Below are 55,833 nucleotides of genomic sequence, written 5' to 3' on the forward strand. Positions count from 1 at the left end.
TCGAAGCCACCAAGGCGTTCAACGAACTCGAGGACGGCATCATGGTGCGCGACGGCGGCGCGACCGTGATCTTCCAGTGGACCTATTCGCAGTCCAAGCCGCGCGACGTGATCTGGAACCAGAACTTCGGGCATCTGGGCACCGGACTGCCGTATGCGGTCGGCGCCTCGATCGCCGAGGGTCGCAAGCGTCCGGTGATGTTGCTGACAAGCGATTCTTCGTTCCTGTTCCACATCGCCGAACTCGAGACCGCCGCACGGGAAGGGGTGCCGCTGGTGTGCGTGGTCGGTGTGGACCACCAGTGGGGCCTGGAGGTGGGCGTCTACAAGCGGACCTTCCCGCAGCCGTCGCCGCAGCCGGGCGTGCACTGGAGCAAGGACGTGCGGATGGACAAGATCGCCGAGGGCTTCGGCTGCCACGGCGAATACGTCGAGAAGGACGACGAGCTCGCACCGGCCATCGCCCGGGCCTACGCCAGCGGCAAGGTCGGCGTCGTGCACGTCTGCATCGACCCGAAGGCCAACTCCGAGGAGATGCCCAAGTACGACCGCTTCCGAACCTGGTATGCAGAAGGCACACAGTAGGCACGGATCTAGTAGAGAAGGTAGAGCCATGCGTGAGTATCTGAAGTTCTACATCGACGGCAAGTGGGTCGACCCGGTCCGGCCCAACACCCTCGACGTCGACAACCCGACCACCGAGGAAGTCTCCGGCCGGATCGCGCTCGGTTCCGCCGCCGACGTCGACGTGGCCGTGCAGGCGGCGCGCAAGGCGTTCGCCACCTGGTCACAGTCCAGCCGGGAGGAACGGCTCGACCTGTTGCAGACGATCCTGGCGGAGTATCAGAAGCGCTCCGATGATCTGGCCGACGCGGTCAGCGAGGAGATGGGCGCGCCCGCGTCCCTGGCGGCGGGGCCGCAGGTGGCGCTGGGGATGGGCCACCTGTCGACGGCCATCGACGTGCTGAAGAACTTCGCGTTCGAAGAGCAGCTCGGTTCCACGCTGGTGGTCAAGGAGCCGATCGGGGTCTGCGGCCTGATCACGCCGTGGAACTGGCCGATCAACCAGATCGCCTGCAAGGTTTTCCCGGCACTGGCGACGGGCTGCACGATGGTGCTCAAGCCGTCGGAGGTGGCGCCGTACTCCGCGCAGATCTTCACCGAGATCATCGACGCCGCAGGTGTTCCCGCCGGCGTATACAACCTCGTCTACGGCGACGGACCCGGCGTCGGCGCCGCGCTGTCCAACCACCCCGACATCGACATGGTGTCCTTCACCGGGTCCACCCGCGCCGGCATCGACGTCGCCCGCAACGCGGCCGCGACGGTGAAGCGGGTGACGCAGGAACTCGGCGGCAAGAGCCCCAACATCGTGCTCGACGACGACGACTTCGCCAAGAGCGTGGCCGCTGGCACGTCGGTGATGATGGTCAACAGCGGGCAAAGCTGCAACGCGCCGTCGCGCATGCTGGTGCCGAACTCGCGCATGGACGAGGCCATCGCGGTGGCCAAGGAGACCGCGGCCGCGGTGAAGGTCGGCGATCCGAACGATCCCAGGGCGCTGGGGCCGGTGGCGTCCAAGGCGCAGTTCGACAAGATCCAGGGGCTGCTGCAGAAGGGCATCGACGAGGGCGCGACGCTGGTCATCGGCGGCCCCGGGCGTCCCGACGGCCTGGACACCGGCTACTACGTCAAGCCGACGGTGTTCGCCAACGTCCGCAACGACATGACCATCGCCCGCGAGGAGATCTTCGGGCCGGTGCTGTGCATCATCGGCTACGACGACCTCGACCAGGCCCTCGAGATCGCCAACGACACCGACTACGGGCTGGCCGGCTACGTCTCTGGTGCCGACCTGGACCAGGCGCGCTCGGTGGCCCGCCGGATTCGCGCCGGTTCGGTGGCGATCAACCACGGCTTCGACATGACCGCGCCGTTCGGCGGATACAAGCGCAGCGGCAACGGCCGCGAGTGGGGTCAGTTCGGCTTCGAGGAGTATCTGGAGACGAAGTCGACGATGAACTACGCGCCGGAGGCCGCGGCCGGGTAGACGGCGCCATCGTGAGCGAAAAGTACGAATACGGGGTCGATTTCGATCGCATCGACGCGATCGACATCCACACCCACGTCGAGGTCGACTGCCACGGCCACAAGGCCTACACCGACGAGCTGATCGAGGCGACCGCGAAGTACTTCAAGCGGTCGCCCGGTCAGCTGTCGAGCGTCGACGCCGTCGCCGAGCTGTACCGGCAGCACAACACCGCGGCGGTGGTGTTCACCATCGACGCGCGCACCGGTATGCGCCATGTGCCCAACTCGATAGAGGACCTCGTCGCGGGGGCGGTGCGCAACCGCGATGTGTTGATCCCGTTCGGCAGCGTCGATCCGTGGCAGGGCCGCGCCGCGGTGCACCGGGTGCGCGAGCTCGTCGGCGAGTACGGCGTCAGGGGCTTCAAGTTCCACCCGAGCATGCAGGCCTTCGAGCCCAACGACCGCCGGTTCTACCCGATCTATGAGGCGATCACCGAGGCGGGTGTGCCCGCGCTGTTCCACACCGGGCAGACGGGCATGGGCTCGGGGCTGCCGGGCGGGGGCCGGGTCAAACTGCGCTACTCCGACCCGATGTTGCTCGACGACGTCGCCGCCGATTTCCCGGAGCTGACGATCGTGATGGCCCACCCGGCGGTGCCGTGGGTGGACTCGCAGATCGCGATCGCCGCGCACAAGGCGAACGTGTACCTCGACCTGTCGGGGTGGAGCCCGAAGTACTTTCCGCCCCAGCTGGTGCACGCCCTGGGCCGGCAGCTGCGGACAAAGGCGTTGTTCGGCACCGACTTTCCGTACATTCAGCTGGACCGGTGGCGCCGCGACTTCGAGGCGCTCGACATCGACGCGGCGGTGGTGCCGCTGGTCTACAAGGAGAACGCGCTGCGGGTCCTCGGGATCAGTTCGTAAACCGCGATGAGTTTTTCCGCCGGCGGTGGTCTGCACGGGTGATCGACCCACCTGATCCCGAAGGAGACCATCGTGCCCGTTCGCACTGCCGCCCCCGTCGGCGCACCGACCTGGATCGACCTCGCCAGCTCCGACCTCGAGCGCTCGAAGCAGTTCTACGGCGCGGTGTTCGGTTGGACGTTCGAGTCCGCGGGCCCGGAATACGGCGGCTACGTCACCGCGCTCAAGGACGGCAGGCCCGTCGCGGGGCTGATGCACAACGATCCACAGTGGAACAGCCCCGACGGCTGGACGATCTACTTCCACACCGCCGACATAAAGGCGACGCTGAACAGCGCCGTCGCCGCCGGCGCCATCACGTGCATGGAACCGGTGGAGCCGATGGAGATCAAGGACAAGGGCTGGATGGGCATGCTCAGCGACCCCGTCGGCGCGATGTTCGGGCTGTGGCAGCCGACCGGGCACCGCGGCTTCGAAGTGATCAACGAGGACGGCGCGCCGGTCTATCACCAGCTCACCACCCGCGACTACCGCAAGGCGCTGGACTTCTACCGCGACGTGTTCGGCTGGCAGACCGACACGGTGTCCGACACCGATGAATTCCGGTACGCCACAGCGTCGTTCGACGGTGAAGCTCTGCTCGGCGTGATGGACGGCTCGGGCCACCTCGATGAGGGGGTGCCGTCGACCTGGTCCTTCTTCCTCGGCGCCGACGACGTCGACAAGACGGTGCAGCTGATCGTCGACAACGGGGGCAGCGTCATCCGCGCTGCCGAGGACACGCCGTACGGCCGGTTGGCGGCCGTCGCCGACGCCACCGGCGCCGGCTTCAACCTGTCGTCGGTGTAGCTAGGCGATCATGCGGTGTTCGGGCCCGCCGACATACACCATGCCGGTCGGGGTGGCGGTGTTGACGGCGTTGACGACCGCATCGGCGAACGACGCGTCGACGGTGTCGCCGGACACCACCGTGAAATGCACACCGGCGCGGTGGAATTCCGACCGCATCGCGTACAGCGTGGTCTCGCCCGCCCACCTGCCCGCCGCGAGGGCGGTCTGCCCTTTCGGCACCGCCTTGAGCGGGTAGAAGTGGGCCTGGTGGTTGGTGACGAACACGATGCGTCCGCCCGACCGGATCAGCGGCAGGCCCATCACCACGAGACGCCGCTGGGCCTCGCGGTTGATCCGCATCGCGTGACCCGCGTGCGTGCCCGGCTCGAGGTGCACTGAGGCGTTGAGGACCACGGCGTCCAGCCGCCCGAAGCGCTCGGCGATGGTCTCGACCATGGCCGCGCTCTCGGCCTCGTCGGCGATATCGGCGCGCAGGCTGGATGCGCGGCCGCCTGCGTCGGTGATGGCGTCGACGACGGCTTGTGCGCGCTGGGCTGCGTTTCGGTAGTGCACGACGACGTGCGTGTCGGGGCCGGCGAGCCGCTGTGCGGATTCCGCGCCCACGCCTCGTGAACCACCGGTGACCAGGACGATCCGTTCAGCGGATTCCTTGTGCATGTCGGATCCCTTCTGTTGCGGCTATCCGTCAGCTGAGGAACACCGTACACCAAATTTTAAGAAAAATAAGGCCAAGGTAAGGTCACAATAAGGTTGACGTGCCCGGCATCATGAACGCGTGGAGTCGACGCGCGTGGACCGGTGGCTGTGGTCGGTCCGCCTCGCCAAGACCCGACCGGACGCCGCCGCGGCGTGCCGGGGAGGGCGGGTGCGGGTCAACGGTCGGCCCGCGAAGCCGGCCACCCTGGTGTCGCCCGGCGACGAGGTGCGGGCCCGGGTCGGTGAGGTCACGCGCGTCGTGGAGGTGTTGCGCGTCATCCACAAGCGGGTGGGTGCCGCCGACGCGGTGACGTGCTATCTCGACCGAACCCCCAAGCCCCCGCCCGTGCAGGCGGTCCCGGTCGCCGTCCGTGACCGCGGTGCGGGTCGCCCGACCAAGCGGGACCGTCGGATGTTGGACAAGTTGCGCGGCATCCGACCGTGAAAGTCATTGGCCGCCAGTTCGACCCGGAGATCTGGTTCAGTCGCCAGGCGCGGCCAGCTCAAAGTCGGCGAAGTCGAATCCCGGTATCACCACGCAGCTGACGAGCGTCGGCTCGTCGTCGCGGGGCCGGGCCCGCTGCCAGTGGCCGGGTGGCACGACGAACTGCGGTTGTTGGCCCGCCAGGATGTCTGCCCCGAGCAGATGTGTTGTGGCGCTGTCTTGTTGGGCGCCGACCTCGAGAAGTAGCGGGCTGCCGCAGTGGTAGAGCCACAGCTCCGCGCTGCGCACGGTGTGCCACGCCGACTGCTGGCCGGGCATGAGCAGGAACAGGATTGCCGTACCGGCGCTGCGCGGGCCGGTGTAGTCGGGTGGCAGCGCCGATTGCGGCACGGTCAATTCGCTGCGCCAGGTTTCCCGAAACCAGCCGCCCTCGGGGTGGGGGGACAGCTCGAGGCGCCGCGCCCAGTCGGGAAGTTCGGTCATTTCACCACCCGCGCTTTCAGTGTCGGACACTTCACCTTAGAGAGCGGAGCGGCGGGGCACACACCGGATAGGCTCAAGCCATGTCCCGCGTGCGCCCCGGCTGGTTGGTGGCGCTGTGCGCGGCGATCGTCGTGGTGAGTGCCTGGCTGCCGTGGCTGACCACCTCCGCCGATGGCGGCGGGCGCGCCAACGCGATCGGCGGTGTCGTCGTCGGTGAGTTGCCGGTGCCACCGCCCGGATTCGGCGTGGGTCAGTTGATCGTGTTGCTGGGCGCGGCGTTGATCGTCGCGGGTGCGATGGCCGGGCGCGGGCTGTCGGGCCGGCTGGCATCGTCGGCGGCGTTGGCGATTTCGGTGCTCGTGGTGGTGATGACGGTGTGGTACTACCGGCTCTACGTGTACCCGCCGGTGGCCGCGGGCTATGGCTTGTTCGTGGGCGGCGCGGTCGCCGTCGTCGCGGTGATCTTGTCGGTGTGGGCGATGGTGGTCGCCTGGTCGGCGACGAACCGGGCATGACCGGCTTCGTCGAGCCGGTGACGATGAGCGGGCGGCGGTGGGTGAAGCTCGAACCGCTTAGCCGCGAACACATCCCGGAGATCACCGCGGCGGCGGCCGACGGTGAACTGGGCCGGCTGTGGTTCACCGCGGCACCCGCGCCGGAGGCCGTCGCGCAGTGGGTGGACAACAGGCTGGCCGTGCAGTATCCCGACCAGGGCCTGACGTTCGTGGTGCGCCGCCTCGACGGCACGCTCGTGGGCTCGTCGAGCTACATGAGCGTTGACCCGCCCAACCGACGCCTGGAGATCGGCAACACCTGGTATGTCGAGTCCGCGCGCCGCAGCGGCGTCAACTCCGAGACCAAGCTGTTGATGCTCGGCCACGCTTTCGACCGGCTGGGTTGTGTCGCAGTGGAATTCCGCACCCACTTCTTCAACTTTGCCAGCCGCGCCGCGATCGAACGACTGGGCGCCAAGCTCGACGGCGTGTTGCGCAGCCATCAGCTCTCGGCCGACGGCTCACGTCGCGACACGGTCGTGTACTCGATTCTGGACATCGAGTGGCCCGCGGTGCGGTCCAGCCTGAAATTCAGGCTGGACCGCAACGGCTGAGCGGCTACCCGGATTCGACCGTGGTCGCCTCGATCGACTTGGGTGTCGAGCTGTGGGCGACCTCGATCTTGCGCGGCTTGGCCCGTTCGGCCAGCGGGATGGTCACGGACAGCACCCCGTTCTCGTAGGTGGCCGAAATGGCGTCGGTGTCGATACCTTCGCCCAGCGCCAGCTGCCTGCGGTAGGTGCCGAAGAACCTCTCGCTGGTGAGCCATTGCGCGCCGTCCTCGGAGCGGGCGGTGCGGTGCGCAGAGATCGTCAGCATGCCGTTGTCGACGTTGACGTCCACCGAGCCGGGGTCAACACCGGGCAGGTCGGCCGTCAGCAAATAGTGATCGTCGATCTTGCAGAGGTCCATCGGCATGAACCGAGGAGAACGACTTGATCCGGTCTGGCTGGTGAGCAGGCCCCGGGTCAGAGCATCGAGTTCGCTGAACGGATCAAAACGAAGCACAGCAATTCACCTCCTCGTCTCGACAGAGCCCGCCACCCTGGCGGGCGGCTAAATCACTGTGCACCTGCGAGATTAGCACTCTCCAATGGGGAGTGCTAGCCCGTCCCGGGGCGGAATTTTCGGCGCGTCGGCAACCTCGAGAGGCGGCCCCGTCGGCTACGTTCTGAACCGACGAGACCTCAGCGGGCGAGATGGTCGACCACCACGCCCGCCTGTCAGAACTATGCCCTTACCTGGGAAAAGCAAACGTTCGTGTATTGGATAGCCAACCCGGGAATCCGGTACGAATGACCGACCTCTCCAGCGCCCACGGGCTGGCGCACCGCATGGCCGAGTTGGCGCGCGCATCCGCGGCGCCGCGCAGCGTCGCCAACGTACTGTCCGACGTCACCGCGACGGCACGAGAGCTCATCCCGGGCACCGACACGGCGGGCATCCTGCTGGTGGGTCGGGGCGGGAAGTACGAATCGCTGGCGGGCACATCCGAGGTGCCGCATCAACTCGACGAGCTGCAGATGAGGTTCAACGAAGGGCCGTGCGTGCAGGCGGCTGTCGACGACCTCCTCGTGCGCACCGACGACTTCCGGAAGGAAGACCGGTGGCCCAGCTACGCGCCGGCGTGCGTCGCGGTCGGGGTGCTCAGCGGATTGTCGGTGAAGCTGTACACCGCGGAGCGCACGGCGGGTGCCCTGAACCTGTTCAGCTTCACACCGAACGCGTTCGACACCGACGACGAAACGATCGCCGCGATCCTCGCGGCCCACGCCGCGGCGGCGATCCTGGCCAGCCGCCACGGGGAACAGCTGGAGTCGGCGCTGTCGACCAGGGACCGCATCGGCCAGGCCAAGGGCATCATCATGGAGCGCTACGGCGTCGACGACGTGCGGGCGTTCGAGATGCTCAAACAGATCTCGCAGGACAGCAACACCCGGCTGGCCGACGTCGCGCAGCGGGTGATCGACACACGAAACAGCTGATGGGGTGCCCCCGGCAGGATTCGAACCTGACGAGTCATCCCAGTGTGACTAGTTCATCTACATGCGGTTTCTATGCTTCTACCGGCGGTTTCAGCACTTCCACCTACACGGCAGGATATTACACTGTCGGACACTCCCGGACATAGATGTTGTGCAAATCTCGTGCAACAATCAACGCCATGGCGAGGAAGCGACGCGGGTTCGGACGTATCCGTCAGGAACGCTCGGGACGATGGTCGGCTGCATATTCCGGCCCTGACGGCAGGCTGCACCGCGCATCACGAACGTTCGTGAGCGAACATGATGCCGAAGGTTGGCTTGCGGGGGAGCGCCGCAAAATCGACCTCGGGACGTGGGGGGCGGTCGAACGCTCGGACGGGGTAACCCTCAAGGCGTACGCCCAGAAATGGCTGGCTGAACGGCGGGTAAAGGGGCAGCCGCTACGGCCACGAACAAGGGGGCTGTACGAGTCCCTGTTGGAGAGGCTTGTTTATCCCGACCTCGGCCACGTCCGCCTTGCCTCCCTCACCCCCGCACAAATCCGTACGTGGCACTCCAACCTGAGCGACCGGCCCACCCGTAATGCCCACTGTTACGCCTTGCTGCACGCCATCTGTCAAACCGCCGTGGCTGACGAGATCCTAGACGCGAACCCATGCCGAATCCGCTCGGCCATGAGCACGGAACGGAAACGAGACATTGAGGTGTTGACGCCGGCCGAGTTGGACAAGTTGGCGTCGAAAATGCCTGCCCCGCTACGGGCTTCAGTTCTCCTCGCCGCATTTTGCGGATTACGTTATGGGGAGACTTTCGAGCTGCGCAGGCGGAACGTGGCTGCGGATTGTTCCGTTCTGATGATTCGGCGGGGGGTGACGTACCGGTCGGGGGAGTTTCACGTCGGCCCGCCGAAAACGAAAAGCGGCATCCGTGATGTGAGCGTGCCGCCACATCTCCGCCCAATGTTGAAGGCGCACCTACGGAATCATGTCGGTCGGGCAGGTGATTCCCTGCTCTTTCCCGACGCAGACGGGGGGCATTTGCGCGCCGACCGATACCGACCCCATTGGGAGAAGGCCCGTGCGGCCATCGGGAAACCTCACCTGCGGGTCCACGATCTGCGCCACTGCGGTGCTGTGTGGGCTGCCCAATCGGGTGCCACCACGGCTGAACTGATGCACAGGTTGGGGCACGCCACACCACAGATGTCGGCCCGGTATTTGCATGTCGCGGAGGGGCGGGACGCCGAGATCGCCGAACGGTTGTCGAAACTTGCGGAAGGCACCTAACCCGTTCAACAACGCCGAACCACAACTTCCTCGGGTCGGTGGGCTCGCCTACTGCACGAAATACACGAGGCCCTGCCCCGCTACACAAACGGTGTGACCTGCACGAGTAGCCTCGTTCACCCGGTTACGTCGGCATCTGGACCCGAAAGTGCTGGTGCGTCGCGGCATTCAGGGCGTTTTCTGTCCAGGGCACCCTTTACGTTGTTTCTCATGTCCACAAACACCAAGCCCGCGAGGCTCATCACCATTACGCAGGCGGCCGAAATGCTCGCCGTCGATCCCCGAACTATCCGCCGATGGATCGCGCAGGGCCGCCTAAAGGCGCGCCGGATTGGGCCGAAACTCATCCGTGTCGAGTTGGCGTCGGTCGAGGCGATGGGCCAGCCGGTAGGGGGTGGGTCGCGATGAAGAGACGGGTACGCACAGCGCAGGGAAAGGTCATAGTGTGCGAACTCAAGGATGGGCACATAGAGGTGTGGCCGCGGTGGCTCGATCCGATTGAGAACCCCGACCCTGACGTGCCAACTGTCTTGACGTTCGATGAAACAGAAGATCTGTATCAAACCTTGTTTCGCCTGCGCAGAATCGGCAAAGGCGAAGTGACGGAGTAGCTTTCGTCAATGTTGTGATATACTTAACTTGCAAGGGATAGTGAATTCCCTTTTCTCCGTTCAGCAATCTGAAGCTGAACCCCTCTGGAGCAGTAATGGAAAGAACCCTTTTTATGAGGCTGCCTGCGTGGCTTGACGACAAGCTGCGGGAAAACGCCGACAAGCAGGCGACCGACCGGCAAGGCGTCGTGCGCGCACTTCTCGTGGAAAAACTCGGCGCGAAATGAGCGTCAAGACTGGCCGGGTCAACGTGCGCGGCAAAACCATTCCAGTCGGATACCAATGCCCCGATTGCGATAACGACGTGCGCATCGTGCCGATGGGTGAAGGCGTCAGCGTCCTCCAGGTGATCCACGACGACACCTGCCCGTGGTTGGGGAAGCACAAGTGAGCGCTACAGAAACCACATCCGCTACAGAAAACACGCCCGTGACCAGCGGCGTAGCGGACGTAGCGCTTGTAGCGGACATTACGGGGTGTGCCACCCTGGACCAGGTGTCCGCCTTTCTAGGCCGATTCATCGCCTACCCCACAGACTATGCACGCGTGGCTCATGTCCTGTGGATCGCACACACTTACCGCATGGATGCGTGGGACTCCACCCCGCGCCTAGCATTCATGTCTACGGAGAAGGGGTCGGGAAAGACACGCGCACTTGAAGTGACGTATCACCTAGTGTCAGCGGGTCACCACGCGTCGAACGTATCGAACGCGTTCATCCTTGGTGCTATCGCCGATAACCCTTCAACGACAATTCTTCTCGATGAGATCGACACTGTTTACGGGCCTCGGGCGAAGGGCAACGAAGATCTCAGGTCAACTATCAACTCTGGGCATCGCCGTGGCGGTGAGGCCGGCAGAGGATCTTGGGTTGACGGGACGATCAAAGCAACCCGGTTCAGTTCGTATTGCCCTGTAGCCCTCGCGGGTTTGGGCACCCTGCCCGAAACAGTCGCCGACCGCGCAGTGGTAATCCGTATGAAACGGCGCAAGCCCACTGACCACGTTGAGCCCTGGCGAGAACGACTGAACGCGGACGAGGCGAGGGAACTCGCAAAGAAGCTTGAGACCTGGGTAACCAAAGCCCAATTCGACTACCCCGACAACATGCCCGTCACTGACCGCAAGGCCGATGTGTGGGAAGCCCTGGTGATGGTTGCCGACGCAGCGGGTGGGCATTGGCCGACTACGGCGCGACAGGCAGCCGTTGCGATGACTTCCGGCGATGACTCCATGAGCGCGGGTGTTCGGCTTCTGCGCGACCTCCGGGAGGTGTTCGGCGACAAGAGGGAGATGTTCACCGCTGACATCCTTGAGGCGCTGCGCGATCTCCCCGAGTCACCGTGGCGCGACCTCACAGACCGAAAGTTAGCGAAAGCCTTGGGCGACTATGACGTGAAGTCTCGTCAGATACGACGCGGGAAACGTGGATACCACGCATGTGACTTGTCGGACCCGTGGGAGCGGCACCTGCCCCCACACCCCCAAACAAGCGCTACAAGCGCTACAAGCGCTACACCGCAGGTCAGCCCCGGTGAAAACCGTAGCGCTTCGGATAGCAGTAGCGCTTGGATTAGCAGAGGTGAGCAACTCGCCCACAGCGGACGCTACCCCGCACGAGACCACGCGGCGAGCTTCTGACCGTGAAGACATACCGGCTGCACCGCTGCGACCGAAACCACAAGCAGCACGACGCCTTTATGCGCTGCGCGTATCCGAAGGCCGCAATAAGCGGTGAGGGCCAATTCGCGGTCATATCGCGATGCACACGTCCCCATGTCATCACGCTCTACACCAATCCGGCTGCGGCGCAAGAAGACGTGGACGCGCTCGTGTGTGACGGGCTGTGTGTCTTCGATCACGAAGTGGTGCACCTCGACTTGAACCACCAACAGAACTGGAAGCACACCCATGTCTAATTCTGTCTTCAGCGACACTGTGAAGCGCGAAGACATGCGACACCTGGTCGCAGCGTCGACGCACTACCTCGGCCACAACATCTATGCACTCCGCTGCCAGTCAGCAGACGGCGAACTGCGCAACTACCTATTAGATGCGCCATCATTCGAGCACTTGAGAACTATGGTCGAGAGCGCCCTAATAGCAGGTATGGACGATCTCAGTTGATCCAAGCATCGGGCCGAACGGTTCAGCCGTTGATCCAGGTGCCGACGATCTCGAAGCACTCGGGATCCCGACAACGCCACTCGGTGCCAGGAACCGGGTCGCTCGACTGCAATAGCGGCATGTCGTTTCGCCTGGACAGCAGGTCATGCCTATGGCAGACAGGGCACTCTTCTTCGGCGGATTCGGTTTCCACCCAAGTTGATCCAATCATTGGGGGTTAGTTCCTTTCGAACGTACTTTCGGTGATTTCGAGGCTACCGATTTGCCCCGACATGCAGTGGTTTGACACGCAAGAAAAGAGGAATGCCGCGTGAGCCTGCCACGGCCCTGTATCGGCTGTGGAGAGCCAATCCCCAACGGGTCAAGGTGTTCTGACTGCCAGCCCAAACGCATCAAGCCCAGAGGCCACCGAGACGCACGCTGGGACCGACTGTCCAAAAGGCTACGCAAGGCAAGCCCGATGTGCGAGCAGTTAGGTTGCGGCGCAACAACCGACCTCACCGTCGACCACATCATCCCGCTGACAGAGTCACCCGAGCTGGCGCACGAACCCCTCAACTGTCGGGTTTTGTGTCGCAGGCACAACGCGATGCGCCAGGACCACTGCACTGATGAGGAGCGGGAGGCTGTGTTGGCTGCCATCGCTGCCCGCAAGGCACGCCGCGCCCGCATGGCCTGAACCGCATCGCCGCAGGTCACAGCGGTGACGCTGCCAAGGTGCTCCTGCACCGCTCAGCACGTTTCCGCAGGTCACATAGTTGCGGGGATTTCACCCCGTCTGACCTGCGCAAACACAACCGCTACTTGGACGTGGGGGGTGCCCCTGACCTGCGAAAAGGCCGGACACGTTCGCCAAGCGCACTCCCAGGTTAATTGGGTTCCCTACGTGTTGTGACCTGCGGCTTCGGAAATTGACCTGCGGGAATGCCGCCCCTGCTTAAGGAATGGCTTGTGACTGTTCGTGGACCTAAGGGTCCGGTCGATACGTCGCCGCTGCCGTTTCGCAGTAAGGCTGGCGAGTCGGAGACTGACAGGTTCGCCAGGTGGTGCAGGAAGTTCCTGACGGTGCCGAAGGGCAATGGCGTCGGTGCTCCGTTCCGGTTGCGGGACTGGCAGATCCAGATGCTGCGCCCGTTCCTCGACCCCGATCCGCGCCCGGTTGTCGGAGCAATAATGGGGCCCCGGGGCCTTGGCAAGACGGCGCTTTTCGCGGCGCTCGGAGCGTACTCCGCTTTTGAGGGGCCGGATGGCAACGAGATCCCGATTGTTGCCGTGGATGAGCGGATGGCGCTGCGTTTGTTGAAGCCCGCCATGCAGATGGTCGAGTTGAACGAAGAACTCTCGTCGAGAGCTGTCGTTTACCGGGACCGGATCGAGATTACGGGTAAGCGATCGGTCCTGATGGCGCTTCCGGCTGAGGCGAAACGTATTGAGGGTTTGGGTACTTGGACTCTGGCCTTAGCGGACGAGTTGGGCGAGATTGATCCGGATACGTGGTCAACACTGCTGCTAGGTGCTGGGAAGCTCGACGGGGCGATGGCGTTGGGCATCGGAACCCCGCCGAATCGGGAAACGTCTGTTCTGACGGACATTCGGGATGCTGTGCGGGCGAACCCTGACGACAAGACGATGGCTTTTGTCGAGTTTTCGGCTGACGGTTTCCAGCATCATCCGGCGAGCTGTGTCCACTGTCTTGAGGCGGCGAATCCTCAGCTTGACGATCTGTTGAGCAGGGATCGCGCTACAGCGTTGTTGAAGCAGACAACGGAGGGCGAGTACCGGCGGAAACGGCTGTGTCAGGTCGTCACGACGAATGAAGCCCCGTTCGTCCCGGCTGACGTGTGGGACGGGCTAGCGACTGGTGTGGGTATCCCTGACGGTGCTGAGGTGGTTGTCGCGCTTGATGGTTCGCACTCATCCGACACCACGGCGCTGCTAGTCGGGTCTATATGTCCGACCCCGCATTTTGACACCATACGGGTGTGGGCCAATTCCGGTGACTCCGACTGGCGGGTGCCGGTGTTGGAGGTTGAGGACGCGATACGGGACGCCTGTAGGCGATGGAAGGTGAAAGAGGTTGTTGCCGACCCGTTCCGGTGGACCCGCACCTTGCAGGTTTTGCAGCAAGAGGGAATCCCGATCACCGAGTTCCCACATTCGCCTAGTCGCTTGACCGCTGCAACGACGGACCTACATCGGGCAATCGTTAACGAGCAGATCAGTCACAGCGGCGACGAGACTCTCACGCGGCATGTGATGGCTGCGACTGTCATCGAGTCCGATAAGGGTTTGCGGCTGGGGAAGGTCTCTCGTAGTAGGAGTGCCGAAAAGATCGACCTTGCAGCCTGTTTAGTCATGGCGCACTCGCGCGCCACGTGGCTTGCCACCAGACCGAAGAAGAAAGCTAGAGCGTACTCGTTTTGACCCCTGACATTTTGGTCACCCACCTTCAAGCCCTGGACGGACCACAGCACACCTACGCCCAGTTACGCAACTACTACGAGGGTCAGGCACCGCTGTCGTTTCTCAGCGCTGAACAGAAAGTGGCGCTGAAGAACTTTGACCGAGTGAGCGCCAATGTGTGCCGCACCGCCATCCTCAGCATCCAGGAACGCCTCAGAGTGTGCGGGCTAGGTGACGCCTTTGATTTGTACCTTTCCAATAATCTCGATCAGCGCAGCGCCCAGGTCCACCGTGATGCCCTTCTGTACGGTCCCGGCTACGTGTTGTGCTGGACCGATCAGCGGGGTCGGCCCACCGCCACCGTTGAATCACCACAAACCCTTGTGGTGCAGCGTGACCCGATCACTGGTGAACTGGTGTCGGCCTGTAAACGGGTCTACACGAAGACGACGACTGAGGCGTGGCTGTATCTGCCCGATGAGATCCGCCACTACCGCGCCGACAATCCCGGCGCTGCCTCGGCGGGATTCAATCTTGTCGACAGCGTTGAGAATCCGTTGGGCACTCCGCCGGTCGCTGTGATCGGGCATGAGGACGAACCGAGCGCGATAGCTGATCTGGTCAGCGGCCTTCAGGACGGGCTAAATAAGGCTCTACTCGACGGTCTGTGTGCTTCTGAGGCCGCCGCTTTTCCCCGCCGCGCCGTGTCGGGGTTATCGCCCGAGGAACGCCCGGTACTCGATGACGAGGGCAACCCGGTGATCGAGGCTGGCGAACCGGTCGTAGAACTGGTCAACCCGCTATCTGAGGACCGGATGAAGGTATGGCTCGCAGAGTCCCCCGAAACGAAGTTCACCCAGCTTAGCGCCGCCGACCTCGCCGCTTTCGAGGCGTTGGTGAGGGTCATTCTTGCGCAGTGCATGATGGTTACCGGCTTGCCGGCCCACTATTTAGGCCAGTTGACCGCTGCGGCTCAGCCGACGAGCGCCGACGCCTTGCGTGCTTCTGAAGCCGCGCTGGTGGCCCGCTGCGAGGCCTACCAGCTACTCTACGGAACCGGCTGGGAACGGGTAGGGAAACTACTGCTGGCTATCCGTGATGGCGGGGACCCCGAAGAGATCGACGTCAAAGTGTCGTGGAGTCCCGCCGATACCCGCTCCACCGCCCAGGAGGCGGACGCTGTGGTCAAGTTGGTTCAAGCCGACATTCTTCCGGTGACCTACGCGCTGAAAAAGCTGGGCTATTCCGCGGATGAGATCGCAGAGATTCAGACTGCCCGCCGCGACGACATGCAGCTTGGCGAAGACGCCAAAGTCTATTCCTATCTCGGGGCCGTGAGCCGCACGAGAACGTTCGAATCCACCGACGCAGTAAGGTAACCCATTGCCAGACACCACAAATAACGCCCCCATTCAAACGCAGGGCGACGAAACGACGGAGCCCGAGGCGACCACACCCGAGGCGGAACCCATTGCGGCAGAGACGCCATCAGAGTCGAATACGGCTGAATCGCAGGATGATACGGCGTTCTCTCGTGAATACGTCGAGAAGCTTCGTAAAGAGTCCGCCGGATACCGTGACCGAGCCAAGAGCGCCGAGACCCGCGTAGACGAGTTATCCCGCCAACTGTTCACAGCCAAAGTCGCCGCAACCGGGAAGCTGGCCGACGCCACCGATCTCGAATACAACCCCGAATTACTTGATGATGACGATGCCCTTTCGGCGGCGATAGATGCGCTGACCGAATCTAAACCTCATCTCAAGGCCCGCAAGGTGACCGGTGATGTGGGACAAGGTGATCGGGGCAAGCCCGAGGAAGCCTTTTCGTTACTCAAAGCCCTAAAGGGTCTGTGAGATAATAGATTCAGGAAGTCCGGTACTTCCGCGATCTTTCCGGCCTGACGCCGATCCCATTCCTAAGCCTGACGCTTAGATCCACTTTCGTTAATTCATAAGGATATTCATTCATGGCCATTGAGGTCACTTCTGGCAACACTACGTTGCTTCAATCCCAGGTTGCGAATCTTCTGGTACAGCCGCTGGAACAAATGTCGACGTTCCTTGCTGCCGGCCCGCAGATTTTCGACACCAATCAGCAGTTGCGCATCCCGCGTATCGCCTCGGGTGTGACCGCGGGCTTCGTCGGCGAAGGCGCACAAATCTCTGACGGTGATGTGTCTTTCGATGAGGTCACGCTGCTGCCGTCCACGCTCAAGAGCTTGAAGGTGCTTGTCAGGTTCTCCAATGAGATGGCCCGACAGAGCGTTGTGGCGCTTGAGGCCACGCTGCGGACCCGGCTTGTCACTGATGTTGCCAACGCACTGGATGCCGCCCTGTGGGACGGTGCTGGCACGTCCAACACCATTAAGGGCATTTTGCGGGCTAGCGGCATCGCCACCGGCACGCTCGATCTGGCTGATGCAGATTCGTTGATCGACGGCATGGCTACTGCGCAGGGCAACCACGTCACCCCGACACATTGGGTGATGACCTCTGCCAGCTTTGCCGCCTTGCGCAAGCTGAAGATCGCCGTACCCGACGAGACCAACGGCGTCGCCACCTACAGTCAATACCTGTTTGACCCCAGCGGCATTCAGAACGGCACCGCGTTCCAACTGTTCGGCCTGCCTGTCATCATCACCGACAACATTCCCGCCGTATCGACGAAGAACCGTGTGGCCCTGGTAGACATGTCCAAGGTGGCGGTGGCCCGCGACGTGGACGCCGAAGTCAAGATTCTCGACCAGACGTGGGGCGACTACGATTCCATCGGTATCCGTGTCGTGACCCGCTATGACGTGGCGCTTCTGCAAGACGAGGCCGTCACGCTGCTGACCGAGGCCTAAGAATGGCTGCCCCAACGTATTCCGATCTAGGGGCACTGCTGGGGACTCCCGTTACTGCCGAACAGGGTGGAGCAGCCCTGTCGGTGGTGACGGCGATGGCCAGCGCATACACGCGCGGGCACGGTTTCGAAGACGGCATACCAAACACTGATATTGAAGCTGTCATAAAGACCGCAGCCTGCCGCTTGCTGTCCAACCCCAGCGGGCTTTTGCGGGATGAAACCCACGGCCCCGAATCGGTTTCGTACCGTTCATCGTTTACGGGATGGTCGGTGGCGGAGCGAATCGTCCTAGACCGGTACCGGGTGAAAGCCCTGTGATCGCGCAGGTTCATAGCGTCGAACGCGACCAGTTCGGGGATCCCATCGAAACACCGCAAGGGACAATAGATGTCATCCCCGGCGGTTTATCCGTGGCCCCATTGCTGGATGCAGTGACAGTCACCTCGGGCCAGATCGGCATCCGGCGCGGCACAACCTCAACCGGCCATGAGCTTGAAGAGGGCGACAAAATCACGCTCCCCACTGGGTACAGGTATGCGTTGCAGGGTCCTCCGTTATGGGATTACCCGTCGAACCTCACCGGCACCGAGTTCGCGTACCGGTGGTGGCGGGTCGCGCAGTCCAATTAGCCGCCGAAAACGTAAGGGATACAGCACCTATGCCTAGAAAAATGCCCAAGCCGCTCGACCCGCGCAAACTGCGGGAAGCCGCCAAGGACGCCTTCGGCCCTCCCAAGGCTGGCAGGAACAAGCCGAGGCCGCGCATCAGGCTCAAGCCCCCGCCGCGTGTGAGGCGTCGCCGCACGCGATAAATAGAGACAACCGCTGAGTTTATAGGGCCATTACCTCCCTGGGCGGCTCAGCGGTAGGCGCGCCGGGGTTCTGGCTTCCCTGCGCTGCGCCGGGGGTCGATCATTCTCGCGCGTGATCGGCCCCGCCAAACTTTCTACGGTTGTCACGCACACCTGTGCGATTTGCCGATGCCGTAGACAGAAACAACCCCCCTTCCGAGCCATGCGGGAGGGGGGTTGCTCTCGTTGGTGACTAGTGGGGGAAGCCGTGGAAACAGGAAGCCGATTCTTCACCGGTCTGCACCCGCCCGTCGTCGTCACACAACGGACACGCCACCTGGGCCGCGAAAATGAGGCAATCAGCGAAGGCGTCCGTTGGCATCGGCGGGGCACCCTCCAGCGCCTCTAACTCTGCGGGGTCGGCCTCTCGCACGGCGATGGCCGCTGCAACGGCTTCCCTCGGTGTGAGCGGATCCTCTAGGCCGTCTACGACGATTAGGCCGCGTTCGATGCTGCCGTCGCGGCGCTGCACCCCCCAGACGGAGATGACGGCGGGAACACCCGGCGGTCCGAGGTATGGCCCGCTGTAGAGCCTGAGCCCGTCTGTCCCCCAGTCGCCGACGTTTCTCGCGTGCGGGGGTGGAGGTACATCGTGGTTCGTGCTGTCAACGGTTGCGGTCATGGTGCCTCCTAGGTTGGAGTCACACCGAAACGACCAGTTGCGCGAATCTTGTGCAGAGACACGTTTGCGCAGGTCAAACAGTGCCCCCGGCAGGATTCGAACCTGCGACACCGGCTTTAGGAGAGCCGTGCTCTATCCCCTGAGCTACGAGGGCGCGACCGCACGGAGCTTACCGAAAGGCCGTCAGCGCAGTTCCGCGATCACCTTGGCGAACGCCTCGGCATGGCGCTGCTGCACGGTGATGTAGGTGACGCCGTAGGTTTCACGATAGCCCCGAATGACGTCGGCGATCTCCTTCGTCGACCCCGACAACACCGCCGGTGTGCGCAGCAATTCCTCGTCGGACAGCGCGGGCAGGAACTGCCGCGTGATCGACATGTCCGGCAGGCCCGAATCGTCGGTGGGCATCGCGGTGACGGCGAGGTTGAGCTCCAACTCGTCGAAACGCGCACCGGCGGCCTCCCGGACGAACGTGATGCGGTCGGCCAGCGGGTCGAAATCGGGCCCGACGGGTGCGCCGCCGGTCAGCCCGATGATGTGCGCCCGCCGCGCCGCCAGCGTGAGCAGCTTGTCGCCGTTGCCTGCGATCAGGATCGGGACGTCGGGCACGTGCTCGTGAAAGTGTTCGGTCACGTGGCCCAGCCAGGCGACCCGCTGCCCGGGCGTCGGGAACGGCAGCTCGGCCTGCTCGAACTCCTCCTTGACGTATCCGGCGCCCAGGCCCAGCTCGAAGCGCCCGCCGGACAGATCGCGCAGCGAGGTGACGTCACGGGCCAGCAGCGCGGGCCGGTAGAAACCGGCGTTGAGCACGAACGTGCCGACGCGCAGCCGCTCGGTGGCCAGCGCGGCCGCGGTGAGCATGGGAAACGGTGCGGTGGTGTAGAGGTGGTCGGCCATGTGCAGGACGTCATAGCCCATGTCCTCGACGCGGCGGGCGAAATCCTGCACCGACTGTCGGCGTCGGCCAACCTGAAGCCCCACGCCGAACCGGAAGTCCTTGGCCATCACCAGATCGTATGTGCCCCGCCCGAAAGAGAAGGTTTGACGGGCGTCGGCGCGGGGCAATACTCCTGCCGCCGACTCTGACCCCCGGAGTCCCACGAACCGAAGGACTTTCTGCCCGATCCGGCCCGTCGTGAACTCGTTCCGACGGGCCGGATCAATACCTCCACCATGGCCACTCATCCCACGTTCGGCGTCGAAGAGGAGTTCCTGCTCGCCGACCCGACATCCGGCGAACCCGTCCCGGTCAACGTCGAGACGGCTCGCCGTGCCGCCGAGCGCGGAGTGAAGCTGCAACTCGAGCTCACCAGCTGCCAGGTCGAAACCACCAGCGACGTCTTCGGCGGCAGCCGCGAACTGCGCGAGCACCTGCTGACGCTGCGCCGCGCGGCCACCGATGCCGCCGAGGCCAGCGGGGCGCAACTGCTCGCTGTCGGGCTGCCGCCCGCGGTGCCGCACCAGTTTCCGATCACCGACACCGCCCGCTACCGGCAGATCGGCGAACGGTTCGGCATGATCGCTCACGAGCAGGGCATCTGCGGATGCCACGTGCACGTGGCGGTGCCGAGCCGCGAGGCCGCGATCCGGGTGAGCAACCGGCTGCGGCCCTGGCTTCCGACGCTGCTTGCGCTGACCGCCAATTCGGCGGTGTACCGCAACACCGACACCGGCTACGCCAGCTGGCGCAGCGTACTGTGGGCGCGCTGGCCCAGCGCCGGGCCGCCGCCGCACTTCGACTCGGTCGACGAGTACGACGCCGTCGTCGCGATGCTGCGCAACGCCGGCGCGGTGCTCGACGACGGCATGGTCTATTGGGACGTACGCCCGTCGGCCACCTTCCCGACCGTCGAGGTGCGGGTGGCCGACGTGCCGGCCACGGTGGCCGAGACGGTGCTGCTGGCGATGTTGGTCAGGGCGACGGTGATGACGGCCCTCGACGAGGAGCGTGAAGGCCAACCGGTGCTGCCGCTGACGGCGCACGCGCTCAAGGCCGCGTATTGGAAGTCGGCCCGCGACGGCCTCGACGGCGAGGCGGTCGATCTGTCAGAGGGCCATCACAGCGTGCCCGCGCGGCTGCTGCTGGACCGCCTCGTCGATCGCGTCCGCCCGGCGCTGGAGGCGGTCGGTGACTTCGACGCCGTCACCGAGGAACTGGCCCGCGTCACCGAGCAGGGCAACGGCGCCATGCGCCAGCGACGCGCGTACCAGCGCCGCCACGACGTCGCCGACGTCATCGCGGAGGCCGCCGCGGCCACCACCGCCGGCTGTTAGCAGTAGATCTCGTGCCACGAATGCGCGGTCGTGACGAGCCCCTGCACCAACGCCGACGTGGCCGGCGTAAGGCCGTCGTCGGCGGGCAGCTGGCTGCGCGGGCTGATGCCGCGCACCCGCGGCGACAGCTCGAGCTGCGCGCCGCCCCCGCGTGTCCGGTTGACCGGGTTGTCCGGGTGTAACCCGCGCAGCTCACGCGGGATCGCGTCGAGGTCGGTCACCACCCGGTAGCCGGGTATCTCGAGGTGGTGCGAAAGGTGCTCCGCCAGTGCGCGGTTCCGCCCGCCAGCCAGCAGCTGCGTGCTGCGGCCGATGCGGCCGTACCCGTGCAGCGAGACCGCGACGTCGACGTGGGACAGGAACTCCGCGAGCCGCTCGGATTCCCGCGCGTGGTACAGCGACGACGCCAGGTGGTGCGGATAGCGGTCAGGATGGCGAAGCACGTACAGTGACGCACCGGCGGCGTCCGCGGCCCGCTCGGCGATGACGTCGGTCATCTGTTCCAAGCCGCCGCCGTGGATGGCCAGAAAGCCGAACCGTGACCGCAGCGTGCTGTGCTCGATCACCCCGGGCTCGGCCAGCAGCTCCGAAAGCGACTGCGGCGCCGGGGTATTCGCGGCATGAACGGACCGCGGCCAGCCTGCCGGATCCCACCGCCCGAGGAATTCGACCCAGCGCTGCGGCAGGCCGTGATGCAGCGCGCCGTCGATGATCCGCTCCAGATAGCCGGGCCGCGGCGGACCGGGTTCGACGCGATGGTCGATGTAGACCCAGGCGTCGGCCGGGCCGTGGTCGGTGTGCACGGTGAGCCGGTCCCGGCGATATCGCACCGGCACACCTTCGGCGCTGTCCAGGGTGGCCAGGTCGTGATCGGTGAGCCGCCACAGCACGCCGTGCACCACGGATCCGTCGAACGGTTCGACGGTGGCCACCCCGCGCTCGTTGATCAGCCAGTCGTGGTCGGCGAGCCTGGCCGGGCGCGGATCGACCGCACCGGGACACCGCAGCGCCATCTGCTGCACGCACAGGTTGGACCCGTACGCGAAGTACGTGTGTTCAGGCGGCACGCCTCAGCCCGTCACCGTCAGATAGATCAGTACCACGTTCAGCAGGGTAATCATTACGGCGACGATCCAGCCCAGCGCCGTGGTGACGCGGTGGTTGACGTCGTCGCCCATCAACCGGGTATTGCTCGTCAACTGCACCAACGGGATCAACGCGAACGGGATTCCGAACGACAGCACCACCTGCGACAACACCAGCGCCCGGCTGGGATCCAGCCCGACCGCAAGGATCACCAACGCCGGCGTCAGGGTGATCAACCGGCGCAGTAGTAGTGGAATGGCGCGGTGCAGCAGGCCCTGCATGATCATCGCCCCGGCGTAGGCACCCACCGAGGTTGACGCCAGGCCCGAGGCCAGCAGACCGATCGCGAACAACAGCGCGACCGTTGTGCCCAGCGCGTTCTCGACCGCCGCGTGCGCCCCTTCGATGGAGTCCGTGTCCACCTGCCCCTGCAGGTTGGTCGCCGCCACCAGCAGCATCGAGAGGTTCACCGCGCCCGCGACCACCATCGCGATGCCGACGTCCCACCGCGTCGCGCGCAGCAGCATCCGTCGCATCGGCCCCGCCTCGGGATGCCCGTGGCGGTCTCGGGCCAGACCCGAGTGCAGATACACCGCGTGCGGCATCACGGTGGCCCCGAGCATCGCAGCGGCCAGCAGCACGCTCTCCGCGCCGGCGAACCGGGGGAGCAGGCCCTCGGCGACCTCGCCTGCCGGCGGCGGCGAGACGAACAGGCTGGTGAGGAATCCGATCGCGATCACCAGCAGCAGGCCGGTGATGACGCGTTCGAACATCTGCTGGCCGCGCCGGTCCTTGACCACCAGCAGCAGCAGCGACACGAATCCGGTGATCACCCCGCCCGTGAGCAGCGGGAGATCGAACAGCAGGTACAGGGCGATGGCCCCGCCGACGACCTCGGCGAGATCGGTTGCCATCGCGACCAATTCGGCTTGCAGCCAGTACGCCAGCCGGCTGCGTCGACGCATCCGGCCGCCCACCGCCTCGGGCAGCGACATCCCGGTGACCAGACCCAACTTGGCCGACAGATACTGCACCAGGCAGGCCATGGCGTTGGCCACAACGATGACCCACACCAGCAGGTAGCCGAACTGCGCCCCGGCGCTGACGTTGGCGGCGACGTTGCCGGGGTCGACGTAGGCGATCGCAGCGACGAAGGCGGGCCCGAGCAGAATCCAACTCGGCCGCAACCGCACGTCCCGATCGCTTGCCACCGCCCCACCTTTCTATCCGGGGTGTCGAATAGAAAAGTTAGGGTAGACGAAACCTGTCCCGCGGCTATCGGCGGGTCACCAACCGAAACCTCCGATGGCGATCACGAACCCGCCGTACGGCCAGCCCCAGATCTCGTCGGTCACCGTCGGCGAGGTGACGATCTGTGCGCTGCCGTTGGTCTGGCACTGCGTGGTGTTGGGGCCGACGTCGACGCATCGCGGCGCGGCTGCGGCCGTCGGCGCCATGGCCACCGAAGCGATGGCAGCTGTGCCTGCGAAAAGCGCTGCAGCACAGCGAATAACGGACCGCATGGCTGGCCTCCTTCGGCCGCGGTTCCCGCATCGGTACTAGGGGAAGAAGAAGCCGTCCCCGCCCCACATGTCGCCCCACGGGCCGATTTCGGCCGGCGTGGCATCGATCGAGACGTTGCCGGGTGTTGCGCACTCCGTGTCGGAGCCGCCCAGGGCTGCGGAGCCGCCGGTGTCGACGCACTTGGGCAGCAGGTCTTCCTCACCGCCCTGGGCCGCGGCCGCAGGAGCGAACAGGATGGCTGCGACGACACCGCCCGCAGCGAAAACCGGCGTGAGATAACGAAGGGTGGTCGGCATAGGCACGTCCTTACTATTGATTTCCCTCGTCCTGACTGCGAGCGTACAACCCTTTTCCGGTGATGAGGGGTAAGTCGAGCGTCGTCCTGATGCCCGCCGGCGCGTCCACCACCGCGGGAATCGCATTGACCACCCGGGCGGCGGTGGCGACCAGACCGGCGTGGTTGTGGTCGCCGTTGGGGCTGCTCAGACACAGGTCAAGGGTGTAGGACGGCTCACCGGTGACCTCGACCCGATATGAACCGCCCTCCTGCGCCGGCTGTGGCCAGTCCGGACACAGGTCGTCGCGCAGCCGGGTGACGTGTTCGAGCACCGTGGCGATCCTGCCGTCCTTCATTCCCCGCACCTCGAACCGCAGCGCCGCCGCGGTGCCCTTCGCGATCGGCCCCGCCGCGACATCGAAGTCCTCGGGGGCGGGCTCACGCGCGAAAGTCTCGGTCACTTGGTCGAGTTCGACACCCAACCCGGCTGCGAGCTGGCGCACCACCGAGCCCCACGCCAGCGACAGCACACCCGGCTGCAGCAGCATCGGGGTCTCGTCGAGCGGCTTGCCGAAGCCCATCACGTCGAACATCACCGTCGCGCTGTCGTAGGTGTTGTAGTTGATGATCTCCATGCACCGGATCTGCTCGATGCGCTGGCAGGTGCCGGCCAGCGTCAGCGGCAGCAGATCGTTGGCGAACCCTGGGTCGATGCCGTTGACGAAAATGCTCGAGTTGCCCTGTTGCGCCGCATCTTCGATCGGCTTGACCATGTCCACGGGCAGCACCTGCCAGGGATGCTGCAGAAACACCGCGCTGCTGCCGACGACGTTGATGCCTGCCGCCAGGATTCGGCGGTAATCGTCGAGCGCCTCCGGCAGGCGGTTGTCGGCCATCGCGGTGTAGACCGCGCACCGTGGTTCGGTGGCCAGCACGGCGTCGAGGTCGGTGGTGGCGGTGACGCCCGTCGAACTCTCGAGCCCGGCAAGCTCGGCGGCGTCCTTGCCGGCTTTGGCCGCACTGGACACCCACACGGCGGTGAGGTCGAAGCGTGGGTCGGTGATGAGTTGGTAGAGGGCGTGGCGACCGACGTTACCGGTGCCGATGGCGGCGACTTTGATTGTCATGGCGGGTTCCTCACAGATCCGGTATCGGCATATCAAGGTTCGGGTAGGTGAGGCCGCCGTCGACCTCCAGCGTCTTGCCGGTCAGGTAGCTGCCCGCCGGAGAAGCGAGATACACCGCGGCGGCGGCGATGTCCTCGGGCTGACCCAGGCGGCGCATCGGCGTCACCTTCTCCATCGGCTCGCGGAGGTCGTCGTTGGACGCGACGATGTCGAGCGCGGAGGTCAGGATCGACCCGGGTGCGATCGCGTTGACCCTGATTCGCGGGCACAAATCGAGCGCGGCCAGCCGGGTGTAGTGGGCCAGTGCGGCCTTGGCGGTGCCGTAAGCGGCGAAGCCGCGGCCCGCCAGCCGTCCCATCGTCGAGGTGATGTTGATGATGTTGCCGCCGCCGGAGTGCTCGAGCATCAGCGGCACGGCCGCGGTGGTGAGCGCGTGCGCGGTGGCGACGTTGAACGTGAACGCGTCGCGCATGTCCTTGGTGGAGGTGCTCAGCAGCGCGTTGGGCATGGTGCCGCCGACGTTGTTGACGACGATGTCTAGTCTTCCGAACGCGCCGACCGCCTCGGCCGCCAGCCTCGCGGTGTCCTCGGGGTGGGCGAGGTCGGCGACGACGACGTGCGCCCTGCGCCCGACGGCGTTGATCTGCTCGGCCACCTCCTCGAGCTGGGCCTGTGTGCGCGCCGCGATCACCACGTCCGCACCGGCTTCCGCGAACGCGAGCGCCATCGCGGCGCCGAGTCCACGGCCCGCTCCGGTCACCACCGCGACCTGGCCGTCGAGCCGAAACCTGTCAAGAATCACGTTGGCCTACCTTCCGTCACCTGGCGACCGTAACAAGGCGCGAAGGCGCGGGTGCGGCGATTCTGAAACACGTTCTAATTCGATGGGGCGGTGTCGCCGGGGCCTCACCACGACGCGATTTCTGCAGGAGGGCTGTGACGGCAGCCCGATCGCGACCCTCGTGCAGAAATCGACGGTGAGGGTGAGGCCCGCCGGCGACTGCTGGCCGGCCGCTACTTCTTGGCCGCGGCCTTCTTCGCGGTCTTCTTGGCCGGTGTCTTCTTGGCCGTCTTCTTCGCCGAGGACTTCTTGGCAGGCGCCTTCTTGGCTGCGGTCTTCTTCGCGGTCTTCTTGGCCGACCCATCCGAATCACCGCCACCTTCGCGCCGCGCTTTGACGCTGGCCTCCAGCTTGGCCAGGAGATCGGAGACGTCCTCGGTCTCGTCGAGCTCCTGCGGCTCTTCCTCTGTCGTAAAGGCTTCGCCGCCCTCGAGTTTCGCCGAAATCAGCTCGCGTAGCTGTTCTTGGTAGTCGTCGTGATAGCGGTCCGGGTTGAAGTCGTCGGTCATCGAATCGACCACCTGGCTGGCCATCTTCAGCTCGGCGGGTTTGATGTCGACCTTCTTGTCGAGAACCGGGAAGTCGGGATCGCGGATCTCGTCGGGCCACAGCAGCGTCTGGATGACCATCACGTCACGCTTGGAGAAGTCCTGCACCCGAAGCGCCGCCAGCCGCGTCTTGTTGCGCAGCGCGAAGTGCACGATGGCGACCCGGTCGGTCTCCTTGAGGGTCTGCGTCAGCAACACATAGGACTTCGTCGACTTACCTTCTGGCTCAAGGAAATAGCTCTTGTCATACATCATCGGGTCGATGTCGCTCGCGGGCACGAACTCCATCACCTCGATCTCGCGGCTGCGTTCCTCGGGCAGCGTCGCGATGTCCTCGTCGGTGATGGTCACCGTCTGGCCGTCGTCGGACTCGTAGGCCCTGGCGATGTCGCGGTATTCGACGACCTCGCCGCACACCTCGCAGACACGTTTGTATCGGATGCGTCCGTTGTCCTTGGCGTGAACCTGGCGGAACTTGACGTCGTGGTCCTCGGTCGCGGTGTAAACCTTGACCGGGACGTTCACCAGGCCGAAGGCGATGGAGCCTTTCCAGATGGAACGCATCAGCCCAGTATGGCTGATTGCAGGGCGGCATCGCGGGTATCGCGATCTGGCAGGTCGGCGCCCGCACGGGCGACCGTGAGCGCCGACGACAGCGCGGCGGTCTGCACCACGCCGGTCAACGCCTCAGCGGTGATGGCGGCCAGGTCGCGCCGTCGCTGCGCGCCGAGAAGCCCCAGCGACCACAGGGCGTCGATGAGACCCGACATGAACGCGTCGCCCGCGCCGACGGTGTCCACGACCTCGACCTGCAACGCCGGCACGCGCACCATGCCCGCCGCGCAGAGGGCGAACGCGCCGCGGTCGCCCATCGTCACCGCGACGATCGAGGGGCCCAGGCCCAGCCAGGTCTGTGCGATCTGTTCGGGGGCGAGGCTCGGGTCGATCCAGCGCATGTCCTCGTCGCTGGCCTTGACCACGTCGCTGCGCTCGACGAGCCGGTCGATGCGCCCACGCGCGGTGTCGTCGTCCTCGATGAGCACCGCGCGCACGTTCGGGTCGAAGGTCACCGTCGCCGCCGGATGGTAGGTGTCCAGCAACGCCGCGACCGCGCGGCAACCCGGCTCGAGCACCGCCCCGATCGATCCGGTGTGCGCGACCAGCGGTGGCGACACCTCGGGAGTGCCGGTGAGCCGCCACTCGATGTCGAACTCATACTGCGCCGATCCGTCGGCGTCGAGGGTGGCCAGCGCGGTCGGCGTGCGCTGCGCGGTCATGCTTTCCGAAACCAGTTGTACGCCAGAGTGTTTCACGTATTCAGCGATGCGTTGCCCGCGCGGATCGTCGCCGATGTGCGTCAGGAAGTCGACCCCGCGGCCCAGCCTCGCCAAGCCGACGGCCACGTTCAGCGGACTGCCGCCGACGTACTCGCCGATGACGCGACCCTCGCGTGCGACGATGTCGATCAACGCCTCGCCGATCACCAGGGCCCGCTGCGGGCTTCCCGGCTCGGTCATGGCGTGTCCTTTCCCAGCAGCTTCTCCAACGTCGCGCGCGCTCCGTCGCGGTGCAGAGAGTCGAGTGCCCACAGATACGCCTCGACAAACCGCGGTTGGCCGGCCAGATCGCCGAAGACGGCCGTGTTTTCGATGAACGCGGTCGGGTTCTCCCGCTGAGACTGCGCCAACGGGACGAGAACGTCGGCGAGCTGATCCTGGACGTCGATCGGCTGACCCTGCTCGTCGACGCCTTCGGCGTGGCGGGCCCAGTTGGCCACCGTCGCCGCCGACAACCGGACCGGCGCACCCGTCTTCAGATTCTCCCGCACCACCGGCAGCAGCCATTTGGGGATGCGGTCAGAGGAGCCGAAACACAGTCTGGCGATGGTGTCCTTGATCCCCGGGTTGGCGAACCGCTCGATGAGCGTGCGCTTGTAGTCCGGCAGGTCGATGCCCGGGACCGGCTGGCGCTCATCGTGCTGTACACCGCGATGAACCTGCCCATTGCCGTGTGGATGATGCGCTCGTTCTTCCTCGAGGTGCCCGGCGAACTGCTGGAGGCGGCGAGCCTCGACGGTGCCAGCACCTGGCGCGCGGTGCGCGAGGTGATCCTGCCGCTGGTGTCGCCGGGGATCGCGGCGACGGCGTTGATCTGCGTGGTCTTCGCGTGGAACGAATTCTTCTTCGCGGTGAACCTCACGGCCGTGCAGGCGCAGACCATGCCGGTCTTCATGGTCGGGTTCATCGCCGGTCAGGGTCTGTACTGGGCCAAGCTGTGCGCGGCGGCGACGATGGCCGCGCTGCCGGTGGTTCTCGCGGGCTGGATCGCGCAGAACAAGCTGGTTCGTGGACTGTCCTTCGGCGCCATCAAATAGAAAGGCACACCCAATGGCGACTATCACTTATCGCAACGCCGTGGATAACGCCGAATCCGCGACCCTGGTGCAGAAATCGGAGACAAGCGCGCGAAAAGCTAGCCGACCACCGCGGGGTTGGCCGGATCCAGACCGCTGGGCAGGTTGGGGTCCAGGCCCGCTCCGTCGTGGGTGACGGTTTGGTGCGCCATCGGTCGGCAGTTGTTGTCAATCGGGGTCTGATCACCCGAGCAGTAGGGAACGAGGTCCTGCGGATCCGCCGCGGCGCTCGGAGCGGCGATCAGCGCGACCGTCGCGAGCAGGCCTGCAGCCAGAATTCTCGGCACTGATCCACGGTAGCAGCGGGTATACGTTTCTACTGTGGATCGTTTCGGGCGGGTCAAGCTGACCAACCCTGACAAGGTGCTCTACCCGGCGACGGGCACCACCAAGGCGCAGGTGTTCGACTACTACATCCGTATCGCCGAGGTGATGATCCCGCACATCGCCGGACGACCCGTCACCCGCAAGCGCTGGCCCAACGGTGTCGAGGAATCCTCGTTCTTCGAAAAGCAACTCGCGTCGTCGGCGCCGGACTGGCTGGAGCGCGCGACGGTCGTGCACAAGTCCGGCACCACCACCTATCCGATCATCGACACCGTCGAGGGTGTCGCGTGGTTGGCGCAGCAAGCCTCGCTGGAGGTGCACGTTCCGCAGTGGCGGTTCGTGACGAGCGGAGACGCGCTCAAACCGGGCCCTGCGACCCGCATCGTCTTCGACCTCGACCCCGGCGAGGGGGTCGCGATGAAGCAGCTGTGTCAGGTCGCCACGGCGGTGCGGGATCTGATGAGCGACATCGGGCTGACAACCTTTCCGCTCACCAGCGGCAGCAAGGGCCTGCACCTGTATGCGCCGCTGGCAGAACCGGTCAGCTCTCAAGGCGCCTCGGTATTGGCCAAACGCGTTGCACAGCAACTGGAAAAGGCGATGCCCAAGCTCGTCACCGCAACCATGACCAAGAGCCAGCGCACCGGCAAGGTGTTCCTGGACTGGAGCCAGAACAACGCGTCCAAGACGACGATCGCCCCCTATTCGCTTCGCGGACGCGAGCATCCGACCGTTGCCGCGCCGCGAACCTGGGACGAGGTTGAGGACCCGAAGCTGCGCCACCTCGAGTTCGGTGAAGTGCTGGACCGCGTCGAAGAGATGGGCGACCTGCTCGCCGAACTCGACGAGGCGGTGCCCGTCGCCGACCGGCTGACTGCCTACCGCAGCATGCGGGATCCGGCGAAAACCCCTGAGCCGGTGCCCAACACACCTCCCAAGACCGGAGACAACAACCGGTTCGTCATCCAGGAACACCATGCCCGACGCCTGCATTACGACCTTCGGCTCGAACGCGACGGTGTGCTGGTGAGCTGGGCGATACCCAAGAACCTGCCTGACACCCCCGCGGTCAACCACCTGGCCGTGCACACCGAGGACCACCCGCTGGAATACCTGACCTTCCACGGCGAGATCCCCAAAGGGGAGTATGGCGGCGGCAAGATGATCATCTGGGACACCGGCACATACGAAACCGAGAAGTTCAACGACGTCCCGCCCGACGGAGCCGCGAAGGGCGGCGAGGTCATCGTCACCCTGCACGGCGAGAAGATCCGCGGCCGATACGCGCTGATCCAGACCGACGGCAAGAACTGGCTCGCGCACCGCATGAAGGACCAGAAGCACCTGCAGGTGGGCGATCTCGCCCCGATGCTGGCCACCGAGGGATCGGTGGCCAAACTCAAAGCGGGCCAGTGGGCGTTCGAGGGCAAGTGGGACGGTTACCGCGTCCTGCTCGAGGCCGACCACGGCACGCTCGCCATCCGCTCGCGCCGTGGCCGCGACGTCACCGCGGAGTACCCGCAATTTCGGGCGCTGGCCGCCGATCTCGCCGATCATCACGTGATCCTCGACGGCGAGGCGGTGGCACTCGACGAGTCCGGGGTGCCGAGCTTCACCGAGATGCAGAACCGCGCCCGGTCCACCCGCGTGGAGTTCTGGGCATTCGACATCCTCTACCTCGACGGGCGGTCGCTGCTGCGGGCCAAGTACACCGACCGCCGGCGCCTGCTGGAGGCGCTTGCCGAAGCCGGCGCCCTGATCGTGCCCGAGCAGCTACCCGGCGACGGCCCCGAGGCGTTGGAGCACGCTCGTGAGAAGCGGTGGGAGGGCGTCGTTGCCAAGAAGCGCGACTCGACATACCAACCGGGACGACGTTCGAAGTCGTGGATCAAGGACAAGCTCTGGAACACACAGGAAGTCGTGATCGGCGGCTGGCGTCGAGGCGAAGGCGGACGCTCGAGCGGGATCGGCTCGCTGATGCTCGGGATTCCGGGCCCAGAAAATCCAGCCGGCGGACTGCAGTTCGTCGGTCGCGTCGGCACCGGCTTCACCGACAAGGCGCTGGCGGAATTGAAGAAGACGTTGAAGTCGTTGGAGACCGATGAGAGCCCGTTCAACGCCTCGCTGCCCCGCCAGGACGCGAAAGGCGTGACGTTCGTGCGGCCCGAACTCGTCGGCGAGGTGCGCTACAGCGAACGCACCTCCGACAACCGCCTGCGCCAGCCCAGTTGGCGTGGGCTTCGGCCCGACAAGACCCCCGACGACGTCAGGTGGGAGTAAGAAGTGTCGACTTCTCGAACTGCGGGTAATGCCCCCTAGTCGGGGAACGTCAACGCTAGACAGGGGATGACATGCAGGAGACCAGCAGGACACGCCGGGCTTCGAACTGCTTCTGCTGGGCGCGGTCGGCGGGCGGGCCGCAGGCACGATCGCGCTTCCGACGGCTGCCGCGCAACCGCAATGCACCGCAGCCGGGTTGAGCACCGCCCTCGGTTCGGTGTCCACCGCGACGGGCGACTACCTGTCGACACACTCCGAGGCCAACGACGTCATCACCAACGCGGGCGCGATGCCGACCGGCGAGGGCGAGAACGCGATCCGCGCGTACTTCGTCGCACATCCGCAGGAATGGGCTGATCTCCAAGCGATCGCGCAGCCGCTGCGTACGTTGCGCGAGCAGTGCGACGTCGACGTCGCACCCGCCCAGATCGCCCGGCTGTTCGACGCGATGGCGTCCTGATCGGGACGACGGGCTACAGCTTCGCGATCACTTTCTCCGCGAACATCTCCAGATTGCGGATCTTGGTGTCGAGCGGTTCGGTGTCCTGACCGGTGATGTAGGGGATCCGGAAGCCGACGATCACGTCGGTGACGCCTTTGTCCTCAAGGCGTTTGATGCCGTCGAGGGTGAAGGCGTCGGCGGAGATGACGTGGATCTCAAAGGGACCCGTACGGCCTTCGTCAGCGCGAATCTGCTTGAGCCGCTTGATGAGGACGTCCAGCTCCTCGGAATCCCCGCCGCCGTGCATCCAGCCGTCGCAGCGGGCCGCACGCCGTAGCGCAACATCGGCGTGCCCGCCGACGAGGATCGGGATCGGCTTGGTGGGAGCTGGTGTCATCTTGGTCTTGGGGATGTCGTAGAACTCACCGTGGAACTCGAAGTAGTCCCCGGTCGTCAGGCCCTTGATGATCTCGATGCACTCGTCCATGCGCCTGCCGCGTCTGGCGAACGGCAAGCCCATCAACTCGTAGTCCTCCGGCCAGGGACTGGTGCCGACGCCCAGCCCCAACCGGTTGTCGAAAAGTGCGGCCAGTGAGCCGGCTTGCTTGGCCACCAGCGCCGGCGGCCGGACCGGCAGCTTGAGGACGAAGAAGTTGAACCTCAGTGTCGTTGTGACCGCGCACAGCGCCCCGGCCAGGACGAAGGCCTCGATGAACGCCTTGCCGTCGAGGAACTCGCGGCTGCCGTCGGGGGTGTAGGGGTATTTGGAGTCGGACTCGAGCGGGTACGCGATGCTGTCGGGGATCGTCATCGCGTGATAGCCCGCCGCTTCAGCGGCTTTGGCCAGCGGGATGTAGTACGTCGGGTCCGTCATTGCCTCGGCATAGGTGAAGCGCACCCCGCCATCTTAGAACGTGTTCTAGTTTTGGGTTAAGGGTATGGGCTGACGGGAACGTTGGTGCCATGAGTGTGGGATCGAAGGCTTTGTACACGCCGCTGCAGTTGGCCATCAGCGTGGCGGGGGGCCTGCTGGCGGGCAAGGTGTTCACCGAGATCTGGCAGCGGGTCAGCCCGTCGGATACCGAGCCGCCCGATCCCAAGGATCTCGAACGTTCCGGCCGCCAGGCGATCGCGGCCGCGGCACTGCACGGTCTGGTGTTCGGTCTGGTCCGCGCGGCCGTCGACCGCGCCGGCGCGCACGGATACCGCGCCATCACCGACCACAGCCCCGAATGAGACGTCAGTCGACGGCGTAGGGCGGTACGCCGACCCCGGAGACGCCATGGGTGCCCCACGGTGTCGTCTCGGTGAGCTGCCCGTTGGACGTGCGATCCCCGATCGACACCGAAACCTGCTGCGGCAGCCGGAGCGTGGCATCGATATGGCAGTCGAAAACCATGCCGCGCCAGTGGTAGCGCCCGTCGATCGGGTCGAGGTGACCGGTCAACCGGACCCGCGCTCCGTGGACCGCGTCGTTGACGCGGATCGTCGCCGGACCGTCGTACACGGGGTTCATCCGGGCAGAAACCCGCTGCGACGCCACATCCGGCGCGCGATCGGACCCATCAGGCCGACCTCTTCGAGAAAGGCCGCCAGTGGCGCGAACCCGAGGATCTGGGTTTCGCGTCGATGCGGGCAACGGCGTGCGATGCGGCGCGCCTGCCTGGGGTCGAGGCCGACGCGGTGGTACTGCACCTTGTTGGTGAACAGAAAACGGAAGAAATACCCGCCGAGGCCGTTGACGTTGGCCAGCACGAACTTCGGCAACCGCCGCATGCCTGGCACCCGCTTGCGCAATCCGTCGCGCGCGAACTGGATGTGGCGGGCCTCCTCGGTGACGTGGATCCGCATCAGGCGCTGCACCAGGGGCTGCAACTCGTCGTCGTCCATCATCTGGCGTTGCAGCGAGTCGAAGATCTCCTCGCCGATCAACGCGGCGACCCACAGCGCCGAGCCCTGGAACACGAATGGCAGCGCGTTGATAATCACCCGTTGATACCACGTGGGCCACACCGGTTTTGCGCCGACACACTCGATGGCCTTGCCGAACATCACCATGTGTCGGGTCTCGTCGCCGAGCTCGGTGAGCTCGTAGTGGGTGGCGCTCGCGGTGGGGTCCTGATGCATCATCTTGCGCAGCAGTGACTGGTTGAGGATGTTCTCGAACCAGATCCCCGCCGACAGCGTGTTGACGAACTCCTGGCGTGACAGCTCGATGCGCTGTTCGCGGGACATGCTCTGCCACAACGATGTTCCGTACAGCGAGACGGTCTTGGGCGGCAGGAAGAACTTGTCGGGATGCAGCGGTGCGTCCCAGTCGATGTCGACGATCGGGGCGTAGGACTTCTTCACCGAACCTCGCAGCAGGCGCGCGGAGAATTCCTCACGAGTAGGTGTAGTCATCGGCGACTTCCCTTCGTTGGGCTCCCGCTCATGAACGTAGAGCCGACGCCGCAGATAGTCAATACCCCGGGTACCGCATACCTTGAGTAACGCCAGGTCGTGCCATACTCGCGGCGTGACTCGGCGGATCCACGTCATCGGTATCGGCGCAGGCGACCCCGACTACGTGACGGCTCAGGCGGTGGCGGCGCTCAACGACACCCAGGTGTTCTTCGTCATGGACAAGGGGGACGCGAAAGACGAGTTGGTGGCGCTGCGACGGCTGATCTGCGACCGGTTCATCCGCGAACCCGGCTACCGGTTCGTGACGCTGACCGACCCGCCGAGGGACAGGGTGGCGCCCGACAGCCCGACCTACCGCAAGGTCGTCGCCGACTGGCACGCCGCACGAGCACGGGTGTGGGCCTCGGCCATCGAGTCCGAACTCGGGCCCGACGGCGTCGGCGGCTTTCTGGCGTGGGGAGATCCCTCGTTGTACGACAGCACCCTGCGCATCCTGGAGGCCGTCGCCCGCGAGGTCGACTTCTCCTACGACGTCATTCCCGGCGTCACCGCCATCCAGGCGCTCACCGCGCGACATCGCATCCCGCTCAACGACGTCGGCGAACCCGTCCTCATCACGACCGGCCGGCAGCTGCGCGAGCGGGGGCTGTCCGGCAGCGCGGTGGTGATGCTCGACGCCGACTGCGCGTTTCGCCACTGCCCGCCGGACACCCGCATCTGGTGGGGCGCGTATCTCGGCACGCCCGACGAGATGCTCGTCGCGGGCACGGTCGCCGACGTCGGTGACCAGATCGCGCAGATGCGCACCGCCGCGCGAGAACGGCACGGCTGGATCATGGACACCTACCTGTTGCGTCCTGCCGACCGGACATGACTAACGGGTTGATTACAAGCACCTGGTGCGTGGGATCAACCCGTTAAGCCGCAAGACCCGCCGGCCTAGGTGACCCGGCGCTCGCCGCCGTTGCGTTCGTTCCACCTGCGGTAGACGTCGACCGCCGCCTCCATCGGCTGGTGGCGCATCGGCAACCGGCGCTGCGTCCAGTGCTTGCCGAACTCGTCGTAAAACGTGCTGAGCTCAAAGTATTTGCGGTCGTCGACGTAGTAGGGCTGATACGCGTCGCGGGTCGTCAGGAACACGACCTCGTCAGGTGAGCAGTAGTACAACGAGCCGAGACACATCGGGCACGGGTGGGCCAGCACGTAGATCGTCGTGCCGGTGAGGTGCTCGGTCCCCAGCCTCACGCACGCCTGGCGGATCGCGAGGATCTCGGCGTGTGCGGTCGGATCATGCGTCTGGGCAACCTGATTGGCGCTTTCGGCGATGACCTCGCCGTCCTTGACGATGACGGTGGCGAACGGGCGGCCACCTTCCTCGACGTTGCGCTGCGCGAGTTCGACGGTCCGTTGTGCGAAATCCATGGCCAGCCCTTCCATCTGTCGCCTGGTTTAGGCTAGTGCGATGTCGTTTCTGTTGCGCGCGGCGTTGACCGGGCTCGCGCTGTGGGTCGTCACGCTCATCGTTCCCGGTATCCGTTTCGTCGGCGGCGATTCGAACCTGCAGACAATCGGGATCATCTTCGTCGTCGCGGTGATCTTCGGTCTGGTCAACGCGGTCATCAAGCCGATCGTGCAGATCATCTCGATCCCGCTCTACATCCTCACCCTCGGCCTGTTCCACATCGTGATCAACGCGCTGATGCTGTGGATCACGTCGTGGATCACCGAGAACACCACCCACTGGGGGCTCTATATCGACGACTTCTGGTGGACGGCGATCTGGGCGGCGATTGTGCTTTCGGTGGTCAGCTGGCTGTTGTCGCTGGTGGTACGAACGGCAGACTAGAGACATGCCCGAACTGCCCGAGATCGAAGCGCTCGCCGACCACCTGCGCAGGCATGCCGTCGGCCTGACGGTCGGCCGCATCGACGTGTCGGCATTGTCCGTGCTCAAGACCTTCGACCCGCCGCCGTCGGCGCTGCACGGTCAAACGGTGACCGGCGCCGATCGGTGGGGGAAGTACCTCGGTCTGCATGTGGGTGACCTGCACCTCATCACCCACCTGTCACGGGCGGGCTGGCTGCGCTGGTCGGACAAGCTGGCGGCGGCGCCGCTGAAACCCGGCAAGGGGCCGATCGCGCTTCGGGTGCACCTCGGAACACCCGGTGAGGCACCGGGTTTCGACCTCACCGAGGCCGGCACGCAAAAGCGGCTCGCGGTGTGGCTCGTCGACGACCCGGCCTCGGTGCCCGGCATCGCCGCGCTGGGGCCCGATGCGTTGTCGCTGGGTCCCGACGAACTCGCTGACGTCCTGGGAAACCACAGCGGCCGGCTCAAGACCGTCATCACCGACCAGAAGGTGATCGCGGGCATCGGCAACGCCTACAGCGACGAGATCCTGCATGCCGCCCGGCTGTCGCCGTTCGCGACCGCAGGCAAGCTGACCGAGGCGCAGTTGGCCGCCCTGCACGACGCGATGATCAGCATTCTGACCGACGCCGTCGAGCGCTCGGTCGGTCAGCAGGCCGCGACCCTCAAGGGGGAGAAGCGGTCCGGGCTGCGGGTGCACGCCCGGACCGGACTGCCGTGCCCGGTGTGCGGGGACACCGTGCGCGAGGTGTCGTTCGCCGACAAGTCGTTCCAGTACTGCCCGACGTGCCAGACCGGCGGCAAGGTGCTCGCCGACCGGCGGTTGTCGCGGCTGCTCAAGTAAATGTGAGCAGCGCGTCGCCGGATGCTGGTCCGGCGGCATCGCGCCTGGTCAAGGAGATGTTCTACGCCCCGGCGGCGCGGCCGAATGCGAGTTGTCCGGGCGGGCCCGATGCCCGACGCTGGAAGCATGGAGTACAGCAGATACGCGTCGTTCCTGCCCACACGCCACCGCCCCGACCCGCCGATCGAGCCGACCTCGACCTGGTGGTCCTGGCGCGGCCGCTCGATCCACGTGGCGCGGGCGAGCGCGCCGGATGCGGCGGTGCGCGTGATGGTCATCCACGGCGGCGGCGGATACTCGGGCGCCCTGTGGCCGATCGCGGCCGCCGTGGCCCGCGAAGGTGTCGAGGTGCTGGCACCGGACATGCCGCTCTACGGCGACACGGTCGAGCCCGATCCGGCGTCGGTCCGCTACCAGGACTGGCTGGACATGTTGGCCGACCTCGTGACCGCCGAACGCGCCGATGACCGGCGCCCGCTCGTGCTGCTCGGCGCGAGCATGGGCGGGCTGATAGCTTACGAAACCGCGGCGCGCACAGGTGAAGTCGCTCACGTCGTGGCCACGTGCCTGCTCGATCCGTCCGATCCCGAGGCCCGATGGGCGGCCGCGCGCATCCCGGTGCTCGGGCCGGTCGCGCCGACGCTGATGAAGGCGGTCGACCCCCTGTGTGGACGCGTGCGGGTGCCGATCCGCTGGCTGGTCGACATGAACAGCATGAGCCTCGACCCCGAGCTCACCCGGGTGTGCGCCACCGACCCAAAGGGCGGTGGGGTGCGGGTCCCGCTCGGATTCCTGTGCAGCTGGCTGAATTTCACGCACACGGAGCCGGAAACCTTCCGCGCGGCACCGGTCACGCTGGTGCATCCGGCCGCTGACCGGTGGACACCGCCGAAGGTCAGCATCCGGTTCCTCAACCGGATCGCCAGGCCGACAAGCCTTGTGCTGCTGCAGAATTGCGGACACTATCCGATCGAGGAGCCCGGCCTCAGCCAGCTCATCGATGCGCTGCGGACGGTGCGTGACGACGTGTTGTCGGGTTCGACGGGCACGGCGCCTTAGGGCGGCGGCACCACCCGGCTGACCAGGGTCACCAACTGTTCGACGTCCATGTCGCGGTCGGTCATCACCCGGTGCAGGTGCGCGTCGACCGTGTGGACCACGGTTTGGGCGGTCAGCCCAGCGTCGCCGCCGTCGCGGCCGCACCGCGCCAGGTGATAGGCGACCTCCCCGCTGATGTCGTCCTCGAACTCGCGCAGAACGTCGAGGTCGGCGGGCAGGCGCGGGCCGAGCCGATGCATCAGCCGGTGCAGGCCCGGGCGGTCGCGGTGCAAGTCGACCACGGCCTGCAGGAGCATGCGCATGGACTCATCGAACGGCGGTTCCTCGTCGCGCAGCCGCTTGAACACCTCGTCCATCCGGGTCCGCGCCTCGTCGACATGACGCTGGGCCAACGCGCGCAGCAACGCGTGCTTGTTCGGAAAGTATTGGTACAGGCTGCCGATCGATACCCCGGCCCGCTCGGCGATGCGGTTGGTCGTCGCCTTCAGGCCTTCGCGGTTGAACACCTGAGCCGCGGCCTCGAGCAGCACCTCCACGGTGTCTCGGGACCGTTCTTGGCGTGGTCGTTTCCGGGGCTCGTCGATGCGCTCAGTGTACGTCGGATCAGCCGGCCCAACAGTAGGACCGGGTGGCCGCCGACAGCGCGTGGCGATACAGCGGATCGAGCGTGCGGGCGGCGGCGACGGCGTCGGTCGCATCGGTCAGCGTGGCCGCGCATCCCGGGCTGTGCAGCCAGTTCCATTGCTGCGCAATCTCTTCGACCATGGTTCGGTTGAACCCGTCGATCTGCGTGCGCGACTGCGACAGATCGGGTGCGACGGTGGGGGCGCTGGCGGGCTCGAGCTTCCACTGGCCGAAGCGGGTGTATTGGATACCCTCGGTGGCGTCGATCTGGTCGGCGAAGATGGTCCGCACATAGCGCTGGTCGATCCCGCGGGCCGCGGCGTCGGCGGCGACGGCGTCGAGAACCGCTCCGGCGCGCGACGGGTCGGTGATCGGCCCGCCGTGCAGCCACTTGGCCGCAGCGACCGGCTCGGCGGTGGCCAGACGCTGCGCCGCGGTGTCGACCAGCCGATACAGCGGGCTCACGGGATCGGCCTGAGCAGCGGCCTGCGACACCCACACAGCCGCCGTCGCCAGCAGAAACGCTGCCATCCGCTGCAAAACCATGTGTCCATCCTGACGATGGGCGCGCTGGCTTAGTCTGTCGGGGTGACTCGGCAGAAGATCTTGATCACCGGCGCGAGCTCCGGCCTGGGCGCCGGGATGGCTCGCGCATTCGCCGCGAAAGGCCGCGACCTGGCGCTGTGCGCCCGCCGCACCGACCGTCTCGACGAGTTGAAGGCCGAACTGCTCGACCGCCATCGACACATCAGGGTGGCTGTCGCCGCCCTGGACGTCAACGACCACGACCAGGTACCGAAGGTGTTCAGAGAGCTTTCCGGCGAACTGGGCGGCATCGACCGGGTCATCGTCAACGCGGGCATCGGCAAGGGCGCACCGCTGGGGACGGGCAAGCTGTGGGCGAACAAGGCCACGATCGAGACGAACCTCGTTGCGGCGCTTGTGCAGATCGAAACGGCGCTGGAGATGTTCAAGGAGGCCGACGGCGGGCACCTGGTGCTCGTCTCGTCGGTCCTCGGCAACAAGGGAGTGCCGGGCGTGAAAGCCGCCTACGCCGCCAGCAAGGCCGGGGTGTCCTCGCTCGGCGAATCGCTGCGCGCTGAGTACGCCACAGGGCCGATCAAAATCACCGTTCTCGAACCCGGCTACATCGAATCCGAGATGACCGCGCAGTCCAAGTCGACGATGTTGATGGTGGACAACGAAACCGGCGTGCGCGCGATGGTCGGCGCCATCGAACGCGAGACCGAGCGCGCGGCGGTGCCGTGGTGGCCGTGGGCGCCGCTGGTTCAGCTGCTGAAGGTGCTGCCGCCGCGGTTCACCAAACCGTTCGCCTAGGCGGCGCGTGTAGCGGCGTGCGCCGACGGGTAATCCGCAGCGCCATGAGGGTGCTGTTGACCGGTGGGACCGGATTTGTCGGCGCGTGGACGGCCAAAGCCGTCGTCGAGGCGGGCCACCAGGTGAGATTTCTGGTCCGCAACCCGGCACGGCTGGCGACAAGCGCCGTGCAGATCGGCATGGACACCGGGGACACCGGGGACTACGCCGTCGGCGACATCGCCGACGCTGATTCCACGGCCGCGGCAATGGACGGCTGCGATGCCGTAATCCATTCCGCGGCAATGGTATCCATCGACCCACGACAGGCCGACGCGATGCTGCGGACCAACCTCGCCGGCGCCAGGAACGTGCTGGGGGTGGCTGCCGATCGCGGCCTCGACCCGATCGTGCACGTGTCCAGCTTCACCGCGTTGTTCAGTGCCGGCTGCCGCACGCTGCACGCCGATCTGCCGGTCGCGGGCGGGTCGGATGGTTACGGGAAATCCAAGGCGGAGGTGGAGAAGTACGCGCGGGGTCTGCAGCGGGCGGGCGTGCCGGTCGCCATCACGTATCCCGGCATGGTGCTCGGACCGCCGGCGGGTGATCAGTTCGGTGAAGCGGCCCAAGGCGTTGCGGCGGCGATACAGATGCGCGGTGTGCCCGGCCGCGGCGCGGCGTGGACGATCGTGGACGTGCGAGACCTTGCCGCCCTGCACGCCGCGTTGCTCGAACCCGGTAAGGGCCCGCGTCGCTACATGGCAGGCGGTCACCGCGTCGAAATCAGCGACCTGGCGTCGATGATCGGACGCGCAGCCGGCGTATCGCTGCTGGTATACCCGATACCGGATGTTTTACTCCGCAATATCGGGCGCGTGGTCGACGTGATCGGGCCGTATCTGCCGTTCGACACGCCGATGACCGCGGCGGCGATGCAGTACTACACGCAGATGCCGGATTGCGACGACTCGCCGAGCGAGCTCGAACTCGGCATCACCTACCGCGACCCGCAGGAAACGCTGGCGGACACCGTTTCCGGGCTCCGGCGGGTCGGTCGACTGTGAACATCGGATGTTTCATCGGCGCGGCGTGGTGGTAGCCAACAAGCATGAACGCGAAACTGACGAAATTGACGCCCCTGTTGTTCGCGGGAGCGGCGGCCGCGGCGATCGCCGCCGCCCCGATCGCCGGTGCTCAACCACCGCCTCCGCCGTGCGTGAACGCCGACGGCACACCCTGTGCCGGCATCGGCAACATCGAAGCCGGCCCCGGCGGTGGTGCCGACGTGCACGTCCCCGGTGGCCCGCAGGGCTCCGCTGACCTGGGCGGTGCCGAGGGGGTAATCCCCGGCGGCCCTGAGGGTTCGGCTGGTCCGGGAGGTGCCAGCGGGTCGCTGGCTCCCGGTGGACCCGGCGGCGCTGCCGGCCCCGGTGGGGCGAGCGGATGCCTGCCGAATGTCGGGTGCATCAACATCCCCGTCCCGTAACCGGTTAGCTGACTGACGCCGCGCGGCGCACGCTCCGCTGCGAGTGTGCGCCGCGTTGCGTGCGGGTCAAGCCCGCGACCGTGCGGATCGATACGCTTCGCCCGGCGTGTCGGGTACGAAACCGCACCATGGCGGAAAAAGGGGGCTTAGGCCGGGCGACCGCGTTCCACGCGGTAGCGGCGCACCAGCGCGTCGGTCGACGAATCCGACTGCTGCCCGGGCGCCGCGTCGGCGGTGATCACCGGCAGCAGCGCCTTGGCCTGGGTCTTGCCGAGCTCGACACCCCACTGGTCGAATGAGTCGATACTCCAGATCACGCCCTCGGTGAACACCTGGTGCTCGTAGAGCGCGATCAGCTGACCGACGGTGGACGGGGTCAGCTTCGTCGCGAGGATCGACGTCGTGGGCCGGTTGCCCGGCATCACCTTGTGCGGCACCACGTCCGGTGGCGTGCCCTCGGCGGCGATCTCCTCGGCGGTCTTGCCGAACGCGAGCACCTGGGTTTGAGCGAAGAAGTTGCTCATCAACAGGTCGTGCATGCTGCCCGAGCCGTCGGCGGTCGCGAGATCGTCTGTGGGCTGCGAGAACCCGATGAAGTCCGCGGGCACCAGCCGGGTGCCTTGATGCAGAAGTTGATAGAACGCGTGCTGACCGTTGGTTCCCGGTTCGCCCCAGAAGATCTCACCCGTGTCGGTGGTCACCCGGGTGCCGTCGGCGCGCACGAACTTGCCGTTGGACTCCATCGTCAGCTGCTGCAGGTATGCCGCGAACCGCGACAGGTCGTTGGAGTACGGCAGCACAGCGCGTGACTGCGCACCGAAGAAGTTGTTGTACCACAAGCCGATCAGGCCCAGCAGCGCCGGTGCGTTGGCCTCCAGCGGCGCGGTGCGGAAATGCTCGTCGACGACATGGAACCCGGCCAGAAACTCCGCGAAGCGTTCCCTGCCGATGACGGCCATCACGCTCAATCCGATTGCGCTGTCGACGGAGTAGCGGCCGCCGACCCAATCCCAGAAACCGAACATGTTCTCGGTGTTGATACCGAAGTCGTCCACCAGCTTCTTGTTGGTCGACACCGCGACGAAATGCTTGGCCACCGCGGCGTCCCCGAGCGCATCGGTCAGCCAGCGGCGCGCGGCCGTGGCGTTGGTCAGCGTCTCCAGCGTCGAGAACGTCTTGGACGCGACGATGAAAAGCGTTGTGGCCGGGTCAAGCCCGTCGAGCTTGGCCACCAAGTCGGCCGGATCGACGTTGGACACGAACCGCGCCGCGATACCGGCGTCGGCGTAGTGCCGCAGCGCCAACGTGACCATCACCGGCCCGAGATCGGAACCGCCGATGCCGATGTTGACCACGGTCTTGATGCGTTCGCCCGTGGCGCCGGTCCACTCGCCGCTGCGCAGCCGGTCGGTGAAATCGCCCATCCGGTCCAGCACCGCATGCACGTCGGAGACGACGTCCTGGCCGTCGACCACCAGCTCGGCGTCGCGCGGCAGCCGCAGCGCCGTGTGCAGCACGGCACGGTCCTCGGAGGTGTTGATGTGCACGCCGGAGAACATGGCGTCGCGGCGCTGCTCGAGCCGCGCGGCACGGGCCAGGTCCACCAGCAGCCGCAACGTTTCCCGCGTCACCCGGTGCTTGCTGTAGTCGATGTAGAGATCGCCGACCGTCAGCGTCAACTCGGTGCCGCGCGCCGGGTCGTCGGCGAACAACTGCCGCAGATGCCTGTCGCCGATGTCGTCGTGATGCCGCTGCAATGCCTGCCATGCGCTGGTTGCCGTGATATCGGGTATGTCGGCACTCATGACGATGACCCTAGTGCGGGACAACGTCTGAAGGTGTAAGAGAGGAACTATGGATACCGCGAAGCTGCTGTCGTCAGTGCCCACCGGACTGTGGATCGGCGGTGAACAACGCCAGGGGTCTTCGACGTTCGACGTGCTCGACCCCTCCGACGACCAGGTGCTGGCGACCGTCGCCAACGCCACCCCCGACGACGCGATCGCCGCGCTGGACGCCGCGTGCGAGGTGCAGGCCCGATGGGCCGCCACCGCGCCGCGCGAACGCGGCGAGATCCTGCGCGCGGTGTTCGAGAAGATCACCGAACGCGCCGAGGACATCGCCACGCTGATGACGCTGGAGATGGGCAAGGTGCTCCCGGAGAGCATGGGCGAGGTCAAATACGGCGCGGAGTTCTTCCGCTGGTTCGCCGAAGAGGCGGTACGCATCGCGGGCCGCTACACGCCCAGCCCGGCGGGCACCGGCCGGGTCCTGGTCACCAAGCAGCCCGTCGGCCCCTGCTACGCGATCACCCCGTGGAACTTCCCGCTGGCGATGGGCACCCGCAAGATGGGCCCGGCGTTCGCCGCAGGCTGCACGATGATCGTCAAACCAGCCCAGGAGACGCCGCTGACCATGCTGCTGCTGGCCAAGCTGATGGACGACGCCGGGCTGCCCAAGGGCGTGCTGTCGGTGCTGCCGACCAACAGCCCCGGGCCGGTCACCGAGGCGCTGATCGACGACGGCCGGCTGCGCAAGCTGACGTTCACCGGCTCCACCGGCGTGGGCAAGGCGTTGGTGAAGCAGTCGGCCGACAAGCTGCTGCGCACCTCGATGGAGCTCGGCGGCAACGCGCCGTTCGTGGTGTTCGACGACGCCGACGTCGACGCCGCGGTCGACGGCGCGATCCTGGCCAAGATGCGCAACGGCGGCGAGGCCTGCACGGCGGCCAACCGTTTCCACGTCGCCAACGCCGTGCGCGAGGAGTTCACCGAGAAGCTCGTCAAGCGGATGAGCGAGTTCACCCTCGGCAAGGGCATCGACGAGTCGGCCACCCTCGGCCCGCTGATCAACGCCAAGCAGGTCGCCACCGTCACCGAGCTGGTATCCGACGCGGTCTCGCGCGGCGCCACCGTCGCCGTCGGCGGTGAAGCCCCCGGCGGACCCGGCAATTTCTACCCGGCCACCGTGCTGACCGACGTCCCCGCCGACGCCCGCATCCTCAAGGAGGAGGTGTTCGGGCCCGTCGCGCCGATCATCGGTTTCGACACCGAAGACGAGGGGGTCGCCGCCGCCAACGACACCGAGTACGGGCTGGCCGCCTACGTCTACACCCGGTCGCTGGACCGCGCGCTGCGCGTCGCCGACGCCATCCAATCCGGCATGGTCGGCATCAACCGCGGCGTGATCTCCGACCCGGCCGCGCCGTTCGGCGGCGTCAAGGAGTCCGGCTTCGGGCGGGAGGGCGGATTCGAAGGCATGGACGAATATCTCGACATCAAATACATCGCGTTGACGAAGTAGCGAGACACGCCGCCGCGCCTGCCACCGGCTGTCAGCGCGCGCAGGCAAGATTTCCCAAGTGAATGCGCGCCGATACGTCGCGCCCGCTGATCGTCGCCCGCTGTCACATCGCTTCGCGCGTGCGCGTCGGCGCCGCGACATCCCCGCCCTCGACGGCCTCCGCGCCGTGGCGGTGGCCCTCGTACTCGCCGACCACGGCGGCATCCCCGGCGTCTCCGGCGGCTTTCTCGGCGTCGACGTCTTCTTCGTGCTGAGCGGCTTCCTGATCACCTCGCTGCTGCTCGACGAGCACGCCCGCACCGGGCGAATCGGCCTCACCGACTTCTGGATCCGCCGCGCCCGCAGGCTGCTGCCCGCCCTGCTCGTGGTGGTGCTGGCGGTGGTCGCCGTGCGGCAGCTGTTTCCGGCCGAAGCGATCGCGTCGCTGCGCGACGACGCCGTCGCCTCGTTCTTCTGGGTGGCCAACTGGGCGTTTGTCGCGCAACGCACCGACTACTTCGCGCAGGGTGCGCCGCCGTCGCCGCTGCAACACATGTGGTCGCTCGGCGTGGAGGAGCAGTACTACCTGCTCTGGCCGGTGCTGCTGATCGGGGTGGCCGTCGTGTTCCGCGCGCGGCTGCGGGCGGCCGTGCTGGTGCTGGCGACCGTCGGCGCGGCGGCGTCGGCGACCGCGGCGGTCATCTACACCACCGACGCGTCGCTGAACCGGATCTACTTCGGCACCGACACCCGCGCGCAGGCGCTGCTCATCGGTGCTGCGGCGGCGGCGCTGCTGGTGCGCGACTGGTCGACGGTCACGATGGGCGGGCCGGTGATCCGGGCGCGGTGGCGGCGATGGCTCGCCAGGGCGCTGTCGCTGATCGGGCTGGTGGTGTTGGGCCTGGCCGTGCACCACGCGACGGGCAGCACCGCCGATTTCCGCGGCGGGCTGCTGATCATCGTGGCGATCGCGGCGGTGTTCGTCGTCGCCGCGGTGGCGATGGACCAGGACGGGCCGGTGGCCCGCGTGCTGGCGTGGCGCCCGCTGGTGTGGCTGGGGGCCATCTCCTACGGCGTCTACCTCTGGCACTGGCCGATCTTCTTGGCGCTCAACGGAGAACGGACCGGCTGGTCGGGCTGGTCGTTGTTCGCGCTGCGATGCGCGGTGACGATCGCGCTGGCCGCGGTGTCGTGGTGGTTGCTCGAGCAGCCGGTGCGACGGTGGCGTCCGGTGATCGTTCCGATGCTGCCGCTGGCCGCTGCCACCGCCGCCACCGCCGCGGTGGTGACGATGACGGTGCTTCCCGTGGGGGTAAAACCCGCCGAGCAGGTTCCCAGCGAGGTCGACTCGGCCGCGTTCGTCGGCGCCGAGGTGCCCGTCGAAGTGCAGCGGCCCGCTCAACTGGCGCCGGGCACCAGGACCGTCGCGGTGTTCGGCGACTCGGTGGCGTGGACGATCATGCGCTATCTGCCGCCGACGCCGGGGTTCGCGTTCAGCAACTACACCACGATCGGCTGCGGGATCGCCCGCGGCGGACCGTATCGGCACGTCGGCGAGACCCTGAACCAGAAGCCGGAGTGCGACGCGTGGCCGAGCCGGTGGGCGCAGCGCATCAACCACGACCGGCCCGACGTCGTGCTGCTGATCATCGGCCGCTGGGAGGTGGTCGACCGGATGCACGAGGGCCGATGGGCGCACATCGGCGATCCGGTTTACGACGCCTATCTGCGCACCGAGCTCAACCGTGCGCTCGACATCCTCGGCTCCACGGGTGCGCGCGTCGTGGTGACGACCGAGCCGTACAACCGCCGCGGCGAGCGGGCCGACGGCACCCTCTATCCGGAGGATCGGCCCGGGCGCGTCGACGACTGGAACGATCTGCTGCGCCGCGTCGCGACCAAACGGCCCAACGTCACGGTGCTCGACCTCAACCGCAAGCTGGGGCCCAACGGCGGCTACACCAACCGCATCGACGGCATCCGGATGCGCAGCGACGGGCTGCACCCGACGCCGGACGCGGTGGAGTGGCTGACGCCGTGGCTGACCGACGCCCTCAAGTAGTAGGGATTTCGGCGCGTTTTGTCACGCTCACCGTGACAAAGTACGCCGAAATCGCCGCGCCGAGGGGTCAGTGGCCGAGGCGGCCGCGGCCCAGGCGCAGCAGCAGCATCGCGAGGTCCTTGCCCTCCGGGCCGAGTTCGCTGTAGCGCTCGATGACCTTCATCTCGCGGCTGTGCACCAGGCGGGTGCCGCCGGAGGCCATTCGGGCCTTGCCGATGAGCTTGGACACCTCGGTACGGCGCTTGACGGCCTCCAGGATCGCGGCGTCCAGCCGGTCGATCTCCTGGCGCAATTGGTCGATGTCGGCGACCGGCTCAGTTTCAGTAGTCATGGCATTCTCTTCGTTCTCGTTGTGCGGCAATTCTGGTCTCATCCGGTTTTGGGCCTCACACACGAGACGAGCCCCGGATCCGGACGCGGACCACGGGGCTCACAGAAGCTGCTAAACCACGGGCACCGCTGACCGGTACCCGTAGAAAAATCGGCGCTGCGCCGACGGCTGACTGTTGAGCACCAGATGAGTGTGCCACCAATCGCCGCGCCAGCGCAAAGGATGTCCCTCGTCAACGGTAAGTTTGGATGCGACATGAGTGTGCATGTGACCGGTTCGGACGCCATGACCGGGATGGACTCCGCCGACGGCGACCTTTTGGCCGGCCTCAACCCGCAGCAACGCCAGGCGGTGTTGCACGAGGGCTCGCCGCTGCTGATCGTTGCCGGCGCCGGATCGGGCAAGACCGCGGTGCTCACCCGCCGGATCGCCTACCTGCTGGCCGAGCGCGACGTCGGCGTCGGGCAGGTGCTGGCCATCACGTTCACCAACAAGGCCGCCGCCGAGATGCGCGAGCGCGTGGTCGCGCTGGTCGGTCCGCGCGCCCGGGCTATGTGGGTGTCGACGTTCCACTCGACCTGCGTGCGGATCCTGCGCAACCAGGCGTCGCTGCTGCCGGGGCTGAACTCCAACTTCTCGATCTATGACGCCGACGACTCGCGGCGGCTGCTGCAGATGATCGGCAAGGATCTCGGGCTGGACACCAAACGGTATTCGGCGCGGCTGCTGGCCAACGGCATCTCCAACCTCAAGAACGAGCTGATCGGCCCGCAGGAGGCCGCGTCCGACGCCGCCGACGTCGGCGAGGAACTGCCCCGCATCATCGCCGAGGTCTACGCGGAGTACCAGCGCAGGCTGCGCGCGGCCAACGCGCTGGACTTCGATGACCTGATCGGCGAGACCGTCGCTGTGCTGCAAGCCTTTCCGCAGATCGCCCAGTACTATCGGCGACGGTTCCGGCACATCCTCGTCGACGAATACCAGGACACCAACCATGCCCAGTACGTGCTGGTGCGTGAACTCGTGGGAAGGGAGAGCCCGGGAGACGATCCAGCCGGGGTAGCGCCCGCCGAGCTGTGTGTGGTGGGCGATGCCGACCAGTCCATCTACGCGTTCCGCGGCGCCACGATCCGCAACATCGAGGACTTCGAGCGCGACTTCCCCAACGCCACAACGATTCTGCTCGAGCAGAACTACCGCTCGACGCAGAACATCCTCAATGCCGCCAACTCGGTGATCTCCCGCAACACCGGGCGGCGGGAGAAGAAGCTGTGGACCGACGCCGGGGAGGGCGAGCTCATCGTCGGCTACGTCGCCGACAACGAGCACGACGAGGCGCGGTTCGTCGCCGGTGAGATCGACACGCTGGTGGAGCGCGGTGACCTCACCTACAACGACATCGCCGTGTTCTACCGCACCAACAACTCGTCGCGCGCGTTGGAAGAGGTGTTCATCCGCTCCGGCATCCCCTACAAAGTCGTTGGGGGCGTTCGCTTTTACGAACGCAAAGAGATCCGCGACATCGTCGCCTATCTGCGGGTGCTGGACAATCCGGGCGACTCGGTGAGCATGCGGCGCATCCTGAACACCCCGCGGCGCGGAATCGGCGACCGTGCTGAGGCGTGCGTGGCGGTGCACGCCGAGAACACCGGCCTGAGTTTCAACGACGCGCTTCAGGCCGCCGCCGAGGGCAAGGTGCCGCTGCTGAACACCCGCTCGGAGAAGGCGATCGCCGGGTTCGTCGCAATGCTCGACGAGCTGCGCGGACAGCTCGACGGTGAACTGGGCGACCTGGTGGAGGCGGTGCTCGACCGCACCGGCTACCGCACCACGCTGGAATCCTCGAGTGACCCGCAGGATCTCGCGCGGCTGGACAACCTCAACGAATTGGTCAGCGTCGCACACGAATTCAGCACCGATCTCGCCAACGCCCAAGCCCTCGGCGAGATCGATCCCGCGGACGAGGACATTCCCGACACCAGCGTGCTGGCCCAGTTCCTCGAACGGGTGTCGCTGGTCGCCGATGCCGACGAGCTCCCCGAGCACGGTGCGGGTGTGGTGACGATGATGACGCTGCACACCGCGAAGGGCCTGGAGTTTCCCGCGGTGTTCGTGACCGGTTGGGAGGACGGCATGTTCCCGCACATGCGGGCGCTGGGCGACCCCACCGAGTTGTCCGAGGAACGACGGCTGGCTTACGTCGGGATCACCCGGGCCCGCCAGCGGCTCTACGTCAGCCGTGCGAAGGTACGTTCGTCGTGGGGCCAGCCGATGCTGAACCCCGAATCGCGGTTCCTCAAGGAGATTCCGCAGCACCTCATCGACTGGCGACGCACCGATCCGACGCCGTCGTTCTCCGCACCGGTCAGCGGCGCGGGCCGGTTCGGCGCGCCGCGCCCGGCCCCGACGCGGTCGTCGGCCGGTAAGCGTCCGATGGTGGTGCTGGAACCGGGGGACCGGGTCAGCCACGACAAGTACGGGCTGGGTCGCGTGGAGGAGGTGTCCGGCGTCGGCGAATCGGCGATGTCGCTCATCGACTTCGGCAGCGCGGGACGGGTCAAGCTGATGCACAACCACGCGCCGATCACCAAGCTCTGACGCTCGCCCAGCGTCGAGACCGACGCTGCGGTCGTTTTCGCTCGGGCGGTTTCCGCCATTGCGTCGGTTTCGGCGCGCGGCGCGCCTGGTGTTAGCCGGATCGCTCCCAGCGGCCCGTGGCCGGCAACGCGGCGAGCACGATCGTGGCCACCGGGAAGACCGGGATCGCGTACACCACCGCGGGCAGCTTGGCGCCCGCGACGAACAGGCTGGAGAAAATCAACAGCGCCACAACGGAACCCACCACGATCAGCAGGCGGCTCAGGCGGCGGCGCAACAGCAACCCGATCAACCCCGCGATGAGGGCGGCCGCCGAGATCGCGGTGAGGAAGCCGACGGCGACGCAGAAGAGCGGGTCGGAGCGCCACCAGCCGGTGATCAGATCGGTGGCGATGACGGCGGTGGCCCAACCGGCCAGGATGCTCATGACCGCGGTGGTGATCGCCGTCTTGGGGCTGGCCGGGGCCGGTTGCCTCGGGGACACGGCCATCGGCCGGGCGCGCGGGATGTACCCCGTCTGCAGGTCGGACTGGTCTGACAACTGCGTCGGGCCCACATCGGTCACCTGGGTCGGCGGGTCCACGACGGGATTCGCGCCGGTGGGGTGGCGGCGGATGATACTGGTCTGCGGCTCTTGGCCGACGGGAATCTCGCCGGTGGGATGACGCCGGATTATCCGCGGTGAGCTGTCGTCGTCGGCCACTCAGCCAGCGTAATTGTCAGCCCACTCAGGGCGTGAGCCCGCGCTTGGCCAGCCAACCGACCGGGTCGACGCGGTCGGTGCCGTTGACCAGCACCTCGAAGTGCAGGTGCGGTCCGGTGGAGTTGCCGGTGTTGCCCATCTTGGCGATCTGGTCACCGGCCCACACCCGCTGGCCAACGTCGACCAGCACCGAGCTGAGGTGACCGTAGAGCGTCACCGAGCCGTCGGAATGGCGCAGCTTGACCATGTTGCCGTAGCCGGCATACGGGCCCGCCGAGATGACGACGCCGTCGGACGCGGCCAGAATCGGCGTGCCGATCGAGTTGGCGATGTCGATGCCGCCGTGCAGGACACCCCAGCGGTATCCGAAGCCCGACGTCCACACCCCGCGGGTCGGCATGACGAACATCGGCCGCTGCAGCCGGGCTTCGCGCTCGGCGCGTTCCTGCGCGAACGCGGCCGCCTTCTGGATCTCCTCGGTGTGCACGGCTGAGTTGGCGGCGGGCGTGACCGCCACGACCTGCATGCCGTCCATCGAGCCGGTGATCGCGCCGCCACCCAGCGCGGCCTGATCGGCCGCCAGGACGGTGGCGTCGGCTTCCTTCGCGGACGGGTGCGTCATCGAGTACGCGCCCGCCGCGGTGGCGCCGACGGCCATCGCCGCGACCATCAGCCGACCCTTCACGGGCACGTCGGGTTTGCGGTGCGCGCTGCGACGGCCGATGTTGATGACGTCGGTGGTGGCCATGCCGTCGCTGGTGTCGGTGTGGCTGTCGCGGTAGGCGCGGGTGCGGCGTTGATGGCCGGGGCCGGCTTGGAACTCCGACGGCACGGCGAGCCGCAACGGTGCGAGGTCGTCGGTGTCGTGCAGGTCGTCGAGCTCGGGCGCGTGGATTACGGCCGACTCCCGATCGAACGCGATGCTTTCCCGGAAGTCCACGTCGGACAGGTCGCCGAACTCGTTGAAGGGAATGATGTCGGTGACTTCAGCGGGACTTTCGGTGACGCGACCGGTGATTTGCCGTTTCGTCGTTCCCTTAGCGGGAAATCGGGACGAACGGTGCGCTGCCAATCTGCGGAGTCCTTTTCGCTGTGACCGAAATGTGACCTAAACCAGAAGGCACGTTAACCGCACTCCAATGTCGGCTGCAAGCCAAGCGGATATTCCGCGCGGGATTGTGAGCTGTATCACTGGCACCCGCCGGTGAGATCGACCACATGAGCGGTGGGCGGTGCCAAAGACCTCAGCGCGTGTCGATAAAGTTCCCCCGAGCCCTGTCGGCCCAAACCTTTGCAGAACACGCGCTAGAGACAGTGAGTCCATGGACCTCTTCGAATATCAGGCGAAAGAACTGTTCGCCAAGCACAACGTGCCCACCACACCCGGCCGGGTAACCGACACCGCCGAGGACGCCAAAGCGATCGCCGAGGAGATCGGCAAACCGGTGATGGTCAAGGCGCAGGTCAAGACCGGCGGCCGCGGGAAGGCCGGCGGCGTCAAGTACGCGGCCACTCCCGACGACGCCTTCACCCACGCCCAGAACATCCTCGGCCTCGACATCAAAGGCCACATCGTCAAGAAGCTGCTGGTCTCGGAGGCCAGCGACATCGCCGAGGAGTACTACATCTCGTTCCTGCTCGACCGCGCCAACCGCACCTACCTGGCGATGTGCTCGGTCGAGGGCGGCATGGAGATCGAAGAAGTCGCCGCCACCAAGCCCGACCGGCTGGCGAAGGTCCCCGTCAACGCGCTCAAGGGAGTCGACGTGGCCTTCGCGCGCGAGATCGCCGAGAAGGGCCACCTGCCTGCCGAGGTGCTCGACGCCGCGGCGGTGACGATCGCCAAGCTGTGGGAGGCCTTCGTCGCCGAGGACGCCACCCTGGTCGAGGTGAACCCGTTGGTGCGCACGCCCGACGATCAGATCCTCGCGCTCGACGGCAAGGTCACGCTGGACGCCAACGCCGACTTCCGCCACCCCGAGCACGCCGAGTTCGAGGACCGCGACGCCACCGATCCGCTGGAGCTCAAGGCCAAGGAGCACGACCTCAACTACGTCAAGCTCGACGGCCAGGTCGGCATCATCGGCAACGGCGCAGGCCTGGTGATGTCGACGCTGGACGTCACGGCGTACGCCGGTGAGAAGCACGGCGGCGTGAAGCCGGCCAACTTCCTCGACATCGGCGGCGGCGCCTCGGCCGAGGTGATGGCCGCCGGCCTGGATGTCATCCTGCACGATCCCCAGGTCAAGAGCGTGTTCGTCAACGTGTTCGGCGGCATCACCGCGTGCGACGAGGTTGCCAACGGCATCGTCAACGCGCTGAAGATCCTCGGCGACGAGGCCAACAAGCCGCTCGTGGTGCGACTCGACGGCAACAACGTGGAGGAGGGCCGGCGCATCCTGGCCGAGGCCAACCACCCGCTGGTGACTGAGGTGGACACGATGGACGAAGCCGCCGACAAGGCTGCCGAGCTGGCCGCGAAAGCCTGAGAGGACCGAAATGTCGATCTTTCTGAACAAGAACTCCAAGGTCATCGTCCAGGGCATCACCGGCAAGGAGGCCAGCCTCCACACCGCGCGCATGCTCAAGGCCGGGACCCAGTTGGTCGGCGGGGTCAACGCCCGCAAGGCCGGAACCACGGTGTCGCACAAGGACGCCAATGACGCTGACGTCGAGCTGCCGGTGTTCGGCACCGTCGCCGAGGCGATGAAGGAAACCGGCGCCGACGTATCCGTGGTCTTCGTGCCGCCGAAGTTCGCCAAGGACGCGATCATCGAGGCCATCGACGCGGAGATCCCGCTGCTGGTTGTCATCACCGAGGGAATTCCGGTGCAGGACACCGCTTATGCGTGGGCCTACAACGTCGAAAAGGGGCAGAAGACCCGCATCATCGGCCCCAACTGCCCGGGCATCATCACTCCCGGCGAGGCGTTGGCGGGCATCACCCCGGCCAACATCACCGGCCCCGGTCCGGTCGGCCTGGTGTCGAAGTCCGGGACGCTGACCTACCAGATGATGTACGAGCTGCGTGATCTCGGGTTCTCGACAGCCATCGGCATCGGCGGTGACCCGGTCATCGGCACCACGCACATCGACGCGATCGAGGCGTTCGAGAAGGATCCCGACACCAAGGTCATCGTGATGATCGGTGAGATCGGCGGCGACGCCGAGGAGCGGGCCGCCGACTACATCAAGGACAACGTGAGCAAGCCGGTCGTCGGCTACGTCGCGGGCTTCACGGCGCCGGAGGGCAAGACGATGGGCCACGCCGGCGCCATCGTTTCCGGGTCGTCGGGCACGGCGCAGGCCAAGAAGGAAGCGCTGGAAGCCGCGGGTGTGCAGGTCGGCAAGACGCCCTCGGCTACGGCCCAGCTGGCCCGGGAAATCCTGGAGAGCCTCTAACCCCCTTCTGCGCGAGCGTGCGTAAACTCCGCACTTTTCGCGGCGTGTCGCCCTCAGACACGCACGCTCGCGAAAAAGAAAGGTGAGCCCAATGGCGGTCGACCCGCGGACCCCGGTGCTGGTCGGCGTCGGGCAGTTCACCGAACGCATCGACGACCCCGGGTACCGGGGGATGTCGGCGGTGGAGCTCGCGACCGAGGCGGTGCGTGCGGCGCTGGCCGACACCGGTGTCGACCCGGCCGCGATCGCCAAGGCGATCGAAACCGTATACGGGCTGCGGCAATTCGAGATCTCCGGACCGATGCCCGCGACGCTGGGCAAGTCGAACAATTACCCGCGCTCGGTGATGAACCGGGTGGGCGGCGACCCGGCCCGGGTCGTGCTCGAACCCGTCGGCGGGCAGGGCCCGCAGAAACTCGTCACCGAAGCGGGCGCAGCGATCGCGGCCGGCGAGATGGACGCGGCGATGGTCATCGGTTCCGAGCCGGGGTCCACGGCACGGTATTTCGCCGACCGCGACAACAGGCCCGACTTCACCGAACACGTCGACGGCCAGTTGGAGGATCGCGGCCACCAGATCCACCAGTACTTCACCGAGTACACCGCCAAGCACGGGTTGACCGGCGCGGCGGTGCAGTACGGGCTGCTGGACAACGCGCGCCGCAGCCGGCTGGGGCTCGGCGTGTCCGCCTACCGTCGGCTGATGGCCGAGTTGTTCGTCCCGCTGTCGAAAGTCGCGGCGAAGAACCCGTTCTCGTCATCGCCCGTCGAGCGTTCGGTCGAGGAGATCGTCACGGTCACCGACGACAATCGGATGATCTGCGACCCGTACCCGCGGCTGCTGGTCGCACGCGACCAGGTCAACCAGGGCGCCGCGGTGATCATGATGTCGGTGGCTGCCGCCCGCCGTCTCGGCGTGCCCGAGTCGAAATGGGTTTACCTGCACGGCCATTCGGATCTCACCGAGCAGCCGCTGCTGGACCGTGTCGACCTCGGCGCCAGCCCGGCGGCCGTGCTCGCAGCACGAGAAGCGTTGCGGGTCGCCGACATCGGCGTCGACGACATCGCCACCTTCGACCTGTACAGCTGCTTTCCGTTCCCGGTCTTCATCGTCAGCGAGGCGTTGGGCATCGACGGCGCCGACCCGCGTGGGCTCACGGTTACCGGTGGGCTGCCCTACTTCGGCGGCCCGGGCAACAGCTACTCGCTGCATGCCATCGCCGAGACTGTGACGCAATTGCGGGACAGGCCAGGGCGATTCGGCTTCGTCGGCGCCAACGGCGGCACGATGAGCAAGTATTCGGTCGGTGTGTACTCCACTCGACCCGCCCCCTGGCGAGCCGACCGCAGCGAACAGCTCAACCAGCAGGTCAGCGCATTGCCGAAGGTCGCGGTCGCCGAAAGGCCCGACGGCGCAGCCACGATCGAAACCTATTCGGTGCGCTACGACTGGCCCACCACCACCGGCATCATCATCGGGCGCCTCGACGCCGACAACTCGCGTTTCCTGGCCACCACCGAAGACCCCGAGCTGGTGGGGCTGATGTGCGACGGCGATCCGCTGACGGCCGCCATCCACGTGCGGCCGACCGAGCACGGCAACCGCGCCACGTTGAGGTAGCCGACGGTGACGCGGGCGCTGCTGGCCGGGGTGCTGCTGCTCGCGGTGCTGACCGGTTGCGGTTCGGGCACCTCGGCAAGCCAGACCATCGTGGTCTACGCCGCGGCGTCCCTGCGCGGTCCCTTCACCGATATCGGCGAGCAGTTCGAAGACGCCAATCCCGGTGCATCCGTGGAGTTTTCATTCGCCGGGTCCTCGGATCTGGTGACCCAGCTGACGCAGGGCGCCCGGGCTGACGTATTCGCCTCGGCCGACGTCACCAACATGGACAAGGCCGCCGACGCCGGTCTGCTCCAGGGTCCGCCGGTGAACTTCGCGTCGAACACGCTGACCATCGCCGTCGCGCCCGGTAACCCCAAAGGTGTCACGGCGC

60 protein-coding genes, 1 tRNA gene and 2 pseudogenes (2 of these 63 cut by a window edge) are annotated in these 55,833 nt (G+C 66.2%); 37 read left to right on the forward strand and 26 right to left on the reverse strand.

Going from position 1 to position 55,833, the window contains the following annotated elements; genetic code table 11:
* The 4 genes from G6N28_RS15690 to G6N28_RS15705 all read left to right on the forward strand — a co-directional run.
* Positions 1-584, forward strand: the end of a protein-coding gene (locus G6N28_RS15690; protein ID WP_163901765.1) for a thiamine pyrophosphate-binding protein. Its footprint begins 1,129 nt before the window's first position; only the last 584 of its 1,713 coding nucleotides appear in the window; its start codon lies off the left edge, out of view; the stop codon is at positions 582-584.
* Positions 585-612: 28 nt separating this feature from the next.
* Entirely contained in the window at positions 613-2,049 is a 1,437-nt protein-coding gene (locus G6N28_RS15695; protein WP_163901767.1) for an aldehyde dehydrogenase family protein, read from the forward strand.
* A gap of 8 nt (positions 2,050-2,057) precedes the next feature.
* The gene (locus G6N28_RS15700; protein WP_163906297.1) at positions 2,058-2,954 is read left to right on the forward strand and encodes an amidohydrolase family protein; all 897 of its coding nucleotides are present in this window, start codon (positions 2,058-2,060) and stop codon (positions 2,952-2,954) included.
* A gap of 72 nt (positions 2,955-3,026) precedes the next feature.
* On the forward strand, positions 3,027-3,803 hold the full coding sequence (locus G6N28_RS15705) for a VOC family protein (protein ID WP_163901769.1): 777 nt from the start codon (positions 3,027-3,029) through the stop codon (positions 3,801-3,803).
* On the opposite strand, the gene G6N28_RS15710 is transcribed toward G6N28_RS15705, so the two are convergent.
* Complete coding sequence (locus G6N28_RS15710) at positions 3,804-4,463, reverse strand: SDR family oxidoreductase (RefSeq protein ID WP_163901771.1); 660 nt, start codon at positions 4,461-4,463, stop codon at positions 3,804-3,806. It abuts the gene before it with no gap.
* A gap of 118 nt (positions 4,464-4,581) precedes the next feature.
* Here G6N28_RS15710 and G6N28_RS15715 point away from each other — a divergent pair, with 118 nt between their 5' ends.
* On the forward strand, positions 4,582-4,947 hold the full coding sequence (locus tag G6N28_RS15715; RefSeq protein ID WP_163901773.1) for an Hsp15 family ribosome-associated heat shock protein: 366 nt from the start codon (positions 4,582-4,584) through the stop codon (positions 4,945-4,947).
* A 36-nt stretch (positions 4,948-4,983) separates the two neighbouring features.
* Here the strand turns inward: G6N28_RS15715 and G6N28_RS15720 are convergent, their stop codons facing one another.
* Positions 4,984-5,430: a cupin domain-containing protein gene (locus G6N28_RS15720; RefSeq protein WP_163901775.1), complete on the reverse strand. Its 447-nt coding sequence runs from the start codon at positions 5,428-5,430 to the stop codon at positions 4,984-4,986.
* An 80-nt stretch (positions 5,431-5,510) separates the two neighbouring features.
* On the opposite strand from G6N28_RS15720, the gene G6N28_RS15725 reads away from it, so the two are divergent.
* Both G6N28_RS15725 and G6N28_RS15730 read left to right on the forward strand, forming a co-directional pair.
* Positions 5,511-5,945, forward strand: a complete 435-nt coding sequence (locus tag G6N28_RS15725) for a hypothetical protein (protein ID WP_163901777.1) — start codon at positions 5,511-5,513, stop codon at positions 5,943-5,945.
* The gene (locus tag G6N28_RS15730; RefSeq protein WP_163906299.1) at positions 5,942-6,538 is read left to right on the forward strand and encodes a GNAT family N-acetyltransferase; all 597 of its coding nucleotides are present in this window, start codon (positions 5,942-5,944) and stop codon (positions 6,536-6,538) included. The genes G6N28_RS15725 and G6N28_RS15730 overlap by 4 nt, the downstream gene beginning before the upstream one ends.
* Before the next feature lie 4 nt (positions 6,539-6,542).
* On the opposite strand, the gene G6N28_RS15735 is transcribed toward G6N28_RS15730, so the two are convergent.
* On the reverse strand, positions 6,543-6,992 hold the full coding sequence (locus G6N28_RS15735; protein ID WP_163901779.1) for an Hsp20/alpha crystallin family protein: 450 nt from the start codon (positions 6,990-6,992) through the stop codon (positions 6,543-6,545).
* A 287-nt stretch (positions 6,993-7,279) separates the two neighbouring features.
* Between G6N28_RS15735 and G6N28_RS15740 the strand changes: the two genes are divergently transcribed.
* The 11 genes from G6N28_RS15740 to G6N28_RS15790 all read left to right on the forward strand — a co-directional run bounded on the left by G6N28_RS15740 (position 7,280) and on the right by G6N28_RS15790 (position 17,873).
* Positions 7,280-7,969: a GAF and ANTAR domain-containing protein gene (locus G6N28_RS15740; RefSeq protein WP_163901781.1), complete on the forward strand. Its 690-nt coding sequence runs from the start codon at positions 7,280-7,282 to the stop codon at positions 7,967-7,969.
* Between the two features lie 290 nt (positions 7,970-8,259).
* Positions 8,260-9,255, forward strand: a complete 996-nt coding sequence (locus tag G6N28_RS15745; protein ID WP_235674585.1) for a tyrosine-type recombinase/integrase — start codon at positions 8,260-8,262, stop codon at positions 9,253-9,255.
* 210 nt (positions 9,256-9,465) lie between these two features.
* The gene (locus G6N28_RS15750; RefSeq protein ID WP_163901785.1) at positions 9,466-9,663 is read left to right on the forward strand and encodes a helix-turn-helix domain-containing protein; all 198 of its coding nucleotides are present in this window, start codon (positions 9,466-9,468) and stop codon (positions 9,661-9,663) included.
* Positions 9,664-10,089: 426 nt separating this feature from the next.
* Positions 10,090-10,257 carry a hypothetical protein gene (locus tag G6N28_RS15755; protein ID WP_163901787.1) on the forward strand — a complete coding sequence of 56 codons (168 nt, stop codon included), beginning with the start codon at positions 10,090-10,092 and terminating at the stop codon, positions 10,255-10,257.
* 191 nt (positions 10,258-10,448) lie between these two features.
* Complete coding sequence (locus tag G6N28_RS15760) at positions 10,449-11,507, forward strand: DUF3631 domain-containing protein (protein WP_197745789.1); 1,059 nt, start codon at positions 10,449-10,451, stop codon at positions 11,505-11,507.
* 946 nt (positions 11,508-12,453) lie between these two features.
* The gene (locus tag G6N28_RS27450; RefSeq protein WP_163901789.1) at positions 12,454-12,672 is read left to right on the forward strand and encodes an HNH endonuclease; all 219 of its coding nucleotides are present in this window, start codon (positions 12,454-12,456) and stop codon (positions 12,670-12,672) included.
* A gap of 272 nt (positions 12,673-12,944) precedes the next feature.
* Complete coding sequence (locus G6N28_RS15770) at positions 12,945-14,417, forward strand: terminase TerL endonuclease subunit (protein WP_308207209.1); 1,473 nt, start codon at positions 12,945-12,947, stop codon at positions 14,415-14,417.
* Positions 14,414-15,775 (forward strand): phage portal protein, encoded by a 1,362-nt coding sequence (locus G6N28_RS15775; RefSeq protein ID WP_163901793.1) that lies wholly within the window; start codon positions 14,414-14,416, stop codon positions 15,773-15,775. Before G6N28_RS15770 ends, G6N28_RS15775 begins: the two co-directional genes overlap by 4 nt.
* A 4-nt stretch (positions 15,776-15,779) precedes the next feature.
* Positions 15,780-16,250 carry a hypothetical protein gene (locus tag G6N28_RS15780; protein WP_163901795.1) on the forward strand — a complete coding sequence of 157 codons (471 nt, stop codon included), beginning with the start codon at positions 15,780-15,782 and terminating at the stop codon, positions 16,248-16,250.
* A 113-nt stretch (positions 16,251-16,363) separates the two neighbouring features.
* Positions 16,364-17,242: a phage major capsid protein gene (locus G6N28_RS15785; protein WP_163901797.1), complete on the forward strand. Its 879-nt coding sequence runs from the start codon at positions 16,364-16,366 to the stop codon at positions 17,240-17,242.
* A gap of 316 nt (positions 17,243-17,558) precedes the next feature.
* Complete coding sequence (locus tag G6N28_RS15790; RefSeq protein ID WP_163901799.1) at positions 17,559-17,873, forward strand: hypothetical protein; 315 nt, start codon at positions 17,559-17,561, stop codon at positions 17,871-17,873.
* A gap of 414 nt (positions 17,874-18,287) precedes the next feature.
* On the opposite strand, the gene G6N28_RS15795 is transcribed toward G6N28_RS15790, so the two are convergent.
* From G6N28_RS15795 to G6N28_RS15805, 3 genes are all read right to left on the reverse strand, one after another.
* A complete protein-coding gene (locus G6N28_RS15795; RefSeq protein ID WP_163901801.1) occupies positions 18,288-18,716 on the reverse strand; it encodes a hypothetical protein in 429 nt (142 codons plus the stop codon).
* A gap of 81 nt (positions 18,717-18,797) precedes the next feature.
* Positions 18,798-18,870 (reverse strand) — tRNA-Arg (locus G6N28_RS15800).
* 29 nt (positions 18,871-18,899) lie between these two features.
* Positions 18,900-19,721, reverse strand: a complete 822-nt coding sequence (locus G6N28_RS15805) for a TIGR03621 family F420-dependent LLM class oxidoreductase (protein WP_163901803.1) — start codon at positions 19,719-19,721, stop codon at positions 18,900-18,902.
* Positions 19,722-19,889: 168 nt separating this feature from the next.
* Here G6N28_RS15805 and G6N28_RS15810 point away from each other — a divergent pair, with 168 nt between their 5' ends.
* Entirely contained in the window at positions 19,890-20,990 is a 1,101-nt protein-coding gene (locus G6N28_RS15810; RefSeq protein ID WP_163901805.1) for a glutamate--cysteine ligase 2, read from the forward strand.
* On the opposite strand, the gene G6N28_RS15815 is transcribed toward G6N28_RS15810, so the two are convergent.
* The 9 genes and pseudogenes from G6N28_RS15815 to G6N28_RS15855 form a co-directional block, all read right to left on the reverse strand.
* Positions 20,987-22,057: a poly-gamma-glutamate hydrolase family protein gene (locus G6N28_RS15815; protein ID WP_163901807.1), complete on the reverse strand. Its 1,071-nt coding sequence runs from the start codon at positions 22,055-22,057 to the stop codon at positions 20,987-20,989. The two genes, G6N28_RS15810 and G6N28_RS15815, sit on opposite strands and share 4 nt — an antisense overlap.
* A gap of 3 nt (positions 22,058-22,060) precedes the next feature.
* A complete protein-coding gene (locus tag G6N28_RS15820) occupies positions 22,061-23,287 on the reverse strand; it encodes an Nramp family divalent metal transporter (protein WP_163901809.1) in 1,227 nt (408 codons plus the stop codon).
* 75 nt (positions 23,288-23,362) lie between these two features.
* Entirely contained in the window at positions 23,363-23,599 is a 237-nt protein-coding gene (locus G6N28_RS15825) for a hypothetical protein (protein WP_163901811.1), read from the reverse strand.
* 36 nt (positions 23,600-23,635) lie between these two features.
* Positions 23,636-23,896: a hypothetical protein gene (locus G6N28_RS15830; RefSeq protein ID WP_163901813.1), complete on the reverse strand. Its 261-nt coding sequence runs from the start codon at positions 23,894-23,896 to the stop codon at positions 23,636-23,638.
* A gap of 13 nt (positions 23,897-23,909) precedes the next feature.
* Positions 23,910-25,004 carry an NAD(P)H-dependent amine dehydrogenase family protein gene (locus tag G6N28_RS15835; protein WP_163901815.1) on the reverse strand — a complete coding sequence of 365 codons (1,095 nt, stop codon included), beginning with the start codon at positions 25,002-25,004 and terminating at the stop codon, positions 23,910-23,912.
* A gap of 10 nt (positions 25,005-25,014) precedes the next feature.
* Positions 25,015-25,806 (reverse strand): SDR family oxidoreductase, encoded by a 792-nt coding sequence (locus G6N28_RS15840; protein ID WP_163901817.1) that lies wholly within the window; start codon positions 25,804-25,806, stop codon positions 25,015-25,017.
* A gap of 212 nt (positions 25,807-26,018) precedes the next feature.
* Complete coding sequence (gene ku, locus G6N28_RS15845; protein WP_163901819.1) at positions 26,019-26,957, reverse strand: non-homologous end joining protein Ku; 939 nt, start codon at positions 26,955-26,957, stop codon at positions 26,019-26,021.
* Positions 26,957-27,910 (reverse strand): carbohydrate kinase family protein, encoded by a 954-nt coding sequence (locus tag G6N28_RS15850; RefSeq protein ID WP_163901821.1) that lies wholly within the window; start codon positions 27,908-27,910, stop codon positions 26,957-26,959. Before G6N28_RS15850 ends, ku begins: the two co-directional genes overlap by 1 nt.
* Positions 27,907-28,359: pseudogene (locus G6N28_RS15855) on the reverse strand (mannitol dehydrogenase family protein); the annotation flags it as partial. The pseudogene G6N28_RS15855 and the gene G6N28_RS15850, both read right to left, overlap by 4 nt.
* Here G6N28_RS15855 and G6N28_RS15860 point away from each other — a divergent pair.
* Positions 28,357-28,767: pseudogene (locus G6N28_RS15860) on the forward strand (carbohydrate ABC transporter permease); the annotation flags it as partial. The pseudogenes G6N28_RS15855 and G6N28_RS15860 sit on opposite strands and share 3 nt — an antisense overlap.
* 98 nt (positions 28,768-28,865) lie before the next feature.
* On the opposite strand, the gene G6N28_RS15865 reads toward G6N28_RS15860, so the two are convergent.
* Positions 28,866-29,093, reverse strand: coding sequence for a hypothetical protein (locus G6N28_RS15865; protein ID WP_179962094.1), 228 nt, complete (start codon positions 29,091-29,093; stop codon positions 28,866-28,868).
* A gap of 34 nt (positions 29,094-29,127) precedes the next feature.
* Here G6N28_RS15865 and G6N28_RS15870 point away from each other — a divergent pair, with 34 nt between their 5' ends.
* Both G6N28_RS15870 and G6N28_RS15875 read left to right on the forward strand, forming a co-directional pair.
* Positions 29,128-31,413 carry an ATP-dependent DNA ligase gene (locus tag G6N28_RS15870; RefSeq protein WP_163901823.1) on the forward strand — a complete coding sequence of 762 codons (2,286 nt, stop codon included), beginning with the start codon at positions 29,128-29,130 and terminating at the stop codon, positions 31,411-31,413.
* A 148-nt stretch (positions 31,414-31,561) separates the two neighbouring features.
* Complete coding sequence (locus G6N28_RS15875; protein WP_264072777.1) at positions 31,562-31,873, forward strand: heme-binding protein; 312 nt, start codon at positions 31,562-31,564, stop codon at positions 31,871-31,873.
* Positions 31,874-31,886: 13 nt separating this feature from the next.
* Here the strand turns inward: G6N28_RS15875 and G6N28_RS15880 are convergent, their stop codons facing one another.
* Positions 31,887-32,753, reverse strand: a complete 867-nt coding sequence (locus tag G6N28_RS15880; RefSeq protein WP_163901825.1) for an LLM class flavin-dependent oxidoreductase — start codon at positions 32,751-32,753, stop codon at positions 31,887-31,889.
* 65 nt (positions 32,754-32,818) lie between these two features.
* Between G6N28_RS15880 and G6N28_RS15885 the strand changes: the two genes are divergently transcribed.
* The gene (locus G6N28_RS15885; RefSeq protein WP_163901827.1) at positions 32,819-33,091 is read left to right on the forward strand and encodes a DUF4235 domain-containing protein; all 273 of its coding nucleotides are present in this window, start codon (positions 32,819-32,821) and stop codon (positions 33,089-33,091) included.
* Between the two features lie 4 nt (positions 33,092-33,095).
* Here G6N28_RS15885 and G6N28_RS15890 read toward each other — a convergent pair whose 3' ends face one another.
* On the reverse strand, positions 33,096-33,371 hold the full coding sequence (locus tag G6N28_RS15890) for a DUF4873 domain-containing protein (RefSeq protein ID WP_235674587.1): 276 nt from the start codon (positions 33,369-33,371) through the stop codon (positions 33,096-33,098).
* Positions 33,368-34,258 (reverse strand): AurF N-oxygenase family protein, encoded by an 891-nt coding sequence (locus G6N28_RS15895; protein ID WP_163901838.1) that lies wholly within the window; start codon positions 34,256-34,258, stop codon positions 33,368-33,370. The genes G6N28_RS15890 and G6N28_RS15895 overlap by 4 nt, the downstream gene beginning before the upstream one ends.
* A 115-nt stretch (positions 34,259-34,373) precedes the next feature.
* Between G6N28_RS15895 and cobF the strand changes: the two genes are divergently transcribed.
* Positions 34,374-35,135, forward strand: a complete 762-nt coding sequence (gene cobF, locus G6N28_RS15900; RefSeq protein ID WP_163901840.1) for a precorrin-6A synthase (deacetylating) — start codon at positions 34,374-34,376, stop codon at positions 35,133-35,135.
* A gap of 65 nt (positions 35,136-35,200) precedes the next feature.
* Here cobF and G6N28_RS15905 read toward each other — a convergent pair whose 3' ends face one another.
* Positions 35,201-35,683, reverse strand: coding sequence for a nucleoside deaminase (locus G6N28_RS15905; RefSeq protein ID WP_163901842.1), 483 nt, complete (start codon positions 35,681-35,683; stop codon positions 35,201-35,203).
* Between the two features lie 40 nt (positions 35,684-35,723).
* Here G6N28_RS15905 and G6N28_RS15910 point away from each other — a divergent pair, with 40 nt between their 5' ends.
* The 3 genes from G6N28_RS15910 to G6N28_RS15920 all read left to right on the forward strand — a co-directional run bounded on the left by G6N28_RS15910 (position 35,724) and on the right by G6N28_RS15920 (position 38,034).
* Entirely contained in the window at positions 35,724-36,107 is a 384-nt protein-coding gene (locus tag G6N28_RS15910; RefSeq protein WP_163901844.1) for a phage holin family protein, read from the forward strand.
* Between the two features lie 4 nt (positions 36,108-36,111).
* On the forward strand, positions 36,112-36,975 hold the full coding sequence (locus tag G6N28_RS15915) for an Fpg/Nei family DNA glycosylase (protein WP_163901846.1): 864 nt from the start codon (positions 36,112-36,114) through the stop codon (positions 36,973-36,975).
* 126 nt (positions 36,976-37,101) lie between these two features.
* Positions 37,102-38,034, forward strand: a complete 933-nt coding sequence (locus G6N28_RS15920; RefSeq protein WP_163901848.1) for an alpha/beta hydrolase — start codon at positions 37,102-37,104, stop codon at positions 38,032-38,034.
* Here G6N28_RS15920 and G6N28_RS15925 read toward each other — a convergent pair.
* Positions 38,031-38,570, reverse strand: a complete 540-nt coding sequence (locus G6N28_RS15925; protein WP_235674588.1) for a TetR/AcrR family transcriptional regulator — start codon at positions 38,568-38,570, stop codon at positions 38,031-38,033. The genes G6N28_RS15920 and G6N28_RS15925 overlap by 4 nt on opposite strands.
* A 67-nt stretch (positions 38,571-38,637) precedes the next feature.
* Positions 38,638-39,204 (reverse strand): chorismate mutase, encoded by a 567-nt coding sequence (locus tag G6N28_RS15930; RefSeq protein ID WP_163901852.1) that lies wholly within the window; start codon positions 39,202-39,204, stop codon positions 38,638-38,640.
* A 42-nt stretch (positions 39,205-39,246) separates the two neighbouring features.
* Between G6N28_RS15930 and G6N28_RS15935 the strand changes: the two genes are divergently transcribed.
* The 3 genes from G6N28_RS15935 to G6N28_RS15945 are packed head-to-tail and all read left to right on the forward strand — an operon-like array spanning position 39,247 to position 41,461.
* On the forward strand, positions 39,247-39,996 hold the full coding sequence (locus G6N28_RS15935) for an SDR family oxidoreductase (RefSeq protein ID WP_163901854.1): 750 nt from the start codon (positions 39,247-39,249) through the stop codon (positions 39,994-39,996).
* Positions 39,997-40,040: 44 nt separating this feature from the next.
* Positions 40,041-41,039, forward strand: coding sequence for an SDR family NAD(P)-dependent oxidoreductase (locus G6N28_RS15940; RefSeq protein ID WP_163901857.1), 999 nt, complete (start codon positions 40,041-40,043; stop codon positions 41,037-41,039).
* Between the two features lie 44 nt (positions 41,040-41,083).
* Positions 41,084-41,461 carry a hypothetical protein gene (locus tag G6N28_RS15945; protein ID WP_163901859.1) on the forward strand — a complete coding sequence of 126 codons (378 nt, stop codon included), beginning with the start codon at positions 41,084-41,086 and terminating at the stop codon, positions 41,459-41,461.
* Positions 41,462-41,607: 146 nt separating this feature from the next.
* Here the strand turns inward: G6N28_RS15945 and pgi are convergent, their stop codons facing one another.
* Entirely contained in the window at positions 41,608-43,266 is a 1,659-nt protein-coding gene (gene pgi, locus G6N28_RS15950) for a glucose-6-phosphate isomerase (protein ID WP_163901861.1), read from the reverse strand.
* 49 nt (positions 43,267-43,315) lie between these two features.
* Here pgi and G6N28_RS15955 point away from each other — a divergent pair, with 49 nt between their 5' ends.
* On the forward strand, positions 43,316-44,764 hold the full coding sequence (locus G6N28_RS15955; protein ID WP_163901863.1) for an NAD-dependent succinate-semialdehyde dehydrogenase: 1,449 nt from the start codon (positions 43,316-43,318) through the stop codon (positions 44,762-44,764).
* A gap of 58 nt (positions 44,765-44,822) precedes the next feature.
* On the forward strand, positions 44,823-46,805 hold the full coding sequence (locus tag G6N28_RS15960) for an acyltransferase family protein (protein WP_407664969.1): 1,983 nt from the start codon (positions 44,823-44,825) through the stop codon (positions 46,803-46,805).
* A gap of 67 nt (positions 46,806-46,872) precedes the next feature.
* Here the strand turns inward: G6N28_RS15960 and G6N28_RS15965 are convergent, their stop codons facing one another.
* A complete protein-coding gene (locus G6N28_RS15965; protein ID WP_163901865.1) occupies positions 46,873-47,178 on the reverse strand; it encodes a chorismate mutase in 306 nt (101 codons plus the stop codon).
* Between the two features lie 213 nt (positions 47,179-47,391).
* Between G6N28_RS15965 and pcrA the strand changes: the two genes are divergently transcribed.
* A complete protein-coding gene (pcrA, locus tag G6N28_RS15970) occupies positions 47,392-49,734 on the forward strand; it encodes a DNA helicase PcrA (protein ID WP_170307899.1) in 2,343 nt (780 codons plus the stop codon).
* Positions 49,735-49,825: 91 nt separating this feature from the next.
* Here the strand turns inward: pcrA and G6N28_RS15975 are convergent, their stop codons facing one another.
* Positions 49,826-50,437: a hypothetical protein gene (locus G6N28_RS15975; RefSeq protein ID WP_163901867.1), complete on the reverse strand. Its 612-nt coding sequence runs from the start codon at positions 50,435-50,437 to the stop codon at positions 49,826-49,828.
* A gap of 25 nt (positions 50,438-50,462) precedes the next feature.
* Positions 50,463-51,509, reverse strand: a complete 1,047-nt coding sequence (locus tag G6N28_RS15980; RefSeq protein WP_163901869.1) for a M23 family metallopeptidase — start codon at positions 51,507-51,509, stop codon at positions 50,463-50,465.
* 160 nt (positions 51,510-51,669) lie between these two features.
* Here G6N28_RS15980 and sucC point away from each other — a divergent pair, with 160 nt between their 5' ends.
* From sucC to modA, 4 genes are all read left to right on the forward strand, one after another.
* Positions 51,670-52,926, forward strand: a complete 1,257-nt coding sequence (gene sucC, locus G6N28_RS15985; RefSeq protein WP_264072763.1) for an ADP-forming succinate--CoA ligase subunit beta — start codon at positions 51,670-51,672, stop codon at positions 52,924-52,926.
* Positions 52,927-52,936: 10 nt separating this feature from the next.
* Positions 52,937-53,839, forward strand: coding sequence for a succinate--CoA ligase subunit alpha (sucD, locus tag G6N28_RS15990; protein ID WP_163901873.1), 903 nt, complete (start codon positions 52,937-52,939; stop codon positions 53,837-53,839).
* Between the two features lie 91 nt (positions 53,840-53,930).
* A complete protein-coding gene (locus G6N28_RS15995) occupies positions 53,931-55,460 on the forward strand; it encodes an acetyl-CoA acetyltransferase (protein ID WP_163901875.1) in 1,530 nt (509 codons plus the stop codon).
* A 6-nt stretch (positions 55,461-55,466) separates the two neighbouring features.
* Positions 55,467-55,833, forward strand: the 5' portion of a protein-coding gene (gene modA, locus G6N28_RS16000) for a molybdate ABC transporter substrate-binding protein (protein WP_197745790.1). 380 nt of this gene lie beyond the right edge of the window; 367 of the gene's 747 nt are visible here — the first part of the coding sequence; it begins with the start codon at positions 55,467-55,469; its stop codon lies beyond the right edge, outside the window.

This window comes from Mycolicibacterium pulveris (assembly GCF_010725725.1).
Taxonomy (GTDB): Bacteria; Actinomycetota; Actinomycetes; order Mycobacteriales; family Mycobacteriaceae; genus Mycobacterium; species Mycobacterium pulveris.

Excerpts from the sequence above, each read along its gene's own strand:
- G6N28_RS15695 (WP_163901767.1), top strand. The coding sequence starts at position 613 with ATGCGTGAGTATCTGAAGTTCTACATCGACGGCAAGTGGGTCGACCCG.
- G6N28_RS15710 (WP_163901771.1), bottom strand. The coding sequence starts at position 4,463 with ATGCACAAGGAATCCGCTGAACGGATCGTCCTGGTCACCGGTGGTTCA.
- G6N28_RS15720 (WP_163901775.1), bottom strand. The coding sequence starts at position 5,430 with ATGACCGAACTTCCCGACTGGGCGCGGCGCCTCGAGCTGTCCCCCCAC.
- G6N28_RS15725 (WP_163901777.1), top strand. The coding sequence starts at position 5,511 with ATGTCCCGCGTGCGCCCCGGCTGGTTGGTGGCGCTGTGCGCGGCGATC.
- G6N28_RS15730 (WP_163906299.1), top strand. The coding sequence starts at position 5,942 with ATGACCGGCTTCGTCGAGCCGGTGACGATGAGCGGGCGGCGGTGGGTG.
- G6N28_RS15740 (WP_163901781.1), top strand. The coding sequence starts at position 7,280 with ATGACCGACCTCTCCAGCGCCCACGGGCTGGCGCACCGCATGGCCGAG.
- G6N28_RS15750 (WP_163901785.1), top strand. The coding sequence starts at position 9,466 with ATGTCCACAAACACCAAGCCCGCGAGGCTCATCACCATTACGCAGGCG.
- G6N28_RS15755 (WP_163901787.1), top strand. The coding sequence starts at position 10,090 with ATGAGCGTCAAGACTGGCCGGGTCAACGTGCGCGGCAAAACCATTCCA.
- G6N28_RS15760 (WP_197745789.1), top strand. The coding sequence starts at position 10,449 with ATGGATGCGTGGGACTCCACCCCGCGCCTAGCATTCATGTCTACGGAG.
- G6N28_RS27450 (WP_163901789.1), top strand. The coding sequence starts at position 12,454 with ATGTGCGAGCAGTTAGGTTGCGGCGCAACAACCGACCTCACCGTCGAC.
- G6N28_RS15785 (WP_163901797.1), top strand. The coding sequence starts at position 16,364 with ATGGCCATTGAGGTCACTTCTGGCAACACTACGTTGCTTCAATCCCAG.
- G6N28_RS15795 (WP_163901801.1), bottom strand. The coding sequence starts at position 18,716 with ATGACCGCAACCGTTGACAGCACGAACCACGATGTACCTCCACCCCCG.
- G6N28_RS15805 (WP_163901803.1), bottom strand. The coding sequence starts at position 19,721 with ATGGCCAAGGACTTCCGGTTCGGCGTGGGGCTTCAGGTTGGCCGACGC.
- G6N28_RS15810 (WP_163901805.1), top strand. The coding sequence starts at position 19,890 with ATGGCCACTCATCCCACGTTCGGCGTCGAAGAGGAGTTCCTGCTCGCC.
- G6N28_RS15825 (WP_163901811.1), bottom strand. The coding sequence starts at position 23,599 with ATGCGGTCCGTTATTCGCTGTGCTGCAGCGCTTTTCGCAGGCACAGCT.
- G6N28_RS15830 (WP_163901813.1), bottom strand. The coding sequence starts at position 23,896 with ATGCCGACCACCCTTCGTTATCTCACGCCGGTTTTCGCTGCGGGCGGT.
- G6N28_RS15835 (WP_163901815.1), bottom strand. The coding sequence starts at position 25,004 with ATGACAATCAAAGTCGCCGCCATCGGCACCGGTAACGTCGGTCGCCAC.
- ku (WP_163901819.1), bottom strand. The coding sequence starts at position 26,957 with ATGCGTTCCATCTGGAAAGGCTCCATCGCCTTCGGCCTGGTGAACGTC.
- G6N28_RS15850 (WP_163901821.1), bottom strand. The coding sequence starts at position 27,910 with ATGACCGAGCCGGGAAGCCCGCAGCGGGCCCTGGTGATCGGCGAGGCG.
- G6N28_RS15885 (WP_163901827.1), top strand. The coding sequence starts at position 32,819 with ATGAGTGTGGGATCGAAGGCTTTGTACACGCCGCTGCAGTTGGCCATC.
- G6N28_RS15890 (WP_235674587.1), bottom strand. The coding sequence starts at position 33,371 with ATGAACCCCGTGTACGACGGTCCGGCGACGATCCGCGTCAACGACGCG.
- G6N28_RS15895 (WP_163901838.1), bottom strand. The coding sequence starts at position 34,258 with ATGACTACACCTACTCGTGAGGAATTCTCCGCGCGCCTGCTGCGAGGT.
- G6N28_RS15905 (WP_163901842.1), bottom strand. The coding sequence starts at position 35,683 with ATGGATTTCGCACAACGGACCGTCGAACTCGCGCAGCGCAACGTCGAG.
- G6N28_RS15910 (WP_163901844.1), top strand. The coding sequence starts at position 35,724 with ATGTCGTTTCTGTTGCGCGCGGCGTTGACCGGGCTCGCGCTGTGGGTC.
- G6N28_RS15915 (WP_163901846.1), top strand. The coding sequence starts at position 36,112 with ATGCCCGAACTGCCCGAGATCGAAGCGCTCGCCGACCACCTGCGCAGG.
- G6N28_RS15920 (WP_163901848.1), top strand. The coding sequence starts at position 37,102 with ATGGAGTACAGCAGATACGCGTCGTTCCTGCCCACACGCCACCGCCCC.
- G6N28_RS15930 (WP_163901852.1), bottom strand. The coding sequence starts at position 39,204 with ATGGTTTTGCAGCGGATGGCAGCGTTTCTGCTGGCGACGGCGGCTGTG.
- G6N28_RS15940 (WP_163901857.1), top strand. The coding sequence starts at position 40,041 with ATGAGGGTGCTGTTGACCGGTGGGACCGGATTTGTCGGCGCGTGGACG.
- G6N28_RS15945 (WP_163901859.1), top strand. The coding sequence starts at position 41,084 with ATGAACGCGAAACTGACGAAATTGACGCCCCTGTTGTTCGCGGGAGCG.
- pgi (WP_163901861.1), bottom strand. The coding sequence starts at position 43,266 with ATGAGTGCCGACATACCCGATATCACGGCAACCAGCGCATGGCAGGCA.
- G6N28_RS15955 (WP_163901863.1), top strand. The coding sequence starts at position 43,316 with ATGGATACCGCGAAGCTGCTGTCGTCAGTGCCCACCGGACTGTGGATC.
- G6N28_RS15965 (WP_163901865.1), bottom strand. The coding sequence starts at position 47,178 with ATGAGACCAGAATTGCCGCACAACGAGAACGAAGAGAATGCCATGACT.
- pcrA (WP_170307899.1), top strand. The coding sequence starts at position 47,392 with ATGAGTGTGCATGTGACCGGTTCGGACGCCATGACCGGGATGGACTCC.
- sucD (WP_163901873.1), top strand. The coding sequence starts at position 52,937 with ATGTCGATCTTTCTGAACAAGAACTCCAAGGTCATCGTCCAGGGCATC.
- G6N28_RS15995 (WP_163901875.1), top strand. The coding sequence starts at position 53,931 with ATGGCGGTCGACCCGCGGACCCCGGTGCTGGTCGGCGTCGGGCAGTTC.